Annotated in this window: 53 protein-coding genes and 1 pseudogene (1 of these 54 cut by a window edge); 22 read left to right on the top strand and 32 right to left on the bottom strand. The window is 63.1% G+C overall.

Features of this window, described 5'->3' with window-relative positions; translation table 11 throughout:
• Both NKI88_RS10640 and NKI88_RS10635 read left to right on the top strand, forming a co-directional pair.
• On the top strand, positions 1 to 929 hold the 3' portion of the coding sequence (locus NKI88_RS10640; RefSeq protein ID WP_352655026.1) for an aminotransferase class III-fold pyridoxal phosphate-dependent enzyme. It extends 379 nt beyond the left edge of the window; 929 of the gene's 1308 nt are visible here — the last part of the coding sequence; the start codon falls outside the window, past its left edge; it ends in the stop codon at positions 927 to 929.
• Positions 926 to 1957, top strand: coding sequence for a phosphotransferase enzyme family protein (locus tag NKI88_RS10635; RefSeq protein ID WP_352521178.1), 1032 nt, complete (start codon positions 926 to 928; stop codon positions 1955 to 1957). The genes NKI88_RS10640 and NKI88_RS10635 overlap by 4 nt, the downstream gene beginning before the upstream one ends.
• A 17-nt stretch (positions 1958 to 1974) precedes the next feature.
• Here the strand turns inward: NKI88_RS10635 and hpaH are convergent, their stop codons facing one another.
• Genes hpaH through NKI88_RS10610 form a run of 5 tightly spaced genes read right to left on the bottom strand, consistent with a single transcriptional unit; the run spans position 1975 to position 6593 of the window.
• The gene (hpaH, locus tag NKI88_RS10630; RefSeq protein WP_023682710.1) at positions 1975 to 2784 is read right to left on the bottom strand and encodes a 2-oxo-hept-4-ene-1,7-dioate hydratase; all 810 of its coding nucleotides are present in this window, start codon (positions 2782 to 2784) and stop codon (positions 1975 to 1977) included.
• Complete coding sequence (locus tag NKI88_RS10625) at positions 2778 to 3653, bottom strand: fumarylacetoacetate hydrolase family protein (RefSeq protein WP_352655024.1); 876 nt, start codon at positions 3651 to 3653, stop codon at positions 2778 to 2780. The genes hpaH and NKI88_RS10625 overlap by 7 nt, the downstream gene beginning before the upstream one ends.
• Before the next feature lie 29 nt (positions 3654 to 3682).
• Positions 3683 to 4663: a 3,4-dihydroxyphenylacetate 2,3-dioxygenase gene (hpaD, locus tag NKI88_RS10620; RefSeq protein ID WP_023704725.1), complete on the bottom strand. Its 981-nt coding sequence runs from the start codon at positions 4661 to 4663 to the stop codon at positions 3683 to 3685.
• A 14-nt stretch (positions 4664 to 4677) separates the two neighbouring features.
• Entirely contained in the window at positions 4678 to 6195 is a 1518-nt protein-coding gene (gene hpaE / locus NKI88_RS10615; RefSeq protein WP_352655022.1) for a 5-carboxymethyl-2-hydroxymuconate semialdehyde dehydrogenase, read from the bottom strand.
• Between the two features lie 11 nt (positions 6196 to 6206).
• Positions 6207 to 6593, bottom strand: a complete 387-nt coding sequence (locus NKI88_RS10610) for a 5-carboxymethyl-2-hydroxymuconate Delta-isomerase (RefSeq protein ID WP_352655046.1) — start codon at positions 6591 to 6593, stop codon at positions 6207 to 6209.
• 201 nt (positions 6594 to 6794) lie between these two features.
• Between NKI88_RS10610 and hpaR the strand changes: the two genes are divergently transcribed.
• Positions 6795 to 7190: a homoprotocatechuate degradation operon regulator HpaR gene (gene hpaR, locus NKI88_RS10605; RefSeq protein ID WP_023695202.1), complete on the top strand. Its 396-nt coding sequence runs from the start codon at positions 6795 to 6797 to the stop codon at positions 7188 to 7190.
• A 10-nt stretch (positions 7191 to 7200) separates the two neighbouring features.
• Here hpaR and NKI88_RS10600 read toward each other — a convergent pair whose 3' ends face one another.
• The gene (locus tag NKI88_RS10600; protein WP_023667825.1) at positions 7201 to 7710 is read right to left on the bottom strand and encodes a flavin reductase; all 510 of its coding nucleotides are present in this window, start codon (positions 7708 to 7710) and stop codon (positions 7201 to 7203) included.
• Between the two features lie 6 nt (positions 7711 to 7716).
• The gene (locus NKI88_RS10595) at positions 7717 to 9261 is read right to left on the bottom strand and encodes a 4-hydroxyphenylacetate 3-hydroxylase N-terminal domain-containing protein (protein WP_023710044.1); all 1545 of its coding nucleotides are present in this window, start codon (positions 9259 to 9261) and stop codon (positions 7717 to 7719) included.
• 92 nt (positions 9262 to 9353) lie between these two features.
• Between NKI88_RS10595 and NKI88_RS10590 the strand changes: the two genes are divergently transcribed.
• Entirely contained in the window at positions 9354 to 10223 is an 870-nt protein-coding gene (locus tag NKI88_RS10590; RefSeq protein WP_023699850.1) for a helix-turn-helix domain-containing protein, read from the top strand.
• A gap of 266 nt (positions 10224 to 10489) precedes the next feature.
• Complete coding sequence (locus NKI88_RS10585; RefSeq protein ID WP_352655019.1) at positions 10490 to 11236, top strand: IclR family transcriptional regulator; 747 nt, start codon at positions 10490 to 10492, stop codon at positions 11234 to 11236.
• Positions 11237 to 11571: 335 nt separating this feature from the next.
• Here the strand turns inward: NKI88_RS10585 and NKI88_RS10580 are convergent, their stop codons facing one another.
• Positions 11572 to 12297: an SDR family oxidoreductase gene (locus NKI88_RS10580; RefSeq protein WP_352655044.1), complete on the bottom strand. Its 726-nt coding sequence runs from the start codon at positions 12295 to 12297 to the stop codon at positions 11572 to 11574.
• A 148-nt stretch (positions 12298 to 12445) separates the two neighbouring features.
• Between NKI88_RS10580 and NKI88_RS10575 the strand changes: the two genes are divergently transcribed.
• Positions 12446 to 13342 carry an AraC family transcriptional regulator gene (locus NKI88_RS10575; RefSeq protein WP_023686927.1) on the top strand — a complete coding sequence of 299 codons (897 nt, stop codon included), beginning with the start codon at positions 12446 to 12448 and terminating at the stop codon, positions 13340 to 13342.
• A gap of 70 nt (positions 13343 to 13412) precedes the next feature.
• Here the strand turns inward: NKI88_RS10575 and NKI88_RS10570 are convergent, their stop codons facing one another.
• Together NKI88_RS10570 and NKI88_RS10565 are read right to left on the bottom strand one after the other, a co-directional pair.
• The gene (locus NKI88_RS10570; RefSeq protein WP_023695199.1) at positions 13413 to 14432 is read right to left on the bottom strand and encodes an NAD-dependent epimerase; all 1020 of its coding nucleotides are present in this window, start codon (positions 14430 to 14432) and stop codon (positions 13413 to 13415) included.
• A 31-nt stretch (positions 14433 to 14463) separates the two neighbouring features.
• A complete protein-coding gene (locus tag NKI88_RS10565) occupies positions 14464 to 15744 on the bottom strand; it encodes a nucleotide sugar dehydrogenase (protein ID WP_352655017.1) in 1281 nt (426 codons plus the stop codon).
• An 88-nt stretch (positions 15745 to 15832) separates the two neighbouring features.
• Between NKI88_RS10565 and NKI88_RS10560 the strand changes: the two genes are divergently transcribed.
• The 3 genes from NKI88_RS10560 (at position 15833) to NKI88_RS10550 (ending at position 19373) form a co-directional block, all read left to right on the top strand.
• On the top strand, positions 15833 to 16030 hold the full coding sequence (locus NKI88_RS10560; RefSeq protein WP_352655015.1) for a hypothetical protein: 198 nt from the start codon (positions 15833 to 15835) through the stop codon (positions 16028 to 16030).
• Between the two features lie 179 nt (positions 16031 to 16209).
• Complete coding sequence (locus tag NKI88_RS10555) at positions 16210 to 17187, top strand: UDP-glucuronic acid decarboxylase family protein (RefSeq protein WP_023667815.1); 978 nt, start codon at positions 16210 to 16212, stop codon at positions 17185 to 17187.
• A gap of 224 nt (positions 17188 to 17411) precedes the next feature.
• Positions 17412 to 19373 (top strand): 3-hydroxyacyl-CoA dehydrogenase NAD-binding domain-containing protein, encoded by a 1962-nt coding sequence (locus tag NKI88_RS10550; RefSeq protein ID WP_352655013.1) that lies wholly within the window; start codon positions 17412 to 17414, stop codon positions 19371 to 19373.
• Between the two features lie 7 nt (positions 19374 to 19380).
• On the opposite strand, the gene NKI88_RS10545 is transcribed toward NKI88_RS10550, so the two are convergent.
• The 5 genes from NKI88_RS10545 to NKI88_RS10525 all read right to left on the bottom strand — a co-directional run bounded on the left by NKI88_RS10545 (position 19381) and on the right by NKI88_RS10525 (position 24514).
• On the bottom strand, positions 19381 to 20652 hold the full coding sequence (locus NKI88_RS10545; RefSeq protein WP_023740559.1) for a cysteine desulfurase-like protein: 1272 nt from the start codon (positions 20650 to 20652) through the stop codon (positions 19381 to 19383).
• 45 nt (positions 20653 to 20697) lie between these two features.
• Positions 20698 to 21372 (bottom strand): amino acid ABC transporter permease, encoded by a 675-nt coding sequence (locus NKI88_RS10540; RefSeq protein ID WP_023667812.1) that lies wholly within the window; start codon positions 21370 to 21372, stop codon positions 20698 to 20700.
• A gap of 150 nt (positions 21373 to 21522) precedes the next feature.
• Positions 21523 to 22320: an ABC transporter substrate-binding protein gene (locus tag NKI88_RS10535; RefSeq protein ID WP_352655011.1), complete on the bottom strand. Its 798-nt coding sequence runs from the start codon at positions 22318 to 22320 to the stop codon at positions 21523 to 21525.
• A gap of 77 nt (positions 22321 to 22397) precedes the next feature.
• Complete coding sequence (locus tag NKI88_RS10530; protein WP_352655009.1) at positions 22398 to 23597, bottom strand: pyridoxal phosphate-dependent aminotransferase; 1200 nt, start codon at positions 23595 to 23597, stop codon at positions 22398 to 22400.
• 155 nt (positions 23598 to 23752) lie between these two features.
• A complete protein-coding gene (locus NKI88_RS10525; RefSeq protein ID WP_023686922.1) occupies positions 23753 to 24514 on the bottom strand; it encodes an HpcH/HpaI aldolase family protein in 762 nt (253 codons plus the stop codon).
• A 120-nt stretch (positions 24515 to 24634) separates the two neighbouring features.
• Here NKI88_RS10525 and NKI88_RS10520 point away from each other — a divergent pair, with 120 nt between their 5' ends.
• Positions 24635 to 25726: an LLM class flavin-dependent oxidoreductase gene (locus NKI88_RS10520; RefSeq protein ID WP_286462608.1), complete on the top strand. Its 1092-nt coding sequence runs from the start codon at positions 24635 to 24637 to the stop codon at positions 25724 to 25726.
• 23 nt (positions 25727 to 25749) lie between these two features.
• On the opposite strand, the gene NKI88_RS10515 is transcribed toward NKI88_RS10520, so the two are convergent.
• The 14 genes and pseudogenes from NKI88_RS10515 to NKI88_RS10455 all read right to left on the bottom strand — a co-directional run bounded on the left by NKI88_RS10515 (position 25750) and on the right by NKI88_RS10455 (position 39451).
• Positions 25750 to 26145: a RidA family protein gene (locus NKI88_RS10515; protein ID WP_023667806.1), complete on the bottom strand. Its 396-nt coding sequence runs from the start codon at positions 26143 to 26145 to the stop codon at positions 25750 to 25752.
• A gap of 55 nt (positions 26146 to 26200) precedes the next feature.
• Positions 26201 to 27349 carry an acyl-CoA dehydrogenase family protein gene (locus NKI88_RS10510; RefSeq protein ID WP_023695191.1) on the bottom strand — a complete coding sequence of 383 codons (1149 nt, stop codon included), beginning with the start codon at positions 27347 to 27349 and terminating at the stop codon, positions 26201 to 26203.
• Positions 27349 to 28161, bottom strand: coding sequence for an enoyl-CoA hydratase family protein (locus NKI88_RS10505; RefSeq protein WP_352655006.1), 813 nt, complete (start codon positions 28159 to 28161; stop codon positions 27349 to 27351). The genes NKI88_RS10510 and NKI88_RS10505 overlap by 1 nt, the downstream gene beginning before the upstream one ends.
• Positions 28158 to 28628, bottom strand: a complete 471-nt coding sequence (locus NKI88_RS10500) for a MarR family winged helix-turn-helix transcriptional regulator (RefSeq protein ID WP_023667803.1) — start codon at positions 28626 to 28628, stop codon at positions 28158 to 28160. Before NKI88_RS10500 ends, NKI88_RS10505 begins: the two co-directional genes overlap by 4 nt.
• A complete protein-coding gene (locus tag NKI88_RS10495) occupies positions 28622 to 29395 on the bottom strand; it encodes an SDR family NAD(P)-dependent oxidoreductase (RefSeq protein WP_352655004.1) in 774 nt (257 codons plus the stop codon). The genes NKI88_RS10500 and NKI88_RS10495 overlap by 7 nt, the downstream gene beginning before the upstream one ends.
• Positions 29392 to 31686: a bifunctional salicylyl-CoA 5-hydroxylase/oxidoreductase gene (locus NKI88_RS10490; protein WP_352655002.1), complete on the bottom strand. Its 2295-nt coding sequence runs from the start codon at positions 31684 to 31686 to the stop codon at positions 29392 to 29394. Before NKI88_RS10490 ends, NKI88_RS10495 begins: the two co-directional genes overlap by 4 nt.
• 141 nt (positions 31687 to 31827) lie before the next feature.
• On the bottom strand, positions 31828 to 32427 hold the full coding sequence (locus NKI88_RS10485; RefSeq protein WP_352655000.1) for a VOC family protein: 600 nt from the start codon (positions 32425 to 32427) through the stop codon (positions 31828 to 31830).
• 77 nt (positions 32428 to 32504) lie between these two features.
• Positions 32505 to 33335, bottom strand: coding sequence for an ATP-binding cassette domain-containing protein (locus NKI88_RS10480; protein ID WP_352596942.1), 831 nt, complete (start codon positions 33333 to 33335; stop codon positions 32505 to 32507).
• A complete protein-coding gene (locus tag NKI88_RS10475; protein ID WP_352654997.1) occupies positions 33328 to 34206 on the bottom strand; it encodes an ABC transporter ATP-binding protein in 879 nt (292 codons plus the stop codon). The genes NKI88_RS10480 and NKI88_RS10475 overlap by 8 nt, the downstream gene beginning before the upstream one ends.
• Positions 34203 to 35051 carry an ABC transporter permease gene (locus NKI88_RS10470; protein WP_352654995.1) on the bottom strand — a complete coding sequence of 283 codons (849 nt, stop codon included), beginning with the start codon at positions 35049 to 35051 and terminating at the stop codon, positions 34203 to 34205. The genes NKI88_RS10475 and NKI88_RS10470 overlap by 4 nt, the downstream gene beginning before the upstream one ends.
• The gene (locus NKI88_RS10465) at positions 35044 to 36051 is read right to left on the bottom strand and encodes an ABC transporter permease (protein WP_352654993.1); all 1008 of its coding nucleotides are present in this window, start codon (positions 36049 to 36051) and stop codon (positions 35044 to 35046) included. The genes NKI88_RS10470 and NKI88_RS10465 overlap by 8 nt, the downstream gene beginning before the upstream one ends.
• Positions 36052 to 36093: 42 nt before the next feature.
• Positions 36094 to 36206, bottom strand: a pseudogene (locus tag NKI88_RS31830) (endonuclease domain-containing protein); the annotation flags it as partial.
• A 33-nt stretch (positions 36207 to 36239) separates the two neighbouring features.
• The gene (locus NKI88_RS10460; RefSeq protein WP_352654989.1) at positions 36240 to 37766 is read right to left on the bottom strand and encodes an ABC transporter substrate-binding protein; all 1527 of its coding nucleotides are present in this window, start codon (positions 37764 to 37766) and stop codon (positions 36240 to 36242) included.
• 110 nt (positions 37767 to 37876) lie between these two features.
• Positions 37877 to 39451 (bottom strand): phytoene desaturase family protein, encoded by a 1575-nt coding sequence (locus NKI88_RS10455; protein WP_352654987.1) that lies wholly within the window; start codon positions 39449 to 39451, stop codon positions 37877 to 37879.
• A gap of 119 nt (positions 39452 to 39570) precedes the next feature.
• Between NKI88_RS10455 and NKI88_RS10450 the strand changes: the two genes are divergently transcribed.
• The 5 genes from NKI88_RS10450 to NKI88_RS10430 are packed head-to-tail and all read left to right on the top strand — an operon-like array spanning position 39571 to position 46213.
• Positions 39571 to 40362 (top strand): cyclase family protein, encoded by a 792-nt coding sequence (locus tag NKI88_RS10450; protein ID WP_352654985.1) that lies wholly within the window; start codon positions 39571 to 39573, stop codon positions 40360 to 40362.
• 14 nt (positions 40363 to 40376) lie between these two features.
• The gene (locus NKI88_RS10445; protein ID WP_352654983.1) at positions 40377 to 41948 is read left to right on the top strand and encodes a phytoene desaturase family protein; all 1572 of its coding nucleotides are present in this window, start codon (positions 40377 to 40379) and stop codon (positions 41946 to 41948) included.
• On the top strand, positions 41948 to 42430 hold the full coding sequence (locus NKI88_RS10440) for a MarR family winged helix-turn-helix transcriptional regulator (protein ID WP_023667791.1): 483 nt from the start codon (positions 41948 to 41950) through the stop codon (positions 42428 to 42430). Before NKI88_RS10445 ends, NKI88_RS10440 begins: the two co-directional genes overlap by 1 nt.
• Positions 42431 to 42474: 44 nt before the next feature.
• Positions 42475 to 44628, top strand: a complete 2154-nt coding sequence (locus NKI88_RS10435; RefSeq protein ID WP_352654981.1) for a thiamine pyrophosphate-dependent enzyme — start codon at positions 42475 to 42477, stop codon at positions 44626 to 44628.
• The gene (locus NKI88_RS10430) at positions 44621 to 46213 is read left to right on the top strand and encodes an indolepyruvate oxidoreductase subunit beta family protein (RefSeq protein WP_352654979.1); all 1593 of its coding nucleotides are present in this window, start codon (positions 44621 to 44623) and stop codon (positions 46211 to 46213) included. Before NKI88_RS10435 ends, NKI88_RS10430 begins: the two co-directional genes overlap by 8 nt.
• A gap of 133 nt (positions 46214 to 46346) precedes the next feature.
• Here the strand turns inward: NKI88_RS10430 and NKI88_RS10425 are convergent, their stop codons facing one another.
• Positions 46347 to 47243 (bottom strand): LysR family transcriptional regulator, encoded by an 897-nt coding sequence (locus NKI88_RS10425; protein ID WP_023667788.1) that lies wholly within the window; start codon positions 47241 to 47243, stop codon positions 46347 to 46349.
• A 228-nt stretch (positions 47244 to 47471) separates the two neighbouring features.
• Between NKI88_RS10425 and NKI88_RS10420 the strand changes: the two genes are divergently transcribed.
• The 4 genes from NKI88_RS10420 (at position 47472) to NKI88_RS10405 (ending at position 50403) form a co-directional block, all read left to right on the top strand.
• A complete protein-coding gene (locus tag NKI88_RS10420) occupies positions 47472 to 48206 on the top strand; it encodes an SDR family NAD(P)-dependent oxidoreductase (RefSeq protein ID WP_352654977.1) in 735 nt (244 codons plus the stop codon).
• 50 nt (positions 48207 to 48256) lie between these two features.
• Positions 48257 to 49009 (top strand): SDR family NAD(P)-dependent oxidoreductase, encoded by a 753-nt coding sequence (locus NKI88_RS10415; protein ID WP_352654975.1) that lies wholly within the window; start codon positions 48257 to 48259, stop codon positions 49007 to 49009.
• Between the two features lie 32 nt (positions 49010 to 49041).
• On the top strand, positions 49042 to 49641 hold the full coding sequence (locus NKI88_RS10410; protein WP_023732290.1) for an NADPH-dependent F420 reductase: 600 nt from the start codon (positions 49042 to 49044) through the stop codon (positions 49639 to 49641).
• 129 nt (positions 49642 to 49770) lie between these two features.
• Complete coding sequence (locus NKI88_RS10405) at positions 49771 to 50403, top strand: class I SAM-dependent methyltransferase (protein ID WP_023751775.1); 633 nt, start codon at positions 49771 to 49773, stop codon at positions 50401 to 50403.
• A 270-nt stretch (positions 50404 to 50673) separates the two neighbouring features.
• Here NKI88_RS10405 and NKI88_RS10400 read toward each other — a convergent pair whose 3' ends face one another.
• On the bottom strand, positions 50674 to 51267 hold the full coding sequence (locus NKI88_RS10400) for a DJ-1/PfpI family protein (RefSeq protein ID WP_023667783.1): 594 nt from the start codon (positions 51265 to 51267) through the stop codon (positions 50674 to 50676).
• Between the two features lie 160 nt (positions 51268 to 51427).
• On the bottom strand, positions 51428 to 52126 hold the full coding sequence (locus tag NKI88_RS10395) for a GntR family transcriptional regulator (RefSeq protein ID WP_023667782.1): 699 nt from the start codon (positions 52124 to 52126) through the stop codon (positions 51428 to 51430).
• 175 nt (positions 52127 to 52301) lie between these two features.
• Between NKI88_RS10395 and NKI88_RS10390 the strand changes: the two genes are divergently transcribed.
• Genes NKI88_RS10390 through NKI88_RS10380 form a run of 3 tightly spaced genes read left to right on the top strand, consistent with a single transcriptional unit; the run spans position 52302 to position 55862 of the window.
• Positions 52302 to 53531 (top strand): iron-containing alcohol dehydrogenase, encoded by a 1230-nt coding sequence (locus NKI88_RS10390; protein WP_352654972.1) that lies wholly within the window; start codon positions 52302 to 52304, stop codon positions 53529 to 53531.
• A gap of 58 nt (positions 53532 to 53589) precedes the next feature.
• Complete coding sequence (locus NKI88_RS10385) at positions 53590 to 55038, top strand: NAD-dependent succinate-semialdehyde dehydrogenase (RefSeq protein ID WP_352655042.1); 1449 nt, start codon at positions 53590 to 53592, stop codon at positions 55036 to 55038.
• Positions 55035 to 55862 carry an alpha/beta hydrolase gene (locus tag NKI88_RS10380; RefSeq protein WP_352654970.1) on the top strand — a complete coding sequence of 276 codons (828 nt, stop codon included), beginning with the start codon at positions 55035 to 55037 and terminating at the stop codon, positions 55860 to 55862. Before NKI88_RS10385 ends, NKI88_RS10380 begins: the two co-directional genes overlap by 4 nt.
• The last annotated feature ends 262 nt before the right edge of the window (positions 55863 to 56124 follow it).

The following is a 56124-nucleotide window of genomic DNA, read 5'->3' as shown; positions in this document are numbered from 1 at the left end:
CCGCCTCCGGCAATATGGGCATCATCGCCACCGACGCCACCTATCATGGCAACACGGCGGCGGTTTCGCAGCTCAGCACGCGCATGCCTCCGATCCGCGGCCGCGCCCCCCATGTCAGGCTGGTGCCGGCCCCCGACAGCTATCGCCATCCCGATGCGATGGCCAATGGCAAGGCCTTTGGCGACGCCGTGCGTCAAGCGATCGCCTCGCTGGCACAGGATGGCATTGGCCTGTCTGGCATCATCTTGTGTCCGCTGCTCGCCAATGAAGGTTTCCCGGCTCTGCCCACCGGATTTTTCGACGACGCCTTGGGGGCCGTGCGCGAAGCCGGTGGTCTGGTCATCGCCGACGAAGTGCAGCCCGGCTTCGGCCGCACCGGCAGCCATTTCTGGGGCCATCAGCGCGCCGGCTTCGTCCCCGACATCGTCACCATGGGCAAGCCGATGGGCAATGGCCATCCGATCGCGGCTGTGGTCACCACCAAGGAGTTACTTGCGGCCTTCCGCGACGCGTTCCGCTACTTCAACACCTTTGGCGGCAACCCGGTCTCCTGCGCGGTCGCCAATGCCGTCCTCGACGTCATCGAACAGGAAAACCTTGTCGCCAACGCGCAAGACGTCGGTGCCTGTGCGCTTGGCCTGCTGCGCCCGCTGGCCGATCGGCATGAGTGCATCGGCGAGGTCAGGGGGGCCGGACTGTTCTTCGGCGCCGAGCTGGTCCACGACCGCGACACGCGCGAACCGGCGCCCGACATTGCCGAGCAGGTCGCCAACCGCATGCGCCATCGCGGCGTGCTGATGGGCAAGACCGGCATCCACGGCAATGTGCTCAAGATCCGCCCGCCCATGCCGTTCTCGCGCGACAATGCCGACTTCCTGATCGGCCTGCTGGACGAGGTGCTGGGCGAAGTCGGCGGAGTGCCGGCGTGAATTCTGTTTCCACCCAATGCGAGCCCGAAACGGCAGCCGATGTCACGGAGCTCGCCAGGCGTGCGCTCGAACATTGGGGCGTCCGCAACTCTGAGCCGGAACTTCTGAAGCACCGCGAGAACGCCGTCTTCCGCGTGCGGCTGCCGGATGGCCAGCCGGCAGCCATGCGCATCCACCGGCTCGGCTACCACACGGACGCCGCGCTGCGTTCGGAACTGCAATGGATGGGCTTCCTGCAATCCGCCGGCGTCGCCACGCCGTCTTGCGTCGCAACACAGGCCGGCGATCCGTTCGTGCTTGTCAGCACGGCCACCTCGGCGCAGCCCCGGCAGGCCGATTGCCTGAGCTGGCTGGAGGGCCGCGCCGTGGGCGCACGCGGCGTGCCACTGGTCTACACGGCCGACCAGTCGATCCAGATCTTCACGGCGATCGGGCGGACCATCGCCCATATGCACAATGTCACTGCCTCGTGGACGCCGCCCGCGGGCTTCGCCCGCCATGCCTGGGACTTCGACGGCTTCTTCGGTGCGAACCCGGTCTGGGGCCGGTTCGAGACCTCGCCCTTTCTCGATGGTCCTCGCCGCGCGCTGGTCTTGCAGGCGCGCGACAAGGCAGTGAAGGCGCTGTCCCAACATGAGCGCAGCGCGCGCAATTTCGGCATCATCCACGCCGATCTGGTGCGCGAAAACGTGCTCATCCATGACAGCGCGGTGCGCATCATCGATTTCGACGATTGCGGCCATGGCTGGCACATGTACGACCTTGCCGTCGCCCTCTACCAGAACCGCGAGGAGGCGATCTACCCGCTGATCGAGACCGCTTTGCTTGACGGCTACCAGCAAGAGCGTGCGCTGACCCCGCAGGACATCGCCGCATTGCCTCTATTCGCCGCCTTGCGTGCCTTCGCGTTTCTTGGCTGGGTGCAAAGCCGCGTCGAAGGCGACATCACCAGGGATGTCGGCTTGCGCATGTCGACCATCGCGGCCGATGTGGTGATTGACTACTTGCGCGGCGAACAGCCCAACTGACGAGCCGATGAGAGCCGTCAGCTCTTGGCGAAATGGATACTGACCGTTCCCGAGCTGCCGAAGTCGGCGACGATGGTATCGCCGGGCCGCGCCTCGACCGGGCGCACAAACGATCCGGACAGCACCACCTCGCCGGCCGCGATGGACATGCCGTAGCGGGCGAGCCTGTCCGCCAGCCAGGCAATGCCCATCGCCGGATGGTTGAGCACGCCGGCGCCAAGCCCGGTCTCCTCGACCTCCGCATTGCGCGAGACGATGGCGCCGATCCAGCGCATATCGGCTTCATCGGGTCGTTGCGGCCGGCCGCCGATGACAATGCCGGCATTGGCGGCGTTGTCGGAAATCGTATCGAAGAAAGTGCGCGCCTTCTTTGTCTCGGCATTGACGCGTTCGATGCGCGTGTCGAGGATTTCGAGCGCCGGCGTGATATAATCGGTGGCGTTGAGCACGTCGAAGATGGTCACGCCTGGGCCCCTCAGCGGCGCCTTCATGACGAAGGCTATCTCGGCCTCGACGCGCGGCTGGATGAAGCGGCCGACGGGTATCGTCGCGCCGTCGTTGAAGAACATGTCGTCGAACAGCACGCCCGAATCCGGCGTGTCGATGGCGAGCGCATATTGCATCGCCTTCGATGTCAGGCCGATCTTCCAGCCCTTCGGGGTCAGCCCGGCATCGGTCTTGCGTTTCACCAGCGCTGCCTGGACGCGATAGGCATCCTCCATCGTCGCGTCGGGAAAATCGAGGCTGAGCAGACGGATCTGGCGGCGCGAACGCTCGGCTTCGAACAGCCTTGCCGCGGCATCTTCAGCTTGCTCGGGGGTCACGATGCTACCTCGTCGACGACGCCGTTGCGGAGCACGCCGATGCCGTCGGCTTCGACTTCGATCACGTCGCCCGGCTTCAGCCAGATCGGCGGGTCGAAGCGGGCGCCGGCGCCGGTCGGCGTACCGGTGACGATGAAATCGCCTGGCACCAGCGTGGTGAAGGTGGAGACATAGGAGATGATCTTGCGGAACGAGAAGATCATCCGGCTGGTGCGGTCCTGCTGGCGCAATTCGCCATTGACGCGGGTGGTCAGCGCGATGTCGGCAATCTGCGCCTCGTCGGTGAACGGCACCAGCCACGGACCGAGCGAGCCGGTGCGGTCGAAATTCTTGCCCTGCGTGACGTTGAACTTGGCGTGCCGTACCCAATCGCGAATGGTGCCTTCGTTGCACAGGGATAGTGCCGCGATATGGTCAAGCGCATCCCTCTCGGCGATGCGTCGTCCACCCTTGCCGATGACGATGACGATCTCGCCCTCATAATCCAGCTGCGGCGATTCCGGCGGCCGCACCAGTGGCGCGTGGTGGCCGACGAAGGAGCGGGGGAAGCGGATGAACAGCGACGGGTTGGAAGGCGCGGCCTGGCCGTCCTTGTACTCCTCGTTGCGGTCGGGATAGTTGACGCCGACGCAGATGATCTTTTCCGGCGACGGCACAGGGATTTCATAAGCGATAGCGTCGAATGGAAAATCGACGGCGTAGGCTTCGGCCTCTTCCGCCAGCCGCCGTAGCACGCCGGCCTCGATCACTTCGCGCAGCGTCGGCCACTGGCTGTGCCGCGCCGACAGGTCGACGACGCCCTTATCTGTGACCACGCCATAGCGCGTCTTGCCGCCGACGGTGAAGGTGGCGAGCCGCCCATGTGCAGTCATCCCGGTCTCCGTCAGGTTCGCGTCTGTGGTCACGGTGCGATGATCGGCGACGCCGTCAAATCCGGTTGGCGTGCGGCCGCGCCGGCAAAGGTGCTGCCCTCCTCGAACCAGCTTTTCGGCGCGGGCGCGCCCCACAGCGTCTGGCGCTGCGGGTCCTTGAGGTCCCACTTGATCGGCTCCAGATCCGGATCCACCGTCTGGTAGTCCGAGCAGTAGATCTCGATGCGGTGGTTGTCGGGATCGCGAACATAGAGGAAGAAGGCGTTGGAAATGCCATGCCGGCCGGGGCCGCGCTCGATATTTGCGAGGTAACCCGTCGTCGCCATCAGGTCGAGCAGGTCGATGATGTTGAGCGGTGTCGGCACCCAAAAGGCGACGTGATGCAGGCGCGGACCCACACCGTTGGTGAAGGCGATGTCGTGGACGCCGCCCTTGCGGTGCGTCCAGGCCGCCCACAGCTTTCCGCTACTCGCATCCTCGGTGTATTCGGTGACGCGGAAGCCAAGCTCGTTGTAGAAGGCGACGGACTCGTCGACATTGGGCGAGAAGCAGTTGAAGTGGTCGATGCGCAGCGGCTTCACGCCCTTGTAGAGCGCATATTTCTGATGAATCGGCGGCAGCCTTTCCATTTGGGCAAAGAACTCGAGCGGAATGCCGTGCGGGTCGCGGGTGCGGAAGGTGCGCGACTGGTACGGTCGCTCGACCCACTCGACCGGCAGGCCTTTTGCCTTGAAGAAGTGCTCGGCCTTGTCGAGATCCTCATCCGAGAAAACCTTGAAGCCGAGATCGCGTGCTTCGGCGCTGCCGGCCCTCTTCAGCACGATGCAGTGGTGTCCGCGCTCTTCCAGGGCCCTTAGATAGATGGCGTCCGATGTCTCGTCGGTAACCTGCAGGCCGAGCGTGTCGACATAGAAGGCGCGGGATTTCGCAAGGTCGGTGGCCGCCAGTTCGACATGGCTGAGGCGCACGATGTTGAAGGCGGGATAGAGGTTTGGTTTGGGCAGTGGCATGCGATGTCCTCCGGTCAGCCGCCGAGCTTCTGGATCGTGTGCGCTGAAGTGGCGAAGGCGATGTTCTTCGTCTCCATGTAGAAATCGAAGGAATGGTCGCCGCCGTCGCGGCCGATGCCGGAATTCTTGACGCCGCCGAACGGCGTCGGCAAATGCCGCACATTCTCCGAATTGACCCAGATCATGCCGGCGTCCAGCGCATCGGTGAAGCGGAAGGCGCGGGTAACATCCGACGTCCAGAGATAGCCGGTCAGGCCGTATTGGGTGTCGTTGGCCAGCGCCAGCGCTTCGGCCTCGTCCTTGAAGGAAATGGCGGTCAGCACCGGCCCGAAAATCTCTTCCTGGGCAATGCGCATCCTGTTGGTGGCGCCGGTAAACAGCGTCGGGCTGACATAGCAGCCACCGCCCGGACCGGCGAACTTGCCGCCGCCGGCGGCTACCACCGCGCCTTCCGATTTGCCGATCTCGATATAGGAAAGCACCTTTTCCTCGTGCACCGGATGGATCAGCGGACCAACCACCGTTTTGGGATCGAGCGGATGGCCAACCTTGATGCGCTTTGCCTTCTCCGCAACCAGATCCGTGAATGTGTCGTAGACCGAGGCTTCGACCAGAAGCCGCGACGATGAGGTGCAGCGTTCGCCGTTGAGCGAGTAGATCATGAACACGGCCGCATCCGCCGCACGTTCGAGATCGGCGTCGGCGAAGACGATCACCGGGTTCTTCCCGCCCAGTTCGAAATGCACGCGCTTCAGCGTATCGGCGCCCTGTTTCATGATCATCGAGCCGGTGCGGCTCTCACCGACAAAACCGATCGCCTTGATGTCAGGGTGCTCGGTCAGCGCCTTGCCGGCGTGCTCGCCGAGGCCGTTGACCAGGTTCCACACGCCTTTCGGCACGCCGGCCTCCTCGGCGATCTCGACCAGCAGGCGAGCGGTCAGCGGCGAAAATTCGGCCGGCTTGTGGACGACGGTGCAGCCTGCCGCCAGCGCCGGCGCGATCTTCCATGTCGACAGCATGAACGGCGTGTTCCACGGCGTGATGATGCCGACCGGGCCGATCGGCACGCGCGTGGTGATGTTGACCTGGCCTGTCGTGCGCAGCGTCTCGCCGTCGCGCGCTTCCGGCGCGCGGTCGGCGAAGAAGCGGAAATTCTCGGCGCCGCGCAGCGCGGCCTTGGCCATGAATTTCAGCGTCTGGCCGGTGTCCATGCACTCGACGAAGGCGATCTCCTCGGCGCGCGCTTCGATCGCATCGGCTATCTTGTGCAGCAGCTTCTTGCGCCCGTCGCCCGGCATGGCGGCCCAGGCCGGGAACGCCGCCTTTGCCGCCTTGGCGGCGCGGTCGATATCGGCGGCACTGCCACGCGCGACCTTGGCCAGCGGCTTGAGATCGACCGGCGACATGCTCTCGAAGGTCGAGCCATCCACCGCCGGCACCGCTTCGCCGCCGATCTGGTTCAGCACGCCGTCGCGCTTGAAACGGGCCAGATAGGCCTCAGCCTTTTTCAGATTGCCTTCGAGGTCGGACATATCAGCTTCCGTCACTTGCCGCGCAGTCGCGGATGGATTGCGTTTTTCTTCCAGCTCAGTACCGGGTCGATCTCCCTGATCTCCAGGGAAAGAGCGAAATGCGGGGTATCGAACAGGGGGCCAAGGTATTCGCTCACCGCGGCGAAGACCGCCTCCCCGGTTCGTTTCTTGTCCTCGGCGGTGCGCCCGGTTCCAATGCGAAACGACATGTCGAGGAAAGCGTTTTCCGGCAGGCTGTCGGCGATGGCATAGGCTTCCGCACGGAAGGCCCGCACCCGCACCGCGCCGGTTTCAAACAGCCCGGTGCCGAGCACGGTGCGCAACACCAGCGCGCACAATTCGCCCATGTCGACCTTGGTATCGAGGTTGGCCGAATACTCGATGGAAAAGTGAGGCACCGCGTCTCGCCTCCCGGATTGTTGCGCTGCTGTAGTTAACGCGTTAATTACATGCAGCATCACTGAAGTCAAGCCTTGCATCCAAGTTGAGGCGACGATACGGGATGGAAAGCTCAGGTTTTGGCGTGCGGTCCCGCCGACCGCCCGCATCATTGGGGACGCTGCTTCTTGCTGCCTGAAAACACCCGTCGTTCTCTGCCGATGGCGCTGCTCCATGCCCGCGAAGTGGTGATGGCGCGGTTTCGCCCTATGCTGGCGGCGCATGACGTGACCGAACAGCAATGGCGTGTGCTGCGCGTTCTGAGCGAGGCCGGCCCTGTCGAGGCGACGGAACTTGCCGATCGCGCTTCGGTGCTGCCGCCCAGCCTGACACGCATCATCAAGACGCTCGAGGGCCGAAAATTCATCACCCGCAACAAGGCGGAAGGCGATGGCCGCCGTGTCGTGCTGACGATCGCCCCGGCGGGCTCCGCCCTTATCGATGCCTTGTCGCCGGAACGCCTCGTCATCTACCGCGACATCGAACAGCGCTTCGGACATGAGAGGCTCGAGCAATTGCTCGATCTGCTGGAGAGCCTGATCGCCGGCGAGAACTGACTGCTCCCGCTCAGCCGCCAAAACTGCCAAGCCGCGTCGGCTGCGTGTAGTTGCGGTCGACATAGAGCAAGGCCGAGCCGCCGCTGCCGTGCCTGACATCGATGACGCGGCCGATCATGACATTGTGCGTGCCGACGATGTGCACATCCTCGATCTCGCAATCGAAATTGACGATCGCGTCCGACAGCGCCGGCGTGCCCGAGGTCAACGTTTGCCAGCGCGCCGCCGAATAGCGCGCCTCCATGTCCCTGGTCGCCCCGGCAAACTTGCCGGCCAAGTGCATATGATCATGCGTCAGCACGTTGACGCAGAAGCGCCGGTTGGCGAGAAACATGGCCGCCTGCGTCGAGCGGCCGTTCATGCACACCAGCAGTGTCGGAGGTTCGTCCGACACACTGCACATGGCGGTGGCGGTGAAGCCGCCGCGCCCGGCCGGACCATCTGTCGTGACGATGTTGACCGGCGCGCAGACCCTTGCCATGGCGTCGCGGAAATCGGCCTTCGAAATCTGCGTGGCCATCTGACATCACCCGGCCGTAGAAGCGAGCGGATTGAGCCAGGTATCTCCCGTCCAGCCGTTCTCGTCATAGTCGGCCATGCAGGTGTCGACCAGTTCTTCCATGGCCTTCAGCCGGCCGCCGCGTTCAGCGCCCTTCAGCACCTGCAGCCGCACCTCTTCCGGCGCACCGGCATAGTTGAGTTCGTAGAGCGCGTGGCGGCCGCCGAACTCGGTGCCGGTCGCGTCCCACAACAGTTTCATGATCTTGATGCGCTCGACATGGCCCATGTCGTTGGAACCGCGCACATATTGCGCGAGGTATTTGTCGATCTCGGGATTGTTGAAGTCGCGCACTGATGACGGCAGGTAGATCAACCCAGAAGCGATCACCCGGCGCACCGTGTCGATGACGCGCGGATAGGCTTCCGACATGAAAGTCCGGTAGGCAAGGGCTGCTTCCAGGTTGGGCAGGACAGCGCCATTCGCCCAGGGGATCGGATTATAAGCCATGGCGTTGGAGAAACTCCAGAACATGTGCCTGAGCGCGATCACCTCGCCCAGCGCCGCCTGGTTGCCGCGGAAGGCATCGCCGCCGGTGGCGCGCAGCGCCTTTGCCAGCAGGCCGGCGAGGAAGTCGAGCTTGACGGCAAAGCGTGTGCAGCCCTGGAAGCAATAGCCATGCATGAAGCCCGAAGCCGGATGGAAGGACAGGATTTTCTGCGCGTCGCGCAGCACCAGCACGTCCTCCCAGGGGATGAAGACATTGTCGAGCACCAGAATGGCATCATTCTCGTCGAAGCGCGACGACAACGGATAGTCGAACGGAGCCGCCGCCGTGTTGGCCGTCTGCTCATAGGAGACGCGGCAGAACATCTTTACCCCCGGCGCATTCATCGGCACGATGAACATGACCGACAGCGACGGATCTTCGGTGACCGTCGCCGAACTCTGCGCCAGGAAATTGTAGTGGGTCAGCGCCGAGGACGTCGCCACCACCTTGGCGCCGGAGACATAGATGCCGGCGTCGGTCTCCTTGGTGATGTGGACGAAGACATCCTTCACCTGTTCGGCCGGCTTGTGGCGGTCGATCGGCGGGTTGACGATGGCGTGGTTCATGAACAGCACGGCTTCCTGCGCACGCTTGTGCCAGGCGAGCGCATTGTCCTTGAACGGGCCGTACCAGTCGGCATTGGCGCCGAGCGTGTTCATCAGCGCCGCCTTGTAATCGGGCGTGCGGCCCATCCAGCCATAGGACATGCGTGACCACTCGGCGATCGCGGTCTGCTGGGCCGCGAGTTCGCCGGAGGATTTGGCGACGCGGAAATATTTGTGGGTGTAGCCGCCCGAACCGGTATCGGTAGGCGAGGTCAGCGTGCCCTGCCGCTTGGGATCGTGCAGCGCATCATAGAGGCGCGCCAGCGACCGCGCCGAATTGCGCATCGCCGGATGGGTGGTGACATCGGCGATGCGCTCGCCGTTGATGTAGACCTCGCGGCCGTCGCGCAAGCTCTCCAGATACTCGGCCCCGGTGAACGGGCGCCCATTGTCGGCACGAAAGTCTTCCGATCGCATGATGTTCCTCCACTTATGGCATCAACTCTAGCGCTCCTGGCAAGGATCGGTTAGGACGTAACGGCAAAACCGATTGGACTTTTTCCGGCGCCATGAGCCTCAATTCCATTCCTGATTTCTTTGTCTATGGCGAGCCGGTGCGGCCGCTTGATGTCGGCTTCCTGCATGTCGAGACGGTGCTTGCGCGCAGCAACATTCATCTCGGCCAGGTTGCCGCGCACAAGCATCCGCAAATGGGCCAGATCACCTACTGGACCAGCGGCTCCGGCACCTACCGCATCGAAGACCAATCCTGGGACTTTTCGGCACCGGCCGTCAGCTTCGTGCCGAGCACCATCGTGCATGGCTTCTCGATCGGGCCCGGCACCGACGCCATCGTCGTTTCGGTCGCCGATGATGCGCTTGCGGCAATAGCCGCTCACAGCCTGCTGCCATTGGACCGGCCGGTCTTTGCCGATAGCCTTCCTCAGCACGTCGCGTGGAAAAGGCTGGCGGCGGTGCTGGAGATGATCGCCGCCGAATATGCCGAGGCGCAGGCCGGCAGTGACAAGACCCTGCCGGCGCTGATCGCCGTCGCGCTCTCGCACATCGCGCGCCTTGGTCCCGAGGTGAAGGATGCCACCGGTTCTTCCGATGCTGCATTGGCGCGCGGCTTGCGCCGTCTGGTCGATGCGCATTTCCGCGACAACTGGCCCGTCGACCGCTACGTCGGGGCGCTGGCCACGACACCGCATCTTCTCGACAAGGCCGCCCATACGGTGCTTGGCAGCGGCGTCAAGCGGCTCATGGGCGAGCGACGGTTGCTGGAGGCCAAGCGGTTGCTGCTGTTCACCGTGCGCACCGTCGAGGACATCGCCTACGAAATCGGCTTCGAAGATCCGGCCTATTTCTCACGCTTCTTTCGGGAGCGGGTTGGCCAAGCGCCCGCCGCCTGGCGCCGCGCGCAGCTGGGGCAGAGTTGAAGCTTCCGCGCCGGCCAGGATCAGGCGTTTGGGCCGACACGCCGGCCAGGCACGGCGCCGCCGAGTTGATCCACCTGTTGATAGGTGTTGCCGCGCAGCATCACCCCGCACGGCGCGGCGCATCGAGATTGATGTCGCCGCGAAACTTGCTGGTGTTTTTTGTCGCTTCCAAACGGTTCGTTATTTGAACCACCAATTTACGTGCTATGAGCGGACTGCAAGGTGGATTGGCTTCCGTCCCATGCGAAGTATCTTGAGGATGCACGATGAGCACAGTCGGCAAAGCGATATCGCTGTTGGAGCAGTTCACGCTCGGCGAACCGGAGATCGGCCTGTCCGAGCTCGCCCGCAAAACCGGCCTCGACAAGGCAACGGCGCGGCGCCTGCTGATGGCGCTGGCCGACCACCGCCTGATCGAACAAGAGCCGGCAAGCCGCCGCTACCGGCTCGGCGCCGGCCTGTCGCGGCTGGCCCGCTTTCGCGACGCGCATTTTCCCTTCGTGCGCGTGGCAGCACCTGTGGTTCGCGAGCTGGCGCTGGAAACCGGCGAGACGGTGCATCTGTCGGAATTCAGCGCCGGCGCACTGCTGACGGTCCATGTCGAGCTCTCGGCAAAGGCCAACCGGGTCAATGTCGATGTCGGCCAGGTGCTGCCCTTGCACGGCACCGCCTCCGGCATCGCCTTTCTCGCCGCTTCGCCTCGGGAAGCGGCCGAGGCCTATGTCGACAAGCCGTTGCCGACCTTCACGCCACACACGGTGACGCAGCCCGAAAGGCTGATGAAGGCGATCCGGCTTGCCGCCAAGCGCGGCTATTCCTCGAGCTCCCAAGGCTATGAAGAAGGCGTGCACAGCATAGCCGCGGCAATCCTCGGCTCCGATGGGCGTCCTCTCGGTGCGCTCGCGGTGGCCTCGCCTGTGTCACGCGCCGATGACAGTATGGCGGCCAGCCAGGGCGAAGCGGTGATCAAGGCGGCGCGGCTGATTTCAGCGCGCCTGGCCGGCGAAGCCTGACATCTCTACCGTCGCAGGGGAGATGATTAGCGGGTTAAGTTCCCAGCGGCGCACCGGCTTGCCGCGACACCGGAACGCTTCGTCTGGGCATGCGGCTGGAGCGCAGCAAGGAAGAATTGTTGTCGCCCGCCCGAGCGTCGCCCACGATCTCGGAAATCGCCTTTGCTTGCGGGTTCAATTCGAGTGCGCATTTTTCGCGCGCGCTCGAGAGCCGATACGATGTGGCCCGCGGGAGTTGCGCCAGAGGCTGAGGGCGGGTGCATTAAAGGGTGGGCCGTTTGCCCGATCTCGGAGAGCGCCGTAGCTAGCCGAAAGCCGGCATCCGGCAGCAAGTTCTACATATTGGCAGCGGTTGGCCGCACGATCACTTCGTTGACGTCGACGCCATCGGGTTGATCAAGCGCAAAACGGATCGCCCGTGCAATGGCGTCCGGTGTGAGCGACTTCTGCCGCCATTCTTTCAGAGCCATGGCGACCTGAGGATCGCTGATATCGTCGCCCAGTTCGGTTGCGGTCACTCCGGGGGAGATGATCGTGGCGCGGATGTCGTCATGCTCCTGCCGCAGCCCCTCGGTGATTGCCCAGACGGCATATTTCGTGCCGCAGTAGACCGCCGCGGTGGGCAGCACGAAATGCGCACCGACAGAGGCGACATTGACGATATGCCCATTCTTCTGGGCGACGAAGCGCGGCAGCACCGCGGCGATCCCGTTCAGCACGCCGCCGATGTTGACATTGATCATGCGAGACCACTCATCGCGCTTCAGCGCGGCAAGCGGGGATAGTGGCATGACGCCGGCATTGTTGACCAGCACATCAATCTGCCCGAATTCGGCATGAGCGGCATCGGCAAAGGCGTCGAAATTCGCCGCGTCAGTCACGTCGAGTTCGCGCCACGCGACGCCTTTGCCGATTTCTGCGGCCAGCGCCTTGAGCCGCTCGGTGCGGCGGGCCCCGATGAGCAGTCTGGCGCCGGCACCGGCAAGTTCCCGAACCGTCGCTTCGCCGATGCCGCTGGAGGCGCCGGTGATGAGTACAACCTTGTCTTTAAGTCCCGTCATGATCGTTCCTTTTTCGCTGCGGTGACGGTGAGATAGATGGCGGCGAACCGGCAAAGGGCGGTAGCGTGATCGTCCAAAGAGTTTGCACGATCCTCCAAATGAACTCGAAATGCCTTGCAACATTTCGCGCCATGAAGATTTATGCGGCATGGAGAAAATCAATGAACTCGCCGAGCTGATCACCCGCTTTGCGCCGAAATCTGGCATGGCCGGCACTGCGGTGCCGCGGCTGTCGCTCATTCGCGCCAACCAGCCCAGTGCACCCGTGCCTGCGGTCTACGAGGCGTCGCTTTGCATAATCGCCCAAGGATCGAAGCGCGTCTCGCTGGCCGACCAGAGCGTGGTCTATGACGCATCGAGCTACCTGCTCGTCTCGGTCGACCTGCCGCTGGTCGGGCATGTGTTGGAGGCGAGCCCGGCGGCGCCCTACCTCTGTTGCAAGATAGATTTTGATTCCACCGCGCTGGCCGAACTGCTTGTGAAAGAAGGACGTGCATCCCCCAGCAGGGATCTGCCGGTGTTAGCTGCCTATCCAAGTGACCCCGACCTGATTGATGCCGCCTGTCGGCTTGTCAGGCTGCTCGATCGCCCCGAGAGCATCACCGTGCTGGCGCCGCTGATCGAACGCGAAATCCTTTACCGGCTCCTCACCGGACCGCACGGTGACACGCTTCGCCAGATGGCGTCGGTGGACAGCCACCTGAACCAGGTCAGCCGCGCCATCGCCACGATCCGCAATCATTTCCAGGCACAACTGCGCATCGAAGAGATTGCGGCGGCATCAGGCATGAGCGCGTCGTCCCTTCATGCCCATTTCAAGGCGATTACGCGCATGACCCCGCTCGAATACCAGAAGCAGCTGCGCCTGCAGGAGGCGCGAAGGATTATGCTTGCCGGCGGCGCAAACGCAGGCACGGCCGGGTTCGCGGTGGGCTATGACAGCCCTTCGCAGTTCAGCCGAGAATATCGTCGCCTGTTCGGTGCGCCGCCCCGGAAAGATATTGACCGCCTTCAGGCGACACCCAGTTCGGCTGCGGCTTATTGAGTTTTCCGAGCGGCATGCGCCAGCCATGGCTGGTCAGGAGCCAGCCGCCTCCAGGTGGCGAAGCGTCCGATCATGCTCGGTAGAACTCCCGGTACCATTCGACAAAGCGCGGAACCCCTATTTCGATCGGGATTTTGGGCTTGAAGCCGGTCGCCTCCTCGAGCGAGCTGACATTGGCGAAAGTTGCAGGAACGTCGCCTGGCTGAAGTGGCCTGAGGTTGCGGTTTGCCTTGCGTCCCAGCGCGTCTTCGAGCACCTCGATCAATCGGTTCAGTTGAACGGGCGAATTGCCGCCGATGTTGTGAATCCTGAACGGGGCGTTGCTGGTCGCTGGGTCTGGCGCGACACTTTTCCACTCAGGATTGGGTGTCGCGGGTTGCTGCATGACGCGGATAATACCCTCGACAATGTCGTCGATATAGGTGAAATCCCGCTGCATGTTGCCATAGTTGAAGACCTCGATCGGCTCGCCGGCGAGGATAGCCTTGGCGAAGATGAACAGCGCCATGTCCGGCCGCCCCCACGGACCATAGACGGTGAAAAAACGCAGCCCGGTGGTCGGTAGTCCAAACAGATGGCTGTATGTGTGTGCCATCAGCTCGTTCGCCTTCTTGCTTGCGGCGTAAAGGCTGAGCGGATGGTCCGCCGGATCGTGCACGGAAAACGGCATGCGGGTGCTGCCGCCATAAATCGAACTCGACGATGCATAGACCAGATGGCCGACGGAGGCCTGCCGGCATCCTTCCAGGATGTTGACAAAGCCGCTGAGGTTGCTTTCCACATAGGCGTGCGGATTGCTGATCGAATAGCGTACGCCGGCTTGCGCCGCGAGATTGACGACAACCTCCGGCGCGGCCGAAAGGAAGAGCTCCGAAATACGGTCCCGCTCCGTGAGATCGGCATGCTCGAAACAAAAATTCGAAAACGCTTTCAGCCGCTCGAGACGAGCCTGCTTCAGGCTGACGTCATAATACTCGTTCATGGAGTCGAGGCCGATAACCTGGCGTCCTTCGGCAAGCAGCCTCAGGCAAAGATGAAACCCTATGAACCCGGCTGCGCCGGTGATCAGTATCGGCCTGCTTGATGTCACTGCATATCCTAGCGTTAATTTCAGGCGAGCTTTACAAGCTCCAGTATTTTATGTTGTCGGGAACTTCATTGGGCTTGATGGCCGACTTGACATCGAACAGTGTCCCCCCCGGCCTGATCATTTGATAAAGACGCGCTCTTTCGTTGGTGAGATATTGCCTGTGAGGCACCGCCAGAACAAGCGCCTGCAAATCGTTTATCTCATCGAGCGGCAGGATTGTTTCGCCGTGATCACGCCGAGCGGTTTCGACATCGGCAAGGGGATCATGGACTTTGGGGACAATTCCGAACTGCCTTAGTTCCTTGACCATGTCGAAAACGCGGCTGTTGCGCAAATCCGGCACGTCCTCCTTGAATGTCAGCCCGAGAATGCCGACAGAAGCCCCTTTGACGGGCGTGTCAGAACCAATCAGCCGTTTGACAACCTGCTGGGCGACGAAGGCCCCCATGCCGTCATTGATGCGACGTCCGGCGAGGATGATCTGCGGATGGTAACCTTCGGCCTCGGCCTTGGCGGTCAAATAATATGGATCGACGCTGATGCAGTGGCCGCCGACGAACCCCGGTTTGAAGGGAAGGAAGTTCCATTTCGTCGACGCAGCATCAAGAACATCCTGCGTCCGGATATCGAGCCGCTCGAAGATCATTGCCAGTTCGTTCATCAACGCGATGTTCAGATCGCGCTGGGTGTTCTCGATAACCTTCGCTGCCTCGGCCACCTTGATCGACGGGGCGCGGTAGACGCCGGCATCGATGATACGGCCATAAACGTTCGCGACGCGCTCCAGCGTCTCGTTATTTTCGCCGGAGACGACTTTGACGATCTTTTGCAGCGAGTGTTCCCGATCGCCGGGGTTGGCGCGTTCGGGCGAATAGCCGAGGGCAAAGTCGCGGGGATGTCGCAGGCCGGAAACCTGCTCGATGATCGGCCCACAGAAATCTTCGGTCACACCTGGATAGACTGTCGACTCAAAAACGACGACGGCGCCTTTGCTCACCGCCTCGCCGACGAGTTCGGACGCCAGTTTCAAAGAAGCTAGATCGGGAGCGCGATTTGCGTCGATAGGGGTTGGCACGGCGACGATGAAGAAAGTAGCGCCTTTCAACATCTCCCGGTCGGTGGTCAGCCCTATCGAGGTCTCCTTGAGCGCCGTTGCGTCAACTTCCCCCGTACGATCGACGCCGCCACGCAATTCCCCGATCCGACGCTCGCTGATGTCAAAAGCTATGGTGCCGGGGAAAACCTTCCCAAAGGCAATGGCTACCGGCAGGCCGACATAACCCAGGCCGATAACTGCAATGCGTTCGGACATCCGTGGGGTTCCTCGAGCCACCTGTTGAGCCGACGTGCTTGTATGGCAGGCTGTTGGCCAATTCAACGATGCTCTATCGCGAAGAGGAATGTCTCATGAAAAATGGTCGTTGCCATTTTTCATGTTGCCATCCGCCGATGCCATCGATGTTGTGGATAAAATCCAGCAGGACCGGGTTTCGAGCCACTCTCTGCTGCGGATTGGGGTGAACCGTCAGGTTCTGCCGGCCATCTACGCAGCGGCGGCCCTGACGACAGGGCTGATATTCTCTGCTGCCAATCCATAGGCCACTATCGGCCTCAATCGTGCCTTCTGATCAAACCAAATGCCGGGATCGGAATTCGCATCGGCACCGAGCGGATCTGCGAAATTTCAGTTTGGTCCTTGTGCATTGGCTGCGGACACGTCGTATCCTGCGTGTGGCGACCGATATGTGGTCGATCAGCATTTGCCTGGGAGCAGAAATTGGCCAGACTCTATGACAGCCGCAGACGCATTCTCGTTACCGGGGGCGCAGGGTTTATCGGCTCGCATCTTATTGACCGCCTGTTGGAACGAGGCGACGAAATCTTGTGTGTCGACAACCTTTTCACCGGATCAAAGCGCAATATCGACCATTTGGCCAAGCATCCCCGCTTTGAATTCATGCGCCATGACGTGACCTTTCCGCTCTACGTCGAAGTCGATGAGATTTACAACCTGGCGTGTCCGGCCTCGCCTGTTCACTACCAGTACGACCCGGTTCAGACGATCAAGACCGCCGTGCACGGCGCCATCAATGTTCTTGGACTGGCAAAGCGGCTGAAATGCAAAGTCTTTCAGGCCTCCACCAGCGAGGTCTATGGTGACGCGTCAGTGCATCCGCAGCCCGAGAGTTACTGGGGCAATGTAAACCCGATCGGACCGCGCTCATGCTACGATGAAGGCAAACGCTGCGCCGAAACGCTGTTCTTCGACTATCACCGACAACATGGCTTGTGGGTCAAGGTCGCGCGGATTTTCAATACGTTCGGGCCGCGCATGCACCCGGCAGACGGCAGGGTTGTCTCAAATTTCATCGTGCAGGCGCTTCGTGGTGAACCGATAACCATTTTCGGCGACGGCTCACAGACAAGGTCGTTTTGCTACGTCGACGACCTGGTGAGCGGCATGCTGCGCCTCATGGATACGGGGCCGGAGGTGACCGGTCCAGTAAACATCGGCAATCCAAGGGAAGTAACGATCAGGCGCTTGGCCGAACTGACGACGCAGATGACCGGATCAGGTTCGGATATAATTTACCGCGATCTTCCGCAAGACGATCCGCGGCACCGCCAGCCCGATATCACCCTTGCCAAAAGGCTTGTCGGCTGGGAGCCGACGGTGACTTTGGAAGCCGGGCTGCAACAGACGATCGACTATTTCAAAGCCCTGCTGCCGAAGGTTTCCACAAACTCGCCTTGACCCGGCACCGCAGTGCAACCGTCAAGTCTGACCGATCACCGTCGTGGTAGCGACGCCTTTTGCAGTCGACTCCGGTAGGCTTGAAGTTTTTTGAATTCTAATTATTTTAAGCTTGAAATTATTTGAAGAATCCATGGCGCTTCATCCGTCCGGGCCGGGACACCGGCATTTGGCGGAGAGCAGAAGGAGGAGGAAGATTTGCCGTCGTTCCGGAATAAAACTCCATGAACACAGCACGATTTTCCGAGAGTGTCACAGGCAAGATCGTCGATGGCGTTCTCATCGTCGCGATCGAAAATCCGCCGGTCAACGCGCTGTCCTTCCATGTCAGGTTCGGGCTGATGGCTGCGCTTCGGCGTGCAGCGTCGGATGAAGTGTCTGCCGTGGTGCTCACTGCCATCGGACGCACTTTCATCGGCGGCGCAGATATCAAGGAGTTCGGCAAGCCCGCTGTCTCGCCCACACTGCCTGACGTGATCGAGGCGATCGAGAGCTTCGCCAAACCGGTCGTCGCGGCAGTTGGCGGCACGGCGCTCGGCGGCGGCTGCGAGATTGCGCTAGCCTGCCACTACCGGGTGGCCAGCAAGGCGGCCAGCTTCGGGCTGCCCGAGGTCAAGCTCGGGTTAGTGCCTGGGGCCGGCGGAACCCAACGCCTGCCCCGCCTCATCGGCACGGTCGCCGCAATTGACCTGATCGGCACGGGTCGGCCCGCAAATGCCGACGAAGCTCTCGCTCTCGGTCTGATCGATACCATTGCCGACGATCTTCCCGAAGGCGCGCTCGATGTCGCCCGCCATCTCGTCGGCCAACCGCTGCGGCCCACGGGCGCGCTTTCCGTCCCGCGCTCGCAACCTGAGGCCGACGCGGCAGCCGCAAAGAAGGTACTTTCCCGCAGCCGAGGGCAGATGGCGCCCGCAGAAGCCGTGAGACTGGTCCAGGCCGCGTCCACGGCCAGACTTGAGGACGGTCTTGCGGACGAACGCGCGACCTTCCTGCGCCTCCGGGATTCTCGCGAAGCGGCAGCGTTGCGCCACGTCTTCTTTGCCGAGAGGCAAGCCAGCAAAGTCGACAGGCTGGAGGGTGTCACGCCTCGCAAGGTCGAGACCGTCGGTATCGTCGGAACCGGCCTGATGGGTGCAGGCATCGCGGTCTCGGCCTTGAATGCCGGCTATGACGTAATCGGCATCGAGCAGACCGACGACGCGGCGGCAAAAGGATACGAGCGTATCGCCGGCCTTCTCGACAAGTCGGTCCAATCCGGCCGTCTCACCGATCATGCGCGCAGGGAGGCGCTGAGCCGGTTTGAAGCGGCCAGCGACGCCGGCAGGCTGGTGCAGGCCGATCTGGTCATCGAGGCAGTGTTCGACGATCTCGCGGTAAAAACCGAACTCTTCCGGAAGCTCGAACGTATCGTCCGCCCGGACGCCATCCTTGCGACCAACACCAGCTACCTCAACCCCGACGAGATCGCCTCTGCAACCGCCCGGCCCGAACGGATCGTCGGCCTGCATTTTTTCTCCCCGGCCAACGTCATGCGGCTCACCGAAGTGGTGGATTGCGCGGCGACGGCGCCCGATGTGCTCGCCTCGGCGATCGCCTTCGTCAGGAAGCTCGGCAAGCTGGCTGTCGTGTGCGGCGTTACCGAGGGTTTCATCGGCAACCGCATCTATTCGGCCTACCGCCGCGAGGCGGAGTTCATGGTGGAGGATGGCGCAGCACCCGATGAGGTGGATGCCGCGCTGGAGGCCTGGGGCTTCCCGATGGGGATCTTCGCGGTCAACGATATGGCTGGGCTGGAGATAGCCTGGGCGCGGCGCAAGCGACAGGCGGCGATGCGCGATCCGCAAGCACGTTATGTCGAAATCGCCGACCGGCTGTGCGAGGCCGGCCGCTTCGGCCGCAAGACCGGGCGCGGCTGGTACGATTATTCGGACGGCGAACGCCGGAGAGACCCGCAAGTAACGGCGCTGATCGAGGCCGTGCGAGCGGCCAAGGGCATCGTGCCGCGCCGCTTTTCGCCCGATGAGATCGTCACGCGCTTGCTGGCGGCAATGGCCGACGAGGGCAAGGCACTGCTCGCCGAAGGCATCGCGGCGCGTGCCTCCGACATCGATCTGGTGATGATCAACGGCTATGGTTTCCCGGCCCACAAGGGCGGGCCGATGTTCCGCGCCGGAGAGGTTTAAGGACCAGCTACGACAGCCTTGCGATGACGGCGCGCAGTGCCTCGCCGAAACGCCTGACCTCGTCGACCGTGTTGTAATGGACCAGCGAGGCGCGGATGGCGCCGCTGTCCATCGACAGGTTGAGACGCTTCATCAGCCGGGGCGCATACATATGGCCGTCGCGGATGCCGATCTGCATGTCAGCCATTTCCTCGACGATCCGCTGCGGCGACAGCTTGCCGATGTTGAAGCAGAATGTCGGCACGCGTTCGTTGATGCGGGCTTCCTCGGCGACGCCGTAGATCGTGGCATTGCATCCCTTGAGCACGGCGAGCATCTCACGCGCCAGGAGCACTTCGTAATCGCGGATGGCGCCCATGCCGGCAACGATGTTGTCGCGCCGCGAGCGGTTGTTGGAGGGCGCCAGATTGCGGCCGATCAGTTCCAGGTACTGCACTGCGGCATCCATGCCTGAGACGTTCTCGTAGATGAAGGTGCCTGCCTCGACCTTGTAAGGCGGCTCGTCGGGGATGAAATCCTCGCGGAAGGTCGGCAGCCGCTTCAGCGTTTCGAAGCGGCCCCACAGAAAGCCCATATGGGGCGAGAAATTCTTGTAGCCGGAGCAGACGAGATAATCACAGTCCCAGGCCTGCACGTCGATCAGCCCGTGCGGTCCGTAATGCACGCAGTCAAGGAACACTTCGGCCCCGGCCGCATGCGCGATCGCGGCCACCGAAGCGACTTCGACGATCGAGCCGATCGAATGCGCGGTCACCGTGCAGGCGACGAGACGGGTGCGATCGGAAACCAGCGGCTTGAGGTCGTCGACATGCAGGTTGCCGTCCTCGCGCATGCGCCACCATTTGAACTTGGCTCCGGCGGGCTCCAGCGCCAGCCACGTGGCGATGTTGGCGTCGTGGTCCATATCGGTGATGACGATCTCGTCGCGCTCTGTGTCCTTGGCCAGCATCTGGCCGATGCCGAGGCTGACCAGGCGAATGAACGAGGTGGCGTTCATGCCGAAGCAGATTTCCGACGGACTGTAGGCGTTGATCAGCAAGGCCACGCTCGTCCGAGCATCCGCAACCGATTGGTCGACCGTGACCGAGCGCCCATAGCGACCACCACGCTGCACATTGTGCGAGACCAGGTGATTGGTCACCGCGTCGAGCACGCTCTGCGGGATCTGCGCGCCGGCGGCGTTGTCCATGAAGATGAAATCACCGGCGCGCTGCAAGGCCGGAAACATGGCGCGGATGGTGTCGACCGGAAAGCCGCCGGCGGCTTGGGAATTGCTCAACTGTATCTCCTGCGAATGGCTTGGGAAGCGGGACGGTTGATGAGGTCAGCGCGTCTTCTCGGTCTTGAAGCGGTCTTCGAGCAGGCTGACGAGGCGGACCATCGGCCAGAGGAAGATGAGATAGACCAAAGCGGCGCCGATCAGCGGCGAGGGATTGGCATAGAGCGACTGCGCGTTGGTCGCTTCCTTCAACAGTTCAGGCAGCGCAACGGTGGAAGCGAGCGACGTGTCCTTGAACATCGAGACGCAATTGCTGGTCATCGGCGGGATGACGACGCGGATCGCCTGCGGCAGCACCACCTTGCGCAAGGTCAAAAGGAAAGGCAGGCCGAGCGCCTGTGCTGCCTCGAATTGGCCTTTCGGAATGCTCTCAATGCCGGAGCGGAACACTTCTGCTGAATAGGCCGACATGATGATGGCGAACGCCGTCACGGCGGAGGCCCAGGACGACAGACGGATGCCGAGGAAGGGCAGCGCATAATAGATCAGGATCAGCACCACCAGCACCGGCAGGGCCCGGAAGATGTCGGTGTAGCCGACCGCCAGCCAGCGCAGCGGCTTCGGCGCATAGAGCCGCAACAGGCTGATCCCCAGGCCGATGGGAATGCCGATGCCGATACTCAAAATGCCGAGCAGCAGCGTGTTCAGGAAGCCACGCAACAGCGCCGGCAGGCTGGACATTATCACGTCAGGATTGAAGAAGGTGTCGATCAGCGACATGGGAGCGTTCCCGAACCCCAGAGCAAAGGATGCTCAAGTTAAAACCAATCGACCTTGCCTCCGATGAGGCTATCCGTGTGGCAGCAGGCGCCGGAGCGTGAAATGAATCGTGCCGGCCTGGGAGCCGGCACGATTTAAGTGCATTGCCGGTCAGGCCTTGGGCAGCGGCATTTCCTTGACCGTCGAGGAATCGGCTGGCGCGTCGCTGCCGAACCACTTCTTGTGGATCGCGGCCAGCGTTCCGTCCTTCTTCATCGCGGTCAGCGCGTCGTTCAGCTTGCCGAGCAGCGGATGGTCCTTGCTCATCATCAGGCCGTACTGTTCGCCGGTCTTGATGCGCTGCTTGACCTTCAGGTCCTTCATCTTGGTGAAGGAGTATTCCATGCCCGGAATATCGCTGACGGCGGCGTCCACGCGGCCCGCGCTGAGGTCGAGCAGAAGATTCTGCTGCGTGTCATAGCCCTTCACGTCGCTGTAGCCGTCAGCCTCCTGATGCGCCTTGACCCAGGTCTCGCCGGTCGAGCCTGAAAGCACACCGACGATCTTGCCTTTGAGGTCGGCCTCGGTGTTAACAGCGCTATCGGTCTTCGTCGCAATGCCCATGTCGGAATCATAATAGGGCTGGGTGAAGGACAGCGTTTTCAGTCGCTCCGGCGTGATGGTGATCGAGGAGATCGCGACATCGATGCGGTTGGAACTGACAGCCGCAAACAGCGCCTGAAAGCCGAGGTCGGCAATGTCGGTGGTCATGCCGGCACGCTTGGCCGCTTCGTTGACGATGTCGACTTCAAAGCCCTCGAAAGTGCCGCTCTCGTTCTTGTATTCGAAGGGCGGATTGGTCGGGTAGGCGCCGACATTGAGCACATCGGCGGCAAAGGCGGTGGCCGGGCCGGCAGCGATGCCGATGGTGGCGGCGAGAAGAAGCAGGTAGCGACGAGTGAAGCTCATTTTTTGTTCCCTCTGGTTGTTGATCGGGCGGGTTTGCTCCCGCACGGTTTGTTGCCGTCCCACCTCCCAGCGGGGCGTCAATTCATGGCGGCGACCATGCGCTCGAGCGCGGTCGCTATCTGGTCGCGTTCACGGCACACGCACATCCGCAGGAAGGCCGCTGCCGAATTTCCAAAGAGGTGGCCGGGAGCCAGCCCGACGCGCGCCGTCTCCAGTATTCTGGCGCAGGCCTGCCGGGCGTCGCTTTCGCCGTCCATGGCAAAGAAGGCATACATGCCTCCGCGCGGTTTCGTCGGCAGGATGATGCCGGGAATCTGGGCCAGCCTGTCATAGGCAAGGTCGAGGCCGGTTTTGATCCGCTGCCTGATCTCCTCGACCAGCGGCTCGCCTTGGCGGATGGCGGCGACAGCGCCTGCCTGGATAGGCGCGGCGGTGCCGCTGTTGATGTACTGCGTCATGGCGCCAAGCTGGTCGGCCACCCCCGACGGATGCGTCAGCCAGCCGATGCGCCAGCCGGTCATCGCCCACGCCTTCGAAAAACTGTTGACCGACAGCACCCGGTCGCCATCCTCGGCGATCTGCAGGATGGAAGGAGCAACATTGCCGTCGAAATAGAGCCGGCCATAGACCTCGTCGGAGATGATCCAGATGCCGGTGCGCCGGCTGAAGTCGAGCAGCGCCTGCTTCTCCTCGCGCGACGCGGTCCAGCCGGTCGGGTTGGACGGCGTCGACAGGAAGATCGCGCGTGTGCGCGCATCGCAAGTGGCGAACAGCCGGTCGAGATCGAGATGCCAGTCGCCCTTGAAGTCGAGCGAAAACGGCCTTGGCTCGCCGCCGATCAGATGGATGGCGTTGTGGATGTTGGGCCATTGCGGCGCGACATAGACGACGTTGCTGCCGGTATCGACCAGCAGTTCCAGCGCCAGGTACAGCGCCTGCATGCCGCCGGGCGTGACCGTGGTGCGCGCAATCGGGATCGTCCGGCCGTGAATGCGCGTTTGGTATTCCGACAGCGCCTCGTTCAGTAGGGGGTGCCCACGCATGTTAGGGACGTAGAACGTCTGGCCTTCATCGAAGGCGGCCTTCGCCGCGTCGCGGATGAAAGCGGGCGTCACCATGTCGCCTTCGCCGTACCAGAGCGCGATCACGTCGCCCAGTTCTCGGGCGCGCACGGCAAGGTTGGCAATGTTTTCGGTGTGCAGGTCACGGATCTGGGCACGTACGCCGTCGAAAGCATAACGCGCGCTGGACGATGACTGGGGCAGTATGAACGACAAGGACTGAAACCCCTCCCACCCGGAGCACCGCGACGGACTGCCCGGCAAGCCCCACCGGCACGACAGTCGCCATCGAGTTTGGATGCTATCCAATGTGCTGCGCTTTTCAAGGAAAAAGTTTTAAGCTTAAAAAGTTTTTGCCCGATCCCGCCCGTCTACCGCAGCTCGGCGCGCGCAGCGGTGCAGTTGGCCGCAGCGCCGGCGCCAAGAAACATCGTATCGCTGGCCAGCACGAAGAAGCTCGCGCCGATAGCGGCCCACTGGCTGATCGTCTGTGGGCTGGCGCAAAATATACCCGATGTCCTGCCATGCGCGACGGTCGCGCGGATGATCCTTGTGATCGCCTCATTGAGCTTGTCCACGCCTTTCGGCCCGATCGCATCGATCGACACGGAGAGATCGCCGGGGCCGACGAAGACCACATCGATGCCGTCTATGGCCGCGATCGCCTCGATGTTGGCCAGCCCCTCCGATGTCTCGACCTGGACCGCGACGACCACCCTGTCATTGGCCGCGGCCAGATATTCGGGAATGCGATAGCCATAGCCGGCCGCGCGGCCAGGCCCGACGCCGCGCTCGCCCAGCGGCGGATAGCGCGAGGCCTTCACCGCCGCCTCGGCCTGAGCAGCGGTCGAGACGCGCGGCACGAGCACGCCTTGTGCGCCGCTGTCGAGCGCCGCCTGGATAGCTTCCGGCGCATGACCGGGAACACGCACCATGGCCGGCACGCGATGCACGTCGGCCGCGCGCACCATGGTTTCGATCGTGTCGCGCGCGATCTGGGCATGTTCCCAGTCGATGCAGACGAAGTCGAGGCCGGTGAGCGCCATCACTTCGACGGCGACGGGATGGGGAATAGCGGCGAAGGAGCCGACGAGATTGGTCTTGCCGATGCACTTCTGACGGAACGCGCTCATATCCATCCCCTTTTCCCCTCCAAATTCATATCCGCAATCGGCGGCGAGGCGAAGCTATTTCAGGCTTGAAATATTTTTGCGCGGGCCTAGCGTGTCGGTCTCCCGCCACGAGTTCCCATGATGATCAAAACGCATCCCCTGCACGGCTCGAACAAACTGAAGCTCGGCGTCTTTTCGACCAATGCCGATGGCGGTCTGGCCATCACCGATGTGCCGGAACGCTGGACGGCAAGCTGGCAGGACAATCTGACGGCGGCGCAGATCGCCGACCGCGCCGGGCTGGAATTTATGCTTCCGATCGCGCGCTGGCGTGGCTTTGGCGGCCGCAACAAGGTGCGCGAATGGTCGTTCGAGACCTTCACCTGGGCAGCAGCTCTGGCGGTGGCCACCGAGCAGATCGGCCTGTTCATGACCGTGCATGTGCCGCTGGTGCATCCGCTCTATGCCGCCAAGGCGCTGGCAACTGTCGACCATATCAGCCAGGGCCGCGCCGGCTTGAACATCGTCTGCGGCTGGAACCCGAAGGAATTCGGCATGTTCGGCACGCCTTTGGTCGAGAAGGGCTACGACCAGGCCGCCGAATGGATCGAAATCCTGGAAAAGCTCTACGCCTCGGACCAGCCTCTGGACTATGAAGGCACCTACTATCGCCTCAAGGAGGCGGTGAGCCGGCCGGCGAGCCTGCAGGTTCCACGCCCAGTGACCATGAACGCTGCTTTCGGTGGCCCGGGCCGGGATTTCGCCGCCGCCCGATGCGATTATCTGTTCACGACCTTTTCGGAAATGAGCGATGCCGGCAAGCATGTCGCCGACATCAGCGAGCGGGCCGACAAGGTTGGCCGCAACGTCGGGGTCTACACGGTGGCGCATGTCGTCTGCCGTCCAACCATGGAAGAGGCGCAGGCCTACTACACGCGCTATGCCGTCGATCTGGTCGACCACGATGCGGTCGATGCTCATATGGCAGGCAAGAAGGAGTTCTCGCAGTCGCATGACCCGCATGACTATGACCGCTACCGGCAGCGTTTCGCCGGCGGCGCCGGCACCTACCCGCTGGTTGGAACGCCGGAGACGATTGCCGCCGAGATGGCGGCAATAGCCGGGCATGGCTACCAGGGCATCGCGCTGTCGTTCGTCAACTACACCCAGGAACTGCCCTATTTCTGCGACCACGTATTTCCGCTGCTGAAGCGGGCGGGGCTGCGCTGCTGATCAATCCGGGAATAACGAATTCGTTAATCCGGAATGACGGCGGTTGCCTGAATTTCGATCTTGGCGCGATCTTCCACCAGCGCCACCACCTGCATGGCGGCCATCGCTGGAAAATGCCGGCCGATCACCTCGCGATAGGCCTCGCCTATACCCTTGAGATTGCCGAGATATTCGGCCTTGTCGGTGAAATACCAGGTCATCGCGGTGATGTGCCGTGGCTCCGCGCCGGCTTCCGCCAGCACGGCGACGATGTTTTGCAGCGTCTGCCGCACCTGGCCGGCGAAATCGTCGGTCTCGAACTGGCACTGCCCGTTCCAGCCGACCTGTCCGCCCACGAAGACGAGCCTGCCGCGCGCAGCAATGCCGTTGGCGTAGCCGACCGGTTTCGCCCAGCCCTCCGGCTGCAGGATCTCGTGCATTTTCAAGCCTCCCCGGTATTCTTAAAGATCAATCTCAAATCAAAATACATCGCCGTCAGGCCGCGCCCATCACCTGCCGTGCGATCACCACCTTCTGCACATCGGATGCGCCCTCGTAGATGCGTAGCGCGCGGATCTCGCGATAGAGGCTCTCGACGATATGGCCCTTGCGGACGCCGTCCCCCCCATGCAGCTGCACAGCCTTGTCGATCACCTCTTGCGCCTTGTCGGTGGCGAACAGCTTAGCCATCGCCGCCTCGCGGGTGACACGAGCCGCGCCCATGTCCTTGGTCCAGGCAGCGCGGTAGACCAGCAGCGCTGCGGCATCGATGTCCAGCGCCATGTCGGCGATATGGCCTTGCACCATCTGCAGCTCTGCCATCGGAGCGCCGAAAAGTTTGCGCTCGGCCACCCTGCTGATGCTTTCGTCCAGCGCCCGGCGGGCAAAGCCGAGTGCCGCCGCGCCGACCGTGGAGCGGAACACGTCAAGCACCGACATGGCGATGCGGAAGCCGTCTCCCGGTTTGCCGATCAGCGCCGAGGCCGGCACCCGGACCTGATCGAAGGAAAGCCGCGCCAGCGGATGCGGCGCGATCACTTCAAGGCGCTCGGCAATGCCAAGCCCCTTGGTATCAGCGGGTACGAGAAAGGCGGAAAGTCCCTTGGCACCCGGTGCCTCGGCGGTGCGGGCAAAGACGACGTAGAGATCGGCAATGCCGCCATTGGAAATCCAGGTCTTCTCGCCGCTGAGGATATAGAAGTCGCCATCGCGGCTCGCCATCATTTCGGTGTTGGCGACATCCGACCCGGAGCGTGGCTCCGAAAGCGCGAAGGCGGAAATCGTCTTGCCGGCCCTGGTCTTTGCCAGCCATTGCTGCTGGTCGGGCGTGCCGAACAGGCTGAGCGCGCCGGTGCCGAGCCCCTGCATGGCGAAGGCGAAGTCGGCCAACCCGTCATGGCGCGCCAGCGTCTCGCGCGTGATGCACAAGGTGCGGACATCGAGCGGTCCCGGATTGTCGGTATCGAGCGCCGTCGGCTTCAGCCAGCCGTCGCGGCCAAGTTTCGCCACCAGCTCGCGGCAGGCGGCATCGACGTCGTGGTGATCGACGGGCAGGTTCCTGGCGCACCAGGCATCAAGGCGTTCGGCGAGTTCGCGATGCCGGTCTTCGAAAAACGGCCAGTTGAGGAAACTCTTGTCAGCCATCAATTGCCCTCGAACACCGGTTTCTCCTTGGCGAGGAAGGCCTTGTAAGCGCGCTCGAAGTCACGCGTCTGCATGCAGATCGCCTGCGCCTGCGCTTCCGCTTCGATCGCCTGGTCGAGGCCCATCGACCATTCCTGGTTGAGCTGCGTCTTGGTGATGCCGTGCGCGAAGGTCGGACCCGAGACGATGCGCGCCGCCATCTCGAGCGCGTCGGCCTCGAGCACTGCGGCATCGACCAGCCTGTTGTAGAAGCCCCAGCGCTCGCCTTCCGCTGCCGTCATCGTGCGGCTGGTGTAGAGCAATTCGGCGGCACGGCCCTGGCCGATGATGCGCGGCAGGATCGCGCAGGCGCCCATGTCGCAGCCGGCAAGGCCGACGCGGGTGAACAGGAAAGCGGTCTTGGCCTCCGGCGTGGCGATGCGGATGTCGGCGCTCATGGCGATGATGGCGCCGGCGCCGACCGCGACACCGTCGACCGCCGCGATGATCGGCTTGCCGCAATTGAGCATCGCCTTGACGAAATCGCCGGTCATGCGGGTGAAGGCGAGCAATTCCTTCATGTCCATCTTGACCAATGGGCCGATAATGTCGTGGACATCGCCGCCCGAGCAGAAATTGCCGCCATTGGGCAGGAACACCACGGCGTCGACGTCGTCGGCATAGACGAGATCGCGGAACGTGTCGCGCAGTTCCGCATAGCTGTCGAAGGTCAGCGGATTCTTGCGCTCCGGCCGGTCGAGCCGCACCTTGGCGATCCTGCCTTCGACTTCCCAAAGGAAGTGCTTCGGCTTGAGGCCGGCCATCGAACTCATTCGCGTCCCTCCCAGTTGCTGCGGAACGAGGTCAGCATGCCGGTCAGCCGGCGCGCATCCTCCTCGCTGACCTTGGCCAGCAATTCTCCGATCCAACCCTCATGCGCCGCGGCCATTGCGGCAAAAGATTTGGAACCCTCGTCGGTCAGTCGCACCATGGATGTGCGGCGATCGCCATTGCGGCGCGCGCGCGCGACCACCCCTTCCGAAACAAGCCGGTCGACGATGCCGGTGACATTGCCGTTGGATACCAGCAGGAAGCGCGACAGATCGCTCATCAGCATGCCTTCCGGCGCGCGGTAGAGGGCGGCCATGACGTCGAAACGCGGCAGCGTCGTATCGAATTCCTTCTTCAGGCGCTCGCGCAGCTCCGCTTCGATCGTGCGCGAGGCGCGCAGCAGCCTGATCCAGAGACGCAGCCGGTCCTTGCCGGGTCCCGACGGCGCGGGCAATGGGCCGGCTACCATGTTTCGCCTCCTGAGATCGAAATTGCTTGTCCGGTAATCGACGCAGCCGCATCGCCGCACAGCCAGAGCACCGCCGCGGCAACTTCCTGCGGCTGGATGAAACGGCCTTGCGGGTTGGTCGAGGCAAGGCTCGCCCGCGCCTGCTCGACTGAGCGGCCGGTCTTTTCGACGACGCGCTGAATGGACTCCTCCAGCATGCCGGTCTCTACGAAGCCCGGGCAAACGGCGTTGACGGTCACGCCGGATTTCGCCGTCTCGGCGGCCAGCGCCCGCATCAGCCCGACGACGCCGTGCTTGGCCGCCACATAGGGTGCGACATAGGCGTAGCCTTTCAGCCCTGCGGTCGAGGCGACGAAGACGATCCGGCCCGCCTTGCGCGCGGCCATGCCGGCCAGCGCCGGCTTCACCGTCAGGAAGGCGCCGGTCAGATTGACGTCGAGCGTGCGCTGCCAGTCGGCAAGCGAGGTCCTGTGCGCCGGCGTGCTGCCGGCCATGCCGGCATTGGCGACGATGATGTCGAACGGGCCGCGCACGGCTTCCGCTTGCGTGTAGAGCGATGTCACCGCCGCCTCGTTGGCAACATCGGCTGACATGGCGTGGATGCGGTCGTTCTCGCCAGCCACCTTGGCAAGCTCGGTCTCGCGCCGCCCGCATATGGTCACCTCTATGCCGGCCTCGGCCAGCACGAGTGCTATGGCCCGGCCGACGCCGGAGCCGCCGCCAGTGACCAGCGCATGTTTGCCTGAAATCGCCAAGGCCGTCGTCATACTTTCAGCCCCGCCGCCGCATCGCGCTCGGCCAGCCGGTAGATCTGGTCGCGTCCGGGAAGATAGGGATCCGGCCATTTGACCCCACGGTCAGTGAGCCTCACCGCCGCATGCAGCGTCCAGTAGGGATCGGCGAGATGCGGCCGTGCCAGGGCCACCAGGTCGGCGCGGCCGGCCATCAGGATCGAATTGACATGGTCCGGCTCATAGATGTTGCCGACCGCCATCGTCGCCATGCCGACCTCGTTGCGGATGCGGTCCGAGAATGGTGTCTGGAACATGCGGCCATAGACAGGTTTAGCGGCAATCGAGGTCTGGCCTGCCGAGACGTCGCATATGTCGACGCCGGCTTTATGCAGCATTCGCGCGATCTCCACGGCATCGGCCGGCGTCACACCCTCGATGCCGACCCAATCATTGGCCGAAATGCGCACCGAAATCGGCTTTCGCGCCGGCCAGGCGGCGCGCACCGCATGGAAGATTTCTAGGGGATAGCGCATGCGATTTTCCAGCGAACCGCCATACTCATCCGTGCGCTGGTTGGTGACCGGCGTGATGAAGGACGACAGGAGATAGCCGTGCGCGGCGTGGATCTCGAGCATGTCGAAGCCGCAACGATCGGCCATTTCGGTGGAGGCCACGAACTGGTCGCGCACCAAATTCATATCGGCGCGGTCCATGGCTTTCGGCACCTGGTTTTGCGGCGACCATGCAATCGCCGAGGCCGCCGTGACCGGCCAATTGCCTGAGGCGAGCGGCACGTCGGTGCCTTCCCACCCGACACGGGTCGAGCCCTTGGCCCCGGAATGGCCGATCTGCGCGCAGATTTTCGCCTCGGTCTCGGCGTGGACGAAATCGACAAGCCGCTTCCACGCCACCTCATGTTCCGGCGCATAGAAACCGGGACAGCCGGGCGTGATGCGTCCTTCCGGGCTGACGCAGGTCATCTCGATATAGACAAGCCCGGCTCCGCCCTTCGCACGCTCGGCATAGTGGGCGAAATGCCAGTCGGTCGGGCAGCCGTCGACGGCCTTGTACTGCGCCATCGGCGAAACGACGACCCGGTTGTTGAGCTGCATGTCGCGCAGCTTGAACGGCGCGAACATCGGCGCCCGGCGCTGCCTGTTGCCGCCTGCCCCCGCCTGGCGCTGGAACCATTCCTCGGCGCTTTCAAGCCATTTGGCATCGCGCAGCCGCAAATTCTCGTGGCTGATGCGCTGCGAGCGGGTCAGCAGCGAATAATTGAACTGCACCGGATCGAGCCCGAGATAGCGCTCGACCTCCTCGAACCACTCCAGCGAATTGCGCGCCGCCGACTGCAGCTTCAGCACCTCGGTGCGGCGCGCATCCTCATACTTGCGGAAGGCGGCGTCGAGGTCCGGTTCGGTTTTGACATATTCGGCCAGCGCCACCGCGCTTTCCAATGCGAGCTTGGTGCCGGAGCCGATCGAGAAATGTGCCGAGGCCGCCGCGTCGCCCATCAGCGCCAGGTTCTTGTAGGACCAGCGTTCGCACAGCACGCGCGGGAAATTGATCCAGGCCGAACCTCTGATGTGATTGGCATTGGTCATCAGCGCGTGGCCGCCGAGATGTTTCTCAAAGATGCGCTCGCAGACAGCGATGGATTCCTGCTGCGACATGGCGCCGAAGCCGAAGGCAGCCCAGGTCTGTTCGCTGCACTCGACAATGAAGGTCGCTGTCTCGCTGTCGAATTGATAGGCGTGCGCCCACACCCAGCCATGATCGGTCTTCTCGAAGATGAAGGTGAAGGCGTCGTCGAATTTCTGGTTGGTGCCGAGCCAGACGAATTTGCATTTGCGGGTGTCGATGTCGGGCTTGAAGACTTCGACGAAGGTGTTGCGCGCCCTTGAGTTCAGCCCATCGGCGGCGACGACCAGATCATGCGTCTCCATATAGTGCTGAGGGTCGGCGATATCGCTCTCGAACATCAGCCTCACGCCAAGTTCGCGCGCGCGTCGCTGCAGCAGGATCAGAAGCCGCTTGCGGCCGATGCCACAGAAACCGTGGCCCGACGAGACCGTGCGCACGCCGTCATGGATGACGGCGATGTCGTCCCAATAGGCGAAATGCTTCTTGATCCATACAGCGCTGACCGGGTCGTTTTTGGCAAGGTTGTCGAGTGTTTCGGCCGACAGCACGACGCCCCAGCCGAACGTATCGTCGGCGCGGTTGCGCTCAAACACCGTGACCTCGTGGGCGGCGTCCCGCAGCTTCATTGAAATGGCAAAGTAGAGGCCGGCTGGTCCGCCACCGAGAACCGCAACCTTCATCCGTGCGATCTCCTCTTCGCTTGCTGCATATCAAGTATCGCGCCGGAGATAAAATATTTCAAGCTTAAAGTTTCATGTTGGAACGATTGCTGGACACGGGTGGCGCGCCTGCGGGCTGGCCCCGCAAGCGCGCTCTGGAAATTACTTGTCCGGGTTCTTCGGGCTCCACAGCACAGTCTCGGCACCCTTCTCATAGGCCATCCCATCGGGATAGCTGATCGCCTCCAGTTGCAATCCCCATGGCGCCTGGAAATAGAGGATGGTCTGGCCGGCCGCCGGACCTTCCCTGACCGGCAGCGGACCCAACCGCGTCTTCACCCCCTTGCCGTCGAGATAGGCTTTCGCCGCGGCGACATCATCGACATACATGGCAATGTGGAAGCCGCCGATATCGCTGTTCTTCGGAGTCAAATCCTTCTGGTCAGGCGCGGTGTACTTGAACAGCTCGATGTTCGATCCATAACCGCAACGCACCATGGTGACCTGCTCGATGACAGCCTTCGGATCGACGCCCAGAAGATCCTGCATGAAGGTGCCCTTGTCATCGGCGAACGGACCGAACGACATCGCCTTCTTGCAGCCGACGACTTCGGTGAAGAAGTCGACCGCCTGCTTCATGTCGGGCACCGTGATGCCGGTGTGGTCGTGGCCGCGCATGCCGGGGATCGCATCGGCCGAAGCCGTTCCCATCGAGCAGAACAGGATCGCGGCAAGCATCGTGCCGCGGGCTGCGTAATTCATATTACCCTCCGTTCGCGGGCTGATTTTGCCCTCATGCACGTCCGAAGCCCGCTGTTCGGCGTGGGGGGTGAACAGTCCTATGCCGGCGCTTTCGTTGCTGGCCGCAACCAGTCCGCGTCGATCTCAGGCAGTGGGATGGCGGCAAGCAGGTCGCGCGTGTAGGTCTCCTTGGGATTGTCGAACAGCGCATCGGTGGCGCTCGCCTCGACGATCCTGCCCTCGCGCATGACGATCACTTGTTGGCACAGCCGCCGGATGACCGACAGGTCGTGGCTGATGAAGGCGACCGTCAGCCCCATCTCCGCGGCCAGTCTCTCCAAAAGGGTGAGGATCTGCGCCTGCGTCGATACGTCGAGGCCGGAGACGATCTCGTCGGCCAGCACGAATTTCGGCGAAAGCGCCAACGCGCGCGCAATTCCGACGCGCTGGCGCTGCCCGCCCGACAGTTCATGACGATAGCGACTAGCGAAGCTTTGCGGCAGGCCGACGCGATGCAATGCCTCGGCGACGCGTTCCCTAAGCCTGTCGCCAAGCCCATTCTGCTTGAGCGGCGCGGCAATGATGCGGGCGATGGTGCGACGCGGGTTGAGCGACGACATCGGGTCCTGGAAGATCATCTGCAGGTCGCGGCGCAGAGGTCGCAGCTCTGCATCCGGCAGATGGGCGATATCGCGGCCCTCGAAATGGATGCTGCCGACGCTCGGCTCCAGAAGTCTGACAAGCGTGCGGCCGAGCGTCGATTTTCCGGACCCGGATTCACCGACGATGCCGGTCACCGAACCCCTCGGCAAATCGAAGTCCAGGCCTTTCAAAATCTCGGCCAGCGGCGCGCGGCCGATCAGCGGCTTGCGGGTCATGTCGGGCAGCGCCACCTTCAGCCCGCGGACGGAAAACAGCGGCTCAACCATGCGGCCGCCTCCACGCCTGGTCTGCCGCGTCGATCTCAGCGGCAAGCCCGGCCAGCACGGTCTCGTCCACCGGCATCAGCGAGGCGAAAGGATCTGTGTAACGCGGCGTCGCGGCCATCAGTGCCCGCGTGTATGGGTGCTGCGGGGCGCCGAAGAGAGCAGCCGTCTCGGCTTCCTCCACCACTTTGCCGGCATAAAGCACCGACACCTTCTGGCTGATCTTTGCAACGACGCCGAGATCGTGGGTGACGAACAGGATCGCGGTGCCATGCTCGCGCTGCAGCTCGGCGATCAGGCGCAGGATCTGCTTTTGCACGGTAACGTCGAGCGCGGTTGTCGGCTCGTCGGCCACGATCAGCCGTGGCTCGGCGGCGAAGGCGGCGGCGATCAGCACGCGCTGGCGCATGCCGCCGGACAGCTCGTGCGGATAGCATTTCAGCACCCGGTCGGGATCGCGGATCTGCACTTCATCCAACAATTGCCGGATCCGCTTGTCCGCCTTGTCACCGCTCCAGCCGAGAATGCGCACCAGCCGGTCAGTCATCTGCGGACCGATGCGGCGCGACGGGTTGAGCGCAGTCAACGGATCCTGCGGGATCAGCGCCGTGCGGGCGCCGATCAGCGTACGCCTTGCCTTGGGCTGCAGCCTGCCGAGCTCTTGGCCTTCGAGCTGCATGGCGCCTTCGACGATGCGCACGCTTGACGGCAGCACACCGAGCACCGCCTTGCCGATCATCGTCTTGCCGGCGCCGCTCTCGCCGACAAGAGCACGCACCTCACCCCGCTGCACGGAAAGCGACACCGAGCGCAGCACTCGCTGGCCGTTCGGCAGCACGGCGCTCAGATTGGCAATATCCAGGCAAGCGCTCATCGCAGCACCGGATCGAAGCGTGTCTTCAGCGCCTCGCCGAACTGGCTGAACGACAGCACGGTGAGGATCAGCGTGACAAGCGGAAACACCAGCACCCACCAGGCTTGATGTATCGACAGCCGGCCCTCGGCGATGATGCCGCCCCAGGTGGGATCGTCGGTCGAGATCGACAGATTGACGAAGGACAGGATGGCCTCGACGATGACGGCGATGCCCATTTCCAGCGACAGCAGCGCCACGATCGAGGGCAGTACATTGGGCAGCACCTCGCGCAGCATGATGCCGATGCGGCCATAGCCGGCGATGCGGGCGTTCTCGACGTAGTCCATGCGCGACTGGCCCATCGCTTCGGCGCGGATCACCCGGCAAAAGCGCGTCCAGTCGATGATGGCGATGGCGAGGATGACGGAGCTGAGACCAGTGCCGAGCACCGCGACCAGCAGGATGGCGAACAGCACCGGCGGAAACGCCATCCAGACATCGACGATGCGCGAAATGATCCGGTCGGCCCAGCCACCGAAATAGCCGGCGACCAGTCCGAGTGTCGAGCCAACGAGGCAGGCGGCAATCGCCGCCGCAAAAGCGACGATGAAGGCGATGCGGCCGCCGAAGATAAGCCGGGACAAGAGGTCGCGGCCGAGGCTGTCGGTGCCCAGCCAATAGCCGGGCTCGGTGCCATCGAGCCAGAAGGGCGGCAGCCGCTCCAGCATCAGATCCTGCGCCAGCGGGTCCTGCGGCGCCACCAGCGGCGCGAACATCGCGGCAAGAAGCGCCAGCAGCAGCCAGCCGCCGGCCAGCCACAGCCTCGGGCCCAATCCGCGCCGGGCCATGCGTGCCTCATCCATGGCGCAGCCTCGGATTGAGCAGCGCATACATCATGTCGACTGCAAGATTGATCAGCACGAACAGCAGCGCGAACACCAGCACGATGCCTTGGATCAGCGGCAGGTCGCGGTTGATGACGGCATCGATCGCCATATTGCCGAGCCCTTCGTAGGAAAACAGCCGCTCGACGATGACCGTGCCGCCGACAAGGAAGGTGAACTGGACGCCGACGAGAGTCAGTGTCGGCAAGGCAGCGTTCTTCAGCGCCTCGCGCAGGATAACCTGCGTTTCCGAAAACCCCTTCACCCGCGCCAGCACGACATAGTCGAGGTCCAGCACTTCCTTCAGCGACTGTTTCAGCAACTGCGCGATGATTGCGGCCAGCGGCAATGCCAAGGCTACTGCCGGCATCAGCATGTGCTTCAGCAGATCCCAGGTCAGGTCGAGGCGCAGCCGAAGCAAGCTCTCGAAGAAATAGAACTGGGTGACGAAGGGGAGGTCGAGCTGCGGCGACACGCGGCCGGAGATATCGAAGATCGGCACCAGCACGCCAAACAAAAGGATCAGCACGAGGCCCCACAGGAAATCGGGAATGGAAAGGGCGGCGCCGCTGGCGATATCGATGCCGGCTTCGACCGCCGTGCCGCGCTCGCGGGCTCCGAGGATCGCCGTCGTGCCGCCGAGCCCAACCGCCATGACGAGCGCGATGATGGCAAGTTCCAGCGTTGCCGGCAAACGATTGAAGACGAGGCTGAGCACATCTTGCCTGAGCGAAATCGAGGTGCCGAAATCGCCCCTGACGACGCCGGACAGCCAGATGAAGAATTGCTGCACGATGGTCTTGTCGAGCCCGTAGAGTGCACGCAGCCGGTCGATGTCGGCATCTGTCGCACCGGGGGGCAGCATCATGGCGATCGGGTCACCAGGCGCGACGCGGATCACGACAAAGACGACGACAGCCACGCCGAACAGCGTGATCAGCATCGTCAGCAGACGGATCAGGAATCGTTGCAGGAGCATTCTGGTGTTGGCCCAGTGCGTTTCTAACGAAGAGCCCCCTCATTCGTCCGCTTCGCGGCCACCTTCTCCCCAAGGGGAGAAGAGGTCACGGACAGCTGAGCTGGTCTCTTCTCCCCAGCGGGGAGAAGGTGGCCCGAAGGGCCGGATGAGGGGGCCGCTCAGCGAAGGGTGGCGCCCACAAGCCGATATCAGGCCGGGGTCATCAGCGCCGGCAGCAGCGCGCCGGACACATGCTGCACCACGTTGACGCCCTTGGCATGCACGATCGGTTGCGCATACTGAATCAACGGCAGCACATAGGCCTGCTCGGCGATATAGTTGTCGACAGCCTTCCAGCCGGCGATGCGCTTGGCCTCGTCCTTCTCGCCCCAGAGCGGATTGATCATGTCGGTCAGGTCCTGGCTGTCCCACACCGAGTGCGGGCTCGGCCCATACATGGCAAAACCCGTCGACGTCGTAGGGTCGCCGATGGCGTTGCCCCAATTGTAGAAGGCGGCCGGCGCCAGCTTGTCGGCGGCGCGCAGTTCATAGTGCTTGGCGATCTCGTAGACCTCGATCGTCGCCTCGATGCCGACCTTGCGCCACATGCCGACGATTGCCTGGATCATCTCATAATCCTTGGGCTTGAAGCCCTTGGTCGTCTGGAAGGTGAACTTGACCGGTTTTTCCGGCGAATAGCCGGAAGCCGCGAGCAGCTCCTTGGCCTTTTCAGGATTGTGCTCGACCTTGATCGAGGCATCGAAGGCCGTGTACTCCGGGGTCTCCAGCGTAGCGATCGGCTGGCCATAGCCGCGCAGCAGCCGTTTGACCAGAAGCTCCTTGTCCACAGCCATGACAGCGGCCTGGCGGACGTTCTTGTCCAGCATCGCTTCAATGTCATTGAAGAAGATCATGCCGATGTCGGAAACAGGCTTGCACGAGCCGGCAAGCCCGTCCTTGGCGATCAGCCGGTCATACTCTTCATAGGGGACCTCCAGCGTCACCTGCGAGGAACCGGATTCGATCTCGGCAACGCGGCTCGCCGCGTCGGTGACGAACTTGATCGTCACATTCTCGAAGGCCGGCTTGTCGCCCCAATAGTGCGGGTTGGCCTTCAGTCGGAGGAAAGCATTTCGCTCGAATTTTTCCACCATGTACGGGCCGGTGCCGATCGGCGCCTTCTCGAACCCTTCCGCGCCAACCTTCTCGTAATAGGCCTTCGGCAGGATGTAGCCGGTCAGGAACGACATCCATTTGAAATAGACCGGATCGAACTGCACGACGTCGCCGGTGATCTTGTTGCCGTCGATCTTGAAATTGTTGACGTTCTTCCAGACGAACTGGATCGGATTGCCGGTCTTTTCGTCGCCCGCCCGCTGCAGCGACCAGACCACGTCCTCGGGCGTGAAGGGCGAGCCGTCATGCCAGGTCACGCCTTCGCGCACCGTCATCGTCACCTTGGTACGATCCTCGTTCCAGCCCCATTCGGTGAGCAGGCCAGGCGCAAAGGACAGGTCCGGCTTTTGCGGAATGAACTGGTCGAACACCGACTGGTAGAGGCCCTGGATCGTCGGGTTGACGGCCGAGGGTCCGGTGGTCGGATTCCAGGACGGCAGGTTGACGTTATAGGCGATGGTCAGTTCGCCCGCTGCCTTGGCGATCTGCGGCAGGCCGATTGCGGCCGCACCAAGTGCCGCGGCACTGTATCCCAGCAATTCGCGTCTGTTGATTGTCATGGTCGTTCCCCTTGTTGTTTGTTGTCTTTGCGCGGCACTACCAGTTCATAGCTTCAGGCTTCGTGGGCAGCAGCGCCTTGCCTCTCGTCGCCCTCCTGAAATCTTCCGAGCTACCTCCCGCCAAGCTGTTGCGCGAGCATGTAGCCCGAGGCCGCGCCGCTGCCGGCGCCCGGCCATGTCGCGGCGCCCGTGAGGTGCAGATTGGCGACCGGCGTGTTCCAGCCGGCATAGCCGCGCGCCGGGCGAAACAAGAAGTTCTGCGCCAGATGATGGCTGCCGCAGACCTGGTCGCCACCGACGAGATTGGGGTTCTCACGCTCGAGGTCGATTGGCGAGAACACTGCACGGCCGAGGATTTTCGCGTGCAGTCCGGGTGCGTAGATCTCGATGGTGTCGAGCACGCGTTCGGCATAGACGTCCTTGACCTGATCCCAATGCGCGGGCGCGATCTTGCCGGCCGCATCGCCCAGGATTTCGGCGGGCAGCATGCGCACCTGCACCCACAGCACATGCTTGCCCTGCGGCGCGCGTGACGGATCGACCGCTGTCGGCTGGCCGACGACCAGCACCGGTTCGTCCGGCAGCATGCCCGCCATCGCCTGCTGATAGGTGCGCGACATCGCGTCGAGCGAGGGCGACAGATGCACATAGGCGAACTGCCGCAGCTCGGCCCCGGCGCGCCAGTCCGGCAGGTCGTCGAGCGCCAGATGGATCATCATCGTGCCCGGCGCGTGCCGAAATTTCTGCATCGCCACATCGAAGCCGGTGTCGCCGGAACCGTTGGGCAGCAACTTGCCGGTCAGCGCCCTGGGCGCGACGCCGGCAATGACCGCCTTGGTTACCGTATGCGTCTCACCGGACGCAAGCCGCACGCCGGTCGCCTTGCCGGCGGAAACGGTGATTTCGGCAACCTCTGTCCCTGTGACGATCTTGCCGCCCGCCGAGGTGACCATACCTGCCAGCGCCCGGATGATCGTGTCGGCGCCGCCCTTGCCTAGCACCATGCCAAAGGTCTGGTTGGCCATGGATTCCAGATAGGGGAACACGGCGCCGCCGGCGATGTCGGGGGCGAAGTCGAGATGCATGCCCCAGGTGGCGAGCGTTGCCCGCACATGGGCAGACTCGAAATTTTCCTCCAGCCAGGCGCGCGGCGATGACAGCAAAAGCCTACCAGTATCGAGCGCGCCTGACATGCCCTTCTTGCGCCACAGGTTCCAGGCGGTGCCGGCAAGCGCGCGGGCACTCATCGGCGAGCCCAGCAGCCGGAACAGATGCTCGGCCTCTGCCGGGAAGGCAGCGACCAGTCTACGCCAGGTCGCGGCATCGGCGGTGGAGAAAGCGGCCATGCGGCCGGTGGTTTTTTCCAGATCGTTGCTGACGCCGAACCAGCGTCCGTCCGGGAAGGCGCTGGCAAAACAGTCGGCGACCGGCGCGAACTCAAGACCCTGTGCTTTCAATTCATTTGCATATTTCCGGTGGAAGGTGGAGCCGGCGAACAGGCTCAGATTCATTGCACCGAAATCGTGCCGGAAGCCGGGAAGCGTATATTCGTGTGTCTGGACGGTGCCGCCGATTGCTGCACTGCGCTCGAAAATCCCGGTTTTCCAGCCCTTGAGTGCCAGATGCGCAGCGCATGCCAGACTGTTGTGGCCCGCCCCGACAAAGATGGCGTCGAACTCGCTCACGCCCCGTTCCCATTTCCTTTATGCTTAAAGATAATTGCAGATGCATATGTTTTCGTCTAGTAGGATATTAAGGGCCGAGACGAGCCTTGATCATCACCGACAAGAGGGAACTTCAGACCATGGACACGCAAAAACTCCTCGGCGAAGTCGCCGGCCAACTGCTTTCAGGCGCCATCAAGGTGGTCGACCTCTCTGCGCCGCTCGGACCCGACACGCCGCTGATCAAGCTGCCGCCGGAGCTTGCCGTCGACACGCCGAAGGTCGAGATCCACAACATCTCCCGCTACGACAAGAACGGTCCGTGGTGGGCATGGAACTGGCTGAAGCTCGGCGAGCATTCGGGCACGCATTTCGATGCGCCGCAGCACTGGATCAGCGGCAAGGACTATCCGGACGGCGCCACCGACACCATTCCGGCGCAGAATTTCGTCGGCCCGGTCAACGTCATCGACTGCTCGAAGGAAGCAGCCGCCGACCACGATTTCCTGCTCACCGTCGCCCACATCAAGGCATGGGAAGCCAAGCATGGCACGATCAATGCCGGCGAATGGGTGGTGATGCGCACCGACTGGTACAAGCGCAATGGCTCGGAAGCCGAGTTCCTCAACGCCAACGAGACCGGCCCGCACACGCCAGGTCCGACGGCCGAAGCCATCCAATTCCTGATCAGCAAGGATATCAAGGGCTGGGGCTCGGAGACCATCGGCACCGATGCCGGCAAGGCCGGCGGCATGGAGCCGCCATTTCCAGCCCACACGCTGATGCACAAGGCCAACCGCTATGGCCTTGCCAGCCTCTGCAACCTCGACCAGTTGCCTCCGAAGGGCGCCATCCTGATCGCCGCACCGCTCAAGATCGAACATGGCACCGGCAGCCCGATCCGCGCGCTGGCGCTGGTGTCGAAAGGCTGAGAAAGCACGCTGAGGTGAGCCAGCCGGATCACATCATCGTTGGCAGCGGCATCAACGCGCTGGTCTGCGCGGCGATGCTTGGCGGCAAGGGCGCGAAGGTGCTCGTCCTCGAGCGCAATGACCGTATCGGCGGCTGCATGCGTACCGAGGAGATCACCGCGCCCGGCTTCATCCATGACGTGATGGCGACCACCTTCGTGCTGTTCATCACCTCGCCGGCCTTTGCGGCATTGGGCAGCGATCTCGCGCGGCACGGGCTGGAGTTCTGTCACACCGGCACGCCAACCGGCGTGCTGCGGCCGGACGGCAGCCATGCCGTGCTCACCACCGACCGCGCCGCCAACGTCGCTGCAATCAATGCGATCGCCCCCGGCGATGGCGACCGGCACGCCGACGATGTCGGCAGCATCGAGCGCAATGCCGGCCTGCTGTTCGGCCTGCTCGGCGGCAGCCTGTGGTCTTATCCGACAGCCAAGCTGTTGGCCGGCGATGCCTGGCGGCGCAGCCCGCGTGGCCTTGCCGCTTTTCTGGGTGAGGCACTGGTGCCGGCGCGCAGCTGGTTGGAAAGCACCTATCAGTCCGAGACAATCCGCGCGCTGTGGGCGCCCTGGGTGCTGCATGCCGGGCTTGGACCGGAAGATGCTTTCTCAGGGCAGATCGCCAAGGTCATTGCCTTCGCGCTGGAAGCGGCCGGCGCGCCGATCGTCAAGGGCGGGGCGAAGAACCTGCTCGCCGCCTTCGAAGCCTTGATCCGTGAACGCGGCGGCGAAATCCGCACCGGCGCCGATGTCGCCTCGATCGTCCAGAGCGGTGGCCGCGCGACCGGCGTACGGCTCGCCTCGGGCGAAACGATTACAGCAAACAAGAGCGTCATCTGTTCGGTCACGCCGACGCAGCTTTACCACCGGTTGCTCGGCAGCGAGGCTCCCAAGGCCGATGTAGAAGCGACACAGAAATATCGCTACGGCAAAGGCAATTTCCAGATTCACTATGCGCTGAACAAGCCGCCGGCATGGCGCGGTGATGGCCTGGACCAGGTGGCATTGTTGCACCTGACGCCGGGGCTCGATGGCGTCTCGAAAGCCTGCAACGAGGCGGCGCGCGGCATGCTGCCCGAAGTGCCGACCATCTGCGTCGGCCAGCCGCATGCGCTCGATCCGTCGCGCTGCCCGGAGGGCAAGGCGATCCTGTGGCTGCAACTGCCCGAGGCGCCCAGGCACATCAAGGGCGACGCCGCAGGCACGCTGCATGCACCGGCTGACGGACAATGGACCGAGGCGCTGCGTGAAGCCTACGCCGACCGCGTCGAAACCATTCTCGCCAGCCACATCGATGGCTTCAAGGGCAGCGTGATTGCGCGCCGCGCCTATTCACCGGCCGATCTCGAAGCGATGAACATCAATCTGGTCGGCGGCGACCCGTATGGCGGGTCGTCCACCATCGACCAGTCGTTCCTGTGGCGGCCGTTCAAGACCAGCCGCAACCATCAGACCGGCATCAAAAACCTCTATCACATCGGCGCCTCCACCCATCCGGGTGCAGGGCTCGGCGGCGGCTCCGGCTTTCTTCTGGCGGGCAGGCTGTGATGGAGCAGAAGGTCGCAGAAAAACGCCAGCGCATTTCGACGCTTGGCCAGATCGGCCTGCAGCAATTCGCGCCCTATCTGATGAACCGCATCATGGGGCGCTACAACGCCACCTTGCGCGACGATTTCCGCAAGCAGGGCCTGACCATTCCGCAGGTCCGCACGCTCGCCGTGCTGTCGGTCACCGACGGTGTCACCGTCAACGACCTCTCGGTCTACACCGTCATCGAGCAGTCGACCTTGAGCCGCACGCTCGACACGCTGGAAGGGCAAGGCTTCGTGCGGCGCGAGCAAGGCGTCACAGACAGCCGCATCCGCCATGTCTTCCTGACCGATGACGGCCGCGCCGAGTTCGCGCGCGCCTGGCCGGCAATGCATGACGCGTTCGAGGCGATGTTCGACGATGTCGACGACGCCGAATACGCGGCGCTGATCGCCACATTGCAGAAGATGCTGAAGAACATTCGCAAGCACGACATCTAGACGTTAGGCGCCGGCCGCACCGCCGGCAACGGAAGGTTGGAAAAATGGCCGAACGCTCTTTTGCCAAGGAAGTCGAAAAACTCAGGCTCGGCGCCGGCGAGGAATTTGCGGGCGAAGGCATTCTCGCCATCACCAAGGCGCTGCTGCAATGCGGCGTCGGCTATGTCGGCGGATACCAAGGCGCGCCGATCAGCCATCTGATGGACGTGCTGGCCGACGCACAGGAGATTCTGGGCGAACTCGGCGTGCATTTCGAGGCGAGCGCCTCGGAAGCCACCGCCACCGCCATGCTGGCGGCCTCGGTGCATTACCCCATTCGCGGTGCGGCGACCTTCAAGTCGACCGTCGGCACCAATGTCGCGTCCGACGCACTGGCCAACCTCGCCTCCGGCGGCGTCACCGGCGGCGCGCTGATCATCGTCGGCGAAGACTATGGCGAAGGCTCCTCGATCATGCAGGAGCGCAGCCATGCCTTCGCCATGAAGAGCCAGGTCTGGCTACTCGACCCGCGCCCCAATTTGCCGTCGATCGTCAAGGCGGTGGAGGATGGTTTCGAGCTGTCCGAGGCATCCAACACGCCGGTGATGCTGCAGGTGCGCATCCGCTGCTGCCATGTGCATGGCCATTTCATCGCCAAGGACAACAAGCGCCCGCCGATGACGGTGGCCGATGCGCTCGACGCGCCGCGCCGCGACACCGGCCGCATCGTGTTGCCGCCCGCCTCCTTCCTGCACGAGAAGGAGAAGGTGCAGAAGCGCTGGCCGGCGGCGGTGGAGTTCATCGCCAAGAACAAGATCAACGAATTCTTCGGTTCGGACCATGGCTCGGTCGGCATCGTCATGCAGGGCGGCATGTACAATTCGGTCATCCGCGCCTTGCAGCGGCTCGGCCTTGCCGACACCTATGGCGAGACGGATGTGCCGCTCTACGTTCTCAACGCCGTCTATCCCCTGATCGATGACGAGTTCCTCACCTTCTGCGAAGGCAAGCAGGCGGTGCTCGTGGTCGAGGAGGGCCAGCCCAACTACATCGAGCAGGCCTTTGCCGCCATGCTGCACAAGGCCGGGCGCGGCACCAGGCTGGTCGGCAAGGAGTATCTGCCGATGGCCGGCGAATATACCGGCCAGGTCATGCTGGACGGCATCGGCGCCTTCCTGCGCGCCGAGGCCCCGCATCTCTTGCCGGGTGAGGTGCGCGCGCCCAACAAGGTCGGCGACGGCGTTGACGCCGCGGACCTGATCAACGTCGTGCCGGGACGTCCGCCAGGCTTCTGCATCGGTTGCCCGGAGCGGCCGATTTTTGCCGCGACAAAGCTGGTCGAGCAGGAACTCGGGAACCACCACATCGCATCCGACATCGGCTGCCATTTGTTCTCGATCATGCCGCCTTTCGAGCTCGGCGCCACCACCATGGGCTACGGGCTGGGGCCGGCATCGGCATCGGCGTTCAATTCGCCCGACGCCAAACGGCGGTCGATCTCTTTCGTCGGCGATGGCGGCTTCTGGCACAATGGCCTGACCTCCTCGATCGGCAACGCGGTCTTCAACAAGAACGACGGCGTCATCGTTATCGTCGACAATTTTTACTCCGCCGCCACCGGTGGGCAGGACATCCTGTCGTCGCGTGCGGGCAACAAGACCAAGTCGACCAAGCATCCGATCACCGAGGCGGTGAAGGGCATGGGCGTCAAATGGCTGCGCCATGTCGACCGCACCTATGACATCACCAAGATGCAGGACACGTTACGTGAGGCGCTGACGACGGACGAAAAGGGTCCCAAGGTCATCGTTGCCTCGTCTGAATGCATGCTCAATCGCCAGCGCCGCGAAAAGCCGCTGGTCGACAAGGCGATCAAGGGTGGGACTCGCGTCGTCAAGCCGAAGTTCGGCGTCGATGAGGATATCTGCACCGGCGACCATGCCTGTATGCGGCTGTCCGGCTGCCCGTCGCTGTCGGTAAAGTCGCTCGACGATCCGTTGCGCGACGATCCGGTGGCATCGATCGACCAGAGCTGCGTCGGCTGCGGCAATTGCGGTGAAGTGGCGGATGCAGCGGTGCTGTGCCCTTCCTTCTACCGCGCCGATGTCGTGCACAATCCCCGCCGCTGGGATCGTTTTCTGGAAGGCACGCGCCGCGCCGTGATCGGCCTGCTGCAGCGGCGCCGTGAAAGCCGCAGGTTGACGTTCGCCGATGCTTGACCAGGCTTCGCCCTTGCGCCCGAAATCCGATGCCGCCGATACCGAGCCGGTGATCAAACTCGCTTTGCTCGCGGTCGGCGGCCAGGGCGGCGGCGTGCTCGCCGACTGGATCACCGATGTCGCCGAGCGCAATTCCTATGTCGCGCAATCGACCTCGGTCGCCGGCGTCGCCCAGCGCACCGGCGCTACGATCTATTACGTCGAGATGGCCCGCGACACCGGCCGGCTGCCGGTCTTTGCCCTTTCGCCTTCGCAAGGCGATGTCGACATATTGATCGCCGCCGAGCTGATGGAAGCCGGCCGCGCCATCATCAGGGGCTTCGTCACGCCCGATCGCACCACGCTGATCACCTCCTCGCACCGTATCGCCGCGGTGTCGGAAAAGATCGAGCCGGGTGACGGCCGGGCCTCGTCTTCCAAGGTACGCGCGACGGCGGAAGCTGGATCGAAACGCTTCATCGCCTTCGACATGGAAAAGATCGCCGCGGACAATGGCTCAATGATCTCGGCCAGTCTGCTTGGCGCGCTGGCCGGCTCCGACGCATTGCCGTTCACGCGTGAAAGCTATGAGCAAGCGATCGGCGCCGGCGGCCGGGGTGCGAAAGCCAGCCTTGCTGCCTTCGCCGTCGCCTACGACCGCGCGCGCGGTACGACGGCCCCCGCGCCACAGCCGGCAGAACCGGCCACGGTCGACCCCGCTCCGGGTGCAGGGCGCGTGAGCGGTCCGCCGAACCTGCTGCAGGGTTGGCAGGCGCTGGCCGCCCGCATCGACCTGATGCCCGCGGCGGTGCGCGACATGGCGCTCCGGGGCCTGAGAAAGGTCGTCGACTACCAGGACATCTCCTATGGCGGCGAGTATCTCGACCGGCTCGACCAGGCGGTCGCGCTGGATAGCGCTGAACATGCCCATGCATTGTCCATCGCTGCCGCCAAGCATCTGGCCAACGCGCTGTGCTACGACGACATGATCCGCGTCGCCGATCTCAAGACACGTTCGACGCGTGACCGGCGGGTGCGCAAGGAGGTGGGCGTCAAGGACGGCTCCATCCTGCAAGTGACCGAATATTTCCATCCGCGCATCGAGGAGTTCTGCGGCACCTTGCCGGCGGGGTTTGGCAGCTACATCGAGAACCGGCCGAAACTTGCCGGCTTTCTCGACCGGCGCATCAATCGCGGCCGGCGCATCCGCACCGACAGCTTTGCCGGCTTTGCGGTCCTCTGGTTGATTGGCGGCCTGCGCCGCTGGCGGCGGCGCCTGTTGCGCCACAAGGTCGAGACGGCGCATCTGGAGCGCTGGTATGCGCTGGCGCTCAGCCACGCGCCTCAGGACTACGCGCTCGCCGTCGAAATCTTGAACTGCCGCCGGCTGATCAAGGGCTACAGCGACACCCACCTCCGCGCCCAGTCCAAATTCGATCGCGTGCTGTCGGCGCTCGATCTGGTCAGGAGCCGCGATGACGCTGCCGACTGGATCAGGCGGTTGCGCGAAGCTGCGCTGAAAGACGAGAAAGGCGACATGCTCGATGGCGCGCTGAAGACGGTGGCATCGTTGTCTGGTCATGGTGTGGGAAGAGGTCGAGCTTAGGCTGGTACCTCTACGCTACTGCCGCCGTTTCCCTACTCCCACTGGATTCGCGGATTGAACACGCCGCTTCAAGCCATCGCGGCTCGGCTTCCACCCGGATTGCGGGAAGCGTTGCCGGCCGACCTGCCGGGCGTCAGTCGCGCGATATTGACAGCCCCGAGAGAAGCGGAGCGTACGCGGCGAGCCTGCGGGATACGAACTCGGTGAAGAGCCGCACCCGCTTCGTCTTGCGTGTCTCGCCTTGCGTGAGAAGCCACAGTGTCCCATGCATGGGCACGTCGATCCCCGGCACCCTCACCAGCAGGGGGTCGGCATCTCCGACGAAGCACGGCAGTTTCGTTATCCCAATCCCTTGGTGCGCCGCGATGATCTGCGTCTCGGCGTCAGGTGTCCTGAACGGTACTCCCGTGACGTGAACTTCTCCCTCGCGCGCCCAGTCCGGAATTCCATGATTGTCTATGCCTATCCACCGGATGGGATCAGGCGTGCCCGCACGCCACGCGGCTAGTCGATCGCGAGACATGTAGACGCCGCTGAACAGCTCCGGTCCCTTCAGGCCGTGAAGATTGAGCGGCAGGGTCTTGCGGTCGGCGACAATGCGGATCGCGACGTCGGCCTCTCGGTTGGTCAGATTTGCCAGCTCACCGGACGACAAGATTTCCATCTCGATGTCGCGATGCAAACGCGCGAAGTCGGCGAGATCCGGCATGAGCAGGTGTGTGGCGAGGAACGGTGGAAGCGTCACCCGCAAAAGCCCGCGCGCGCTCTGGTCACGACCGAAGACTCGCGTCTCCAGTTGGTGCGACGACGCTTCCATCTGGGTCGCGAGATCGAGGACCTCCTCGCCCGCAGCCGTCAAGCGGTAGCCGGAAGGCAGCTTTTCGAACATCTGCGCCCCGAGGCGTTCCTCGAGTTGAGCAATGCGTCGCAGCACGGTCGAGTGGTTCACACCGAGGTGTGCGGCGGCAGCACGCACCGAGCCTACGCGCGCGGCGGCAAGAAAGTAGCGAACGTCATCCCAGTCGATCATGGTGCATTCCTGCGCAGCGAAGTGCGGCTTGCAAAGCCCATACTAACACGATCAGCCGTAGTTCGTGCGGTCGCCGCGGCGTTCAATCATCTAGCTGGATCGTTTTCGCACCAGCGATGTGCGCGATTGCGCACTCACCGCCCGACTTCGGCGAACCCATCTTGAGGCTCTCGCGGGAGTTTCCCGTACAGCCAAAGATACGAGACGGCGAAACAAAGGATGCATGACATGAACAGACTGAATGGAAAGACCGCTGTGATAACTGGCGGCGCTACGGGCATCGGCCGCGCCGCAGCCAAGCGCTTTATCGAGGAGGGCGCCTTCGTCTTCATCTTCGGCCGCCGGCAGGAAGCGCTCAACGCCGCCGTGGCTGACCTTGGGCCTAGTGCCCGCGCGGTTAAGGGCTCGGTCTCGGATGAGGCCGACCTCGACCGACTCTACGCTGCGGTGAAGGCCGAGCGCGGAAGCCTCGATATCGTCTTCGCCAATGCCGGGGCGGGAAGCCCGCTTCCGCTCGGCCAGATCACCGCCAGGCACATTGACGAAACCTTCGACACCAATGTGAAGGGTACGATCTTCACGGTCCAGAAGGCGCTGCCGCTGATGAGCCAGGGCGGTTCGATCATCCTGACCGGGTCGAGCGCCGGCACCACGGGCGCTCCGGGGTTCACTGCCTATAGCGCGAGCAAGGCGGCAGTGCGCAACCTGGCGCGGACCTGGGCGGAAGACCTGAAGGGCACCGGCATCCGCGTAAACGTGCTGTCGCCCGGAGCGACGGCGACCGAACTCGCGAAGGAGGCGTTAGGCGAGGAAGGCCAGAAGGCCTACGGCGCGATGACCCCGCTCCAGCGCATGGCCAATCCGGCGGAGGTCGGGGCCGTGGCCGCCTTTCTCGCGTCGCCGGACAGCAGCTTCATGACCGCCAGCGAAGTCGCCGTCGACGGCGGCCTGGCTCAACTCTGACCCCCAGCGCGGTCCGTACCTGGGCCGCGCGCAACGAAAGACAAAGAATTATGAAAAAACTCGAAGGCAAGATCGCAGTCATCACGGGCGGAAGCAGCGGGATCGGATTGGCCACAGCCAAGCGCTTCGTAGAAGAAGGAGCGCACGTCGTGATTACCGGGCGAAGAGAGAAGGAGTTGAAGGAGGCCGCAGCCTTCATCATGAAAAACGTTACGACGGTCGTGGGTGACGTGTCGCTCCTGGAAGATCTGGATCGCCTCTATGCCGTCGTGAAGGTGAAACATGGTCATATCGACATTCTCTTCGCCAACGCCGGCGCGGGGACGATCGCACCGCTCGCCGTCGCTACCGAGGCACATTTTGATCAGACCTTCGATGTGAACGTGAAGGGTCTGTTCTTTACGGTGCAGAAGGCCCTTCCCCTGTTCAAAGACGGCGGTTCGATCATCCTGAATTCTTCAGTGTCGAACGTGTTGGGGCTTCCAGGGTTTAGTACCTACGCCGCGAGCAAGGCGGCTGTACGCAACTTCGCGCGCGCTTGGACACTGGAATTCAAAGACCGCAAAATCCGCGTCAATGCAATGAGTCCGGGACCAATCGAGACGCCGGCCTTGGAGACAACGACTGGCCTTACCCCTGAGCAAGCCGAGCAAGCGGCCGCCCAGTTTGCGTCACAGATCCCAATGGGTTGCAGGGGCAAACCAGAGGAAATCGCTGCTGCCGTCACGTTCCTCGCCTCCGATGAAAGTTCTTTCGTCACCGGCGTGGATCTCGCCGTCGATGGGGGCATGGCGCAAGTCTGACCCCGGCATTAGCACCAGATCGGAGAAATACTATGAACTATGCAATCGTAGGATTCGGCAATATCGGACGGGCCCTTGCCAAGGCGTTTGCCCGAAACGGCATCGAAGTTTCCGTTGCAACCACACGCGACCCGGAAAGCTTTGCCGCCGATGCGGCCGCGATCGGACCCACCATCATCCCCAAAAAACTGGCGGAAGCCATCAAGGCGGACATCATCTTTTTGGCTGTCCGCTTCGAGGCGCACCCGAATGTTGCGAAGGCGCTCCCCACCTGGCAGGGGAAGACGATCATCGATGTGACCAATGCCTATGGCGTGCCCCCTGAGGAACTGGGAGGACAACCTTCTTCCAAGTTAATCGCGCAGGCCTTCTCTGGCGCAAAACTGGTCAAGGGCTTCAACCATCTGGTCGCCCCGGTGCTTGATCAGGATCCGGCCGTACATGGTGGCCGGAGGGTCGTGTTCTTGGCAAGCGACGATGATGCTGCCGCAACACAGACTGGGGAGCTTGCGGAAAATCTCGGTTTCGCGCCGATTAAGCTTGGCGGGGTGTCGGAAGGTGGCCTGCTGGTCCAGGCGCGCGGAAACAGCTGGGGTCATCTGATCTTCAAGGACTTGGTCAAATTCGACTGACGAGCGCGACGTCCCCGGCAAAGAGACGACGCACGCGATCGGAACTCGGATCGGATCAAGCCCGATCCGATCCGAGCAAATGGAGAAATCAGTATGAGCACCCAGAAGAATATCCACTAGGAAATTTCGATGTACGACCAATCCAAGGTGTCCGATTTAATCCGGTTCGCACGAATCGAGGCGGGCTCCACCGTGATCGACGTTTACCCTGGCGACGGAGACTGGACGCGCCTCTTCTCCGACATCGTCGGATCAGAGGGGCGGGTCTACAGCTTCGTGCCGGCCGAAGTCGCCCACTTCAAGAACGATCCGGTCGGCCTCATGCGGACGCTCGCGAAGGAGCCGAGCCGAGAGAACGTCGAAGCCGCCTCGGCGGATCTCGTCGCGATGCCGAAGGTCACGCCGCCAGCCGATGTCCTATGGCTGCACCTGTTTTACCACGATCTTCACACCGCCCTGGTCCAGAAGAAGGGTGCGACGGCGGCCGACTTCAATCGAGCTGTCTACAAGCGGCTGAAACCCGGTGGGTCCTACGTTATCGTCGACCACGCCGCCGCCACTGGGTCGGGCACGAGCGACACCCGGTCGCTGCATCGGATCGACCCTGCATTCGTCCGCGAGGAGGTGGAGGCGGCCGGCTTCGTACTGGACGCGGAAAGCACCGTGCTCGCGAACAAGGATGACCCGCACTCGATCAAGGTGTTCGATCCCGCGATCAAGGGCGAGACCGATCGCTTCGCGTTTCGGTTCGTGAAGCCCTGACAGCTCCCGGGCGCCGACTTCATGTCGACCTCCCATTGAGTCCATCAACTCGGGTTCGCACCCGTCAAGCTGGGAAAGCTCAACGAGGATGGCGCGCTGGTGCACGCACGCGATGCGGCAGCGCCTTGAAGGCGTCCGAGGTGATGATGGCACAAGGTTCTGGAGCACACCTGCCGCAGGTTCCTGATCTGAACTTGATGAAATGACGGAAGTCGCCGCGCCGTTGAGGGCGCCGGCGCACCCCCCCAGGGAGGCGCCGGGACAAACGGTTCAAGAATGGTGGATTTCCGTTCCCAGCACCTTCAGGCATTCACGGATGAACGCCGCAAGCGCGGTCCAGCCTTTGGCTGAAACCATGGTCCCATCGACATAGGCGTCGGTGGGAGACAAATCGATATAAGTGCCGCCGGCAAGCGTCACCTCCGGCTCGCAAGCGGCGAGCGCCGCCACCTTCTTGCCGCGCACGACGCCGTCGACCGCGATCAGAATCTGGACGCCATGGCAGATCGTGAAGATCGGCTTTTTCGCCTCGTGGAAATGGCGCACCATTGCCTGTATCCGCTTGTCGGTGCGGATGTATTCGGGGCCACGACCGCCGGCGCAATAGACAGCGTCGTACTGGCTCAGCTGCTTCTCGGCGTCGGCAAAGGTCTTGTTGATCAGCGCATTGTGGCCGGGCTTTTCGGTGTACGTCTGATCGCCCTCGAAATCGTGCAGCGACGTCTTGATCATGTCTCCGGCGCTTTTGTCGGGGCACACGACATGAACGGTGTGTCCCACCGCTTCCATCGCCTGCTGATAGACGAAGATTTCATACTCCTCGGTGAAATCACCGGTCAGCATCAGGATTTTTTTGGCTGGCATGTCTTTTCCTCTCGGCTTGTTTCAGGGGCGAGGTGCACTGCGCGCCTCCTTCCCGGTATCGAAATCGGCTCAGAACGGGGAGTAGAATTCGTAGGCGGCAGGCTGGGCGAACAGCGGCGCGCCGCGCTTGAGGGTCCCTCGGGCAAGCAACATCGCCAGGCTACTCGAACGCAGGCAGGAGCCTGTCCCGCGAATTTTCGATGTGCGCACGCATGGCTTTTTCGGCGGCGTCCGGATCGCCCGCGGCAAAGGCAGCGAGAATAGCCTCGTGCTCGTCGAGCGCCTCTTCGGTCACCCTGGAGTGATACATCAGCCGGAAGATATGGAAGTGGGTATGCTGGTGATTCAGTGTCTCGCGAATGAGTTCGTTTTGGGCGAACTCGACGATCTTGTCGTGGAAGATCGCATCCTGACGGGCGAAGTTCGAATAGCGCAGGCGTTCGTCTTTCCCCACCCGCCGAGCCATGACGCCGGCCGCCTCCTGCAGCGCGGCAAGGCGCTCGCCGTCCATTGTTGCGGTGGCTTTGGCCGCGGCGGCAGGTTCAAGCAATAGACGCAGCTCGTAAAGCTCGTCGAAGCGCCGGCGGGTGATTTGTGGGGCGGCGCGATAGCCGATCAGGTGGGTTTTCAGAACCAGCCCTTCCCCCTCCAGCCTGCCAAGCGCTTCACGAATTGGGGTATGCGAGACGTTGAATTCCTTGACGAGATTGTCGACGGTGATGCGCGATCCCGGAGCAATCCTCAAAGACATGAGCTGCGCGAAGATTGCTTCGTAAACGTCGCCAGCCAGACTGTTGGCGCGCTGAATACGACCGGTCGCACGGGCTTCATTGTCAACCGTCAGGTCCGTGTTCTGCATCGTTTGCCTCTTGACAGAACCACCCACTAACATGATGCTCCGCGAAACTCAATCCTATATCCTATACGATTTTATTAGAGGGGTATCGCATGATCATGACCTGCAGCGCCGAGGTCGGCCTCTGGCACGAAGCCAAGCCTGTCGGCTTCCAATCCGTCTTCGCAGGATCTTGTGCATGAGCTTGTTTGCAGCGGCGCGCCTGCCGAGCGAGATTCTATTTGGCAAAGGCCAGCGCCATGTCCTGCCTGCCATTGCCGCCAAATATGGACGGCGTGCGTTCGTCTGTACCGATGAGCGCTTCGCGGCGACGTCGCAGTTCGCCGAGATTCTGGCTGGCTTGCACAACGCGGTGATCGAGGCGCTGGTCTTCGACCGAACGCTGCCGGATGTGCCGCGCGACAGCGTCGCCACCTGCATTGCGCAGGCGAAGGATTTCAAGCCGGACATGGTGATCGGCATCGGGGGCGGCAGTTGCCTCGACATGGCCAAATGCGCTGCACTTCTGCTCAGCCACGGCGGCAAGCTCGAGGACTACTATGGCGAGTTCAAGGTACCCGGCCCTACCCTTCCGGTGATCGCAGTGCCGACGACGGCTGGAACAGGCTCCGAGGTGACCCCCGTCGCCGTGATCTCCGACCCGGATCGGACGCTGAAAGTGGGTATCGCCAGTCCGCATCTCATCGCGGCAGTGGCGCTTTGCGATCCGGATCTGACGGTGACCTGTCCACCATCCTTGACGGCGATCGCCGGCGCCGACGCGCTGACGCACGCAATCGAGGCCTTCACAGCGGCCAAACGCGGCGCCGACCCTCATTTGCCGCAACAGCACGTGTTCATCGGCAAGAGCGCTCTGACCGATCATTTCGCGCTTTTGGCCATCAGGCTGCTCGGCCGCAGTCTGGAAAAGGCATATCGCGACGGATCGGACGAGGATGCGCGCGCCGAGGTGATGATGGGAGCGCTGGCCGCCGGTTGCGCTTTCGGCACGGCGGGAACGGCCGCCGCCCATGCGGTGCAGTATCCCGTTGGCGCGCTTACCCACACCCCGCATGGCCTGGGAGTGGCCACGATGCTGCCCTACGTGATGACCTACAATCTGGCCGCAGCAGCCGCGGAGATTGCGGAAGTCGGCACTGCTCTCGGCCTTTCCCATCAGGGCGGCGGCGACGCCGATGCCTTGGCGCACGCCACCATCCGTGAGGTGAGCCGGCTGTTTGGCGCCATCGGCATCACACCGACATTGGCCGAACTGGGTCTTCCCGAAGACAAGATCGACTGGACGGCTGAGCAGGCGCTGGGCATCGACCGGTTGATCAAGAACAATCCCCGCCCGTTCGACCTTACCGCGATGCGACAGCTGGTCAGGGCTGCTTATGACGGCGACATGTCCGCCACCACGATGTGATCGACCAGGAGCTCATCCAATGAACATTGCCGCAGGCATATCCGACGGGGATCAAGATATGTTCGACTACGCCACGGTCTCGCACGGTCTCTACATTGGCGGACGCTGGCGGCCCTCATCGGAGGGCCGCGTGATCGAAGTGGTCGATCCCTCGACTGAAGCCGTGATCGCTGCGGTTCCCGATGCAACGCTCACTGATGCCGCCGCCGCCGTCGACGCTGCCGCGAAGGCGGCGGCCGGCTGGCGCGAGACCCCGCCACGCAGGCGATCGGAAATCCTGCGACGCTGCTTCGAACTGATGACGGAACGGGCGGAGACGTTGGCCGCGCTGATCTCGCTGGAGAACGGCAAGGCGCTGCGCGATGCGCGCGGCGAAGTCGCCTATGCGGCGGAGTTCTTTCGCTGGAACGCCGAGGAAGCGGTCCGCATCAACGGCGAGTTCGGCCTTGCACCCTCGGGCGCGAACCGGATCATTGTCGACTACCAGCCCATCGGCATTTGCGTGCTCATCACGCCATGGAATTTCCCAGCCGCCATGGCGACACGTAAAATCGCTCCGGCGCTGGCGGCCGGCTGTACGGTGATCCTGAAGCCCGCCAGCGAGACGCCGCTGACGGCCTATGCGCTTGCGGCGCTCTACGAGGAGGCCGGCGTGCCGCCCGGCGTCGTCAACGTCCTGACGACCTCGACCCCCGGGCCGGTGACGGCGGCCATGCTGGCCGATCCGCGCGTGCGAAAGCTGTCCTTCACCGGCTCGACCGGCGTCGGCCGCGTGCTGCTGGCCGAAGCCGCGAAACACGTCATCTCCTGTTCCATGGAGCTTGGCGGCAACGCACCCTTCATCGTCTTCGACGACGCCGACCTGGAAGCCGCCCTTGACGGTGCGATGGTTGCCAAGATGCGCAACGCCGGTGAAGCCTGCACGGCCGCCAACCGGCTTTACGTCCAGGCCGGCATCCATGATGCTTTCGCGGAAGGCTTGACCAGACGCATGGCGGCACTCAACCTGGGCCCGGGCACAGACTCAGACACAGAATGCGGGCCGATGATCACCAGGAAGGCTGTGCACAAGATCGACCGGCTTGTGCAGGACGCCGTTGCCCGCGGCGCCAAAATCCTGTGTGGCGGCGGCGTATCTGAAGGCAGAGGCTTTTTCTATCCGCCAACGGTGCTCAAGGACGTGCCGGCCGACGCCGCCATGCTCCACGAGGAGATATTCGGTCCGGTGGCGCCGATCATGCACTTCGACAGCGAGGCGGAGGTCATCGCCAAGGCCAACGACACAGAATACGGTCTCGCGGCCTACATCTACACGCGCGACCTGGCCAGAGGAATGCGCGTGGCATCAAAGATCGAGTCGGGCATGATCGCGCTCAACCGCGGCCTGATGTCGGATCCGGCGGCGCCCTTCGGCGGAGTCAAGCAAAGCGGGTTGGGGCGAGAAGGCGGCCAGAAGCATGGCGTTGCCGAGTTCATGGAGGCCAAGTACATCGCCGTGACCCTGTGAGCGGACATCCCGCCAAAGATCCGTTTCGCATTCGCGATCATGTGGTCGAGTTCGACGACATGGTCGCCGAGATCGTTCGCAGAAGCGAGGAGACCAGGGCGAACGTTCCCATGGTCGCCGATGTCGCCTACGGGGCTGACGCCACCGAAACCATCGATCTGTTCTTTCCCGAGGGCAAACGGGACCGCCTGCCGGTGCACATGTTCATCCACGGGGGCTATTGGCGCATGTTCTCCAAGCGCGACTATTCCTACGTCGCCGAGACCGTTACGAACGCAGGCGCGATCGCGGTCATTGTCGACTACGCGCTGATGCCGACCGTCAGGATGGCCAGGATCGTCGACCAGGTGCGCCGCGCCAAGCGATGGGTATTTGACAATGTCGCACACCATGGCGGCAATCCCGGCCTGCTGACCGTTAGCGGTCATTCCGCCGGTGCGCATCTGGCAACAATGCTTTTCGACGGTGACGAGCGGCCTTCCGGCATCAAAGCTGCGCTGCTGCTTGGCGGCCTTTACGACCTGAAGCCATTGCAGATGTCGTTCCTTGCCGCGGAGATCGCGATCACCGACGAGGAGGCCCGCCGATTCTCGCCGATCGACCACAGTTTCGATCCATCCGTGGGCGTAGATATCTCGGTCGGCGCCGATGAAACGCCGCCGTTCCACAGCCAGGCCGCACTCTTCACGGACCACCTTGACACACAGGGACTGACTGTTTCGCGCACGACCCTTGGCGGGGCCAATCATATGAGCAGCGTCCGCGACCTTGGCTTGGCTGGCACCGAGGCCGCGTCACTGTTGGCCCGCGTCGTAGCCGCCTGAGACTTCCGCCAGAAGCGCTGCTGGGCGCGACCGTTCTGCAAAGTAGCGTCGCAGCATCGGGTACCGACAGCGGTGGCGAATCTCCCGCCACCGGGTGCCGTAAGCCCGCCGGCGGTGTCGACGTCGACGTGGTTCATGCTTTCCACGTGATTGAGCTTGATAACCGATGTCGGCGATCGCCGTCATGGAGGCAGCGCAGTTGAGTTCCCAAAGCCAACCGGCCAAAGATGCCTCTCAGGGGAGAGCGGGCCGGCGTTCCGTA

The sequence above is a fragment of the Mesorhizobium sp. M0317 genome (assembly GCF_040321555.1).
In the GTDB taxonomy this organism is placed as follows: domain Bacteria; phylum Pseudomonadota; class Alphaproteobacteria; order Rhizobiales; family Rhizobiaceae; genus Mesorhizobium.
This window is presented reverse-complemented; position numbering and strand designations above follow the sequence as displayed.

What these genes read in the sequence shown, in the direction of transcription:
- NKI88_RS10410 (WP_023732290.1), top strand. Translation starts at nt 49,042, where the DNA reads ATGAACTATGCAATCGTAGGATTCGGCAATATCGGACGGGCCCTTGCC.
- NKI88_RS10580 (WP_352655044.1), bottom strand. Translation starts at nt 12,297, where the DNA reads ATGACGGGACTTAAAGACAAGGTTGTACTCATCACCGGCGCCTCCAGC.
- NKI88_RS10405 (WP_023751775.1), top strand. Translation starts at nt 49,771, where the DNA reads ATGTACGACCAATCCAAGGTGTCCGATTTAATCCGGTTCGCACGAATC.
- NKI88_RS10465 (WP_352654993.1), bottom strand. Translation starts at nt 36,051, where the DNA reads ATGCTCCTGCAACGATTCCTGATCCGTCTGCTGACGATGCTGATCACG.
- NKI88_RS10535 (WP_352655011.1), bottom strand. Translation starts at nt 22,320, where the DNA reads ATGAGCTTCACTCGTCGCTACCTGCTTCTTCTCGCCGCCACCATCGGC.
- NKI88_RS10520 (WP_286462608.1), top strand. Translation starts at nt 24,635, where the DNA reads ATGATCAAAACGCATCCCCTGCACGGCTCGAACAAACTGAAGCTCGGC.
- hpaE (WP_352655022.1), bottom strand. Translation starts at nt 6,195, where the DNA reads ATGTCCGACCTCGAAGGCAATCTGAAAAAGGCTGAGGCCTATCTGGCC.
- NKI88_RS10575 (WP_023686927.1), top strand. Translation starts at nt 12,446, where the DNA reads ATGGAGAAAATCAATGAACTCGCCGAGCTGATCACCCGCTTTGCGCCG.
- hpaR (WP_023695202.1), top strand. Translation starts at nt 6,795, where the DNA reads ATGGCGCTGCTCCATGCCCGCGAAGTGGTGATGGCGCGGTTTCGCCCT.
- hpaD (WP_023704725.1), bottom strand. Translation starts at nt 4,663, where the DNA reads ATGCCACTGCCCAAACCAAACCTCTATCCCGCCTTCAACATCGTGCGC.
- NKI88_RS10385 (WP_352655042.1), top strand. Translation starts at nt 53,590, where the DNA reads ATGTTCGACTACGCCACGGTCTCGCACGGTCTCTACATTGGCGGACGC.
- NKI88_RS10490 (WP_352655002.1), bottom strand. Translation starts at nt 31,686, where the DNA reads ATGAAGGTTGCGGTTCTCGGTGGCGGACCAGCCGGCCTCTACTTTGCC.
- NKI88_RS10450 (WP_352654985.1), top strand. Translation starts at nt 39,571, where the DNA reads ATGGACACGCAAAAACTCCTCGGCGAAGTCGCCGGCCAACTGCTTTCA.
- NKI88_RS10420 (WP_352654977.1), top strand. Translation starts at nt 47,472, where the DNA reads ATGAACAGACTGAATGGAAAGACCGCTGTGATAACTGGCGGCGCTACG.
- NKI88_RS10425 (WP_023667788.1), bottom strand. Translation starts at nt 47,243, where the DNA reads ATGATCGACTGGGATGACGTTCGCTACTTTCTTGCCGCCGCGCGCGTA.
- NKI88_RS10595 (WP_023710044.1), bottom strand. Translation starts at nt 9,261, where the DNA reads ATGCGATCGGAAGACTTTCGTGCCGACAATGGGCGCCCGTTCACCGGG.
- NKI88_RS10500 (WP_023667803.1), bottom strand. Translation starts at nt 28,628, where the DNA reads ATGGTAGCCGGCCCATTGCCCGCGCCGTCGGGACCCGGCAAGGACCGG.
- NKI88_RS10585 (WP_352655019.1), top strand. Translation starts at nt 10,490, where the DNA reads ATGAGCACAGTCGGCAAAGCGATATCGCTGTTGGAGCAGTTCACGCTC.
- NKI88_RS10560 (WP_352655015.1), top strand. Translation starts at nt 15,833, where the DNA reads ATGTCTCATGAAAAATGGTCGTTGCCATTTTTCATGTTGCCATCCGCC.
- NKI88_RS10390 (WP_352654972.1), top strand. Translation starts at nt 52,302, where the DNA reads ATGAGCTTGTTTGCAGCGGCGCGCCTGCCGAGCGAGATTCTATTTGGC.
- NKI88_RS10625 (WP_352655024.1), bottom strand. Translation starts at nt 3,653, where the DNA reads ATGACTGCACATGGGCGGCTCGCCACCTTCACCGTCGGCGGCAAGACG.
- NKI88_RS10515 (WP_023667806.1), bottom strand. Translation starts at nt 26,145, where the DNA reads ATGCACGAGATCCTGCAGCCGGAGGGCTGGGCGAAACCGGTCGGCTAC.
- NKI88_RS10415 (WP_352654975.1), top strand. Translation starts at nt 48,257, where the DNA reads ATGAAAAAACTCGAAGGCAAGATCGCAGTCATCACGGGCGGAAGCAGC.
- NKI88_RS10600 (WP_023667825.1), bottom strand. Translation starts at nt 7,710, where the DNA reads ATGGCCACGCAGATTTCGAAGGCCGATTTCCGCGACGCCATGGCAAGG.
- NKI88_RS10435 (WP_352654981.1), top strand. Translation starts at nt 42,475, where the DNA reads ATGGCCGAACGCTCTTTTGCCAAGGAAGTCGAAAAACTCAGGCTCGGC.
- NKI88_RS10565 (WP_352655017.1), bottom strand. Translation starts at nt 15,744, where the DNA reads ATGTCCGAACGCATTGCAGTTATCGGCCTGGGTTATGTCGGCCTGCCG.
- NKI88_RS10590 (WP_023699850.1), top strand. Translation starts at nt 9,354, where the DNA reads ATGAGCCTCAATTCCATTCCTGATTTCTTTGTCTATGGCGAGCCGGTG.
- NKI88_RS10470 (WP_352654995.1), bottom strand. Translation starts at nt 35,051, where the DNA reads ATGGATGAGGCACGCATGGCCCGGCGCGGATTGGGCCCGAGGCTGTGG.
- NKI88_RS10550 (WP_352655013.1), top strand. Translation starts at nt 17,412, where the DNA reads ATGAACACAGCACGATTTTCCGAGAGTGTCACAGGCAAGATCGTCGAT.
- NKI88_RS10440 (WP_023667791.1), top strand. Translation starts at nt 41,948, where the DNA reads ATGGAGCAGAAGGTCGCAGAAAAACGCCAGCGCATTTCGACGCTTGGC.
- NKI88_RS10540 (WP_023667812.1), bottom strand. Translation starts at nt 21,372, where the DNA reads ATGTCGCTGATCGACACCTTCTTCAATCCTGACGTGATAATGTCCAGC.
- NKI88_RS10525 (WP_023686922.1), bottom strand. Translation starts at nt 24,514, where the DNA reads ATGAGCGCGTTCCGTCAGAAGTGCATCGGCAAGACCAATCTCGTCGGC.
- NKI88_RS10495 (WP_352655004.1), bottom strand. Translation starts at nt 29,395, where the DNA reads ATGACGACGGCCTTGGCGATTTCAGGCAAACATGCGCTGGTCACTGGC.
- NKI88_RS10510 (WP_023695191.1), bottom strand. Translation starts at nt 27,349, where the DNA reads ATGGCTGACAAGAGTTTCCTCAACTGGCCGTTTTTCGAAGACCGGCAT.
- NKI88_RS10400 (WP_023667783.1), bottom strand. Translation starts at nt 51,267, where the DNA reads ATGCCAGCCAAAAAAATCCTGATGCTGACCGGTGATTTCACCGAGGAG.
- NKI88_RS10395 (WP_023667782.1), bottom strand. Translation starts at nt 52,126, where the DNA reads ATGCAGAACACGGACCTGACGGTTGACAATGAAGCCCGTGCGACCGGT.
- NKI88_RS10475 (WP_352654997.1), bottom strand. Translation starts at nt 34,206, where the DNA reads ATGAGCGCTTGCCTGGATATTGCCAATCTGAGCGCCGTGCTGCCGAAC.
- NKI88_RS10505 (WP_352655006.1), bottom strand. Translation starts at nt 28,161, where the DNA reads ATGAGTTCGATGGCCGGCCTCAAGCCGAAGCACTTCCTTTGGGAAGTC.
- NKI88_RS10430 (WP_352654979.1), top strand. Translation starts at nt 44,621, where the DNA reads ATGCTTGACCAGGCTTCGCCCTTGCGCCCGAAATCCGATGCCGCCGAT.
- NKI88_RS10480 (WP_352596942.1), bottom strand. Translation starts at nt 33,335, where the DNA reads ATGGTTGAGCCGCTGTTTTCCGTCCGCGGGCTGAAGGTGGCGCTGCCC.
- NKI88_RS10460 (WP_352654989.1), bottom strand. Translation starts at nt 37,766, where the DNA reads ATGACAATCAACAGACGCGAATTGCTGGGATACAGTGCCGCGGCACTT.
- NKI88_RS10485 (WP_352655000.1), bottom strand. Translation starts at nt 32,427, where the DNA reads ATGAATTACGCAGCCCGCGGCACGATGCTTGCCGCGATCCTGTTCTGC.